Source organism: Chitinophagales bacterium (assembly GCA_017303835.1).
In the GTDB taxonomy this organism is placed as follows: Bacteria; Bacteroidota; Bacteroidia; order Chitinophagales; family Chitinophagaceae; genus JAFLBI01.
The window spans coordinates 171,778-229,448 of record JAFLBI010000001.1; the positions used below are offsets into that span (position 1 = coordinate 171,778).

At 43.1% G+C, this 57,671-nt stretch carries 52 protein-coding genes (1 of these 52 running past the window's edge); 27 read left to right on the top strand and 25 right to left on the bottom strand.

What is annotated here, in order from left to right:
* Positions 1-343: 343 nt before the first annotated feature.
* Complete coding sequence (locus J0L83_00805) at positions 344-1,156, bottom strand: 2,3,4,5-tetrahydropyridine-2,6-dicarboxylate N-succinyltransferase (GenBank protein ID MBN8663084.1); 813 nt, start codon at positions 1,154-1,156, stop codon at positions 344-346.
* 154 nt (positions 1,157-1,310) lie between these two features.
* Here J0L83_00805 and J0L83_00810 point away from each other — a divergent pair, with 154 nt between their 5' ends.
* Genes J0L83_00810 through miaA form a run of 5 tightly spaced genes read left to right on the top strand, consistent with a single transcriptional unit; the run spans position 1,311 to position 5,519 of the window.
* Entirely contained in the window at positions 1,311-1,517 is a 207-nt protein-coding gene (locus tag J0L83_00810) for a hypothetical protein (GenBank protein ID MBN8663085.1), read from the top strand.
* A gap of 34 nt (positions 1,518-1,551) precedes the next feature.
* Complete coding sequence (locus J0L83_00815; protein MBN8663086.1) at positions 1,552-2,547, top strand: glycosyltransferase family 9 protein; 996 nt, start codon at positions 1,552-1,554, stop codon at positions 2,545-2,547.
* Positions 2,548-2,574: 27 nt separating this feature from the next.
* A complete protein-coding gene (locus J0L83_00820; GenBank protein MBN8663087.1) occupies positions 2,575-3,993 on the top strand; it encodes an HD domain-containing protein in 1,419 nt (472 codons plus the stop codon).
* A 32-nt stretch (positions 3,994-4,025) separates the two neighbouring features.
* On the top strand, positions 4,026-4,568 hold the full coding sequence (locus J0L83_00825) for a hypothetical protein (protein MBN8663088.1): 543 nt from the start codon (positions 4,026-4,028) through the stop codon (positions 4,566-4,568).
* Between the two features lie 33 nt (positions 4,569-4,601).
* Positions 4,602-5,519 carry a tRNA (adenosine(37)-N6)-dimethylallyltransferase MiaA gene (miaA, locus tag J0L83_00830; GenBank protein MBN8663089.1) on the top strand — a complete coding sequence of 306 codons (918 nt, stop codon included), beginning with the start codon at positions 4,602-4,604 and terminating at the stop codon, positions 5,517-5,519.
* Here the strand turns inward: miaA and J0L83_00835 are convergent.
* Both J0L83_00835 and J0L83_00840 read right to left on the bottom strand, forming a co-directional pair.
* Complete coding sequence (locus J0L83_00835; GenBank protein ID MBN8663090.1) at positions 5,509-7,038, bottom strand: outer membrane protein transport protein; 1,530 nt, start codon at positions 7,036-7,038, stop codon at positions 5,509-5,511. The genes miaA and J0L83_00835 overlap by 11 nt on opposite strands.
* A 74-nt stretch (positions 7,039-7,112) precedes the next feature.
* Positions 7,113-7,868, bottom strand: a complete 756-nt coding sequence (locus tag J0L83_00840; protein MBN8663091.1) for a hypothetical protein — start codon at positions 7,866-7,868, stop codon at positions 7,113-7,115.
* A gap of 138 nt (positions 7,869-8,006) precedes the next feature.
* On the opposite strand from J0L83_00840, the gene J0L83_00845 reads away from it, so the two are divergent.
* Genes J0L83_00845 through truB form a run of 4 tightly spaced genes read left to right on the top strand, consistent with a single transcriptional unit; the run spans position 8,007 to position 10,923 of the window.
* Complete coding sequence (locus J0L83_00845) at positions 8,007-9,485, top strand: proline--tRNA ligase (protein ID MBN8663092.1); 1,479 nt, start codon at positions 8,007-8,009, stop codon at positions 9,483-9,485.
* Between the two features lie 9 nt (positions 9,486-9,494).
* Positions 9,495-9,818 carry a DUF2752 domain-containing protein gene (locus J0L83_00850; protein ID MBN8663093.1) on the top strand — a complete coding sequence of 108 codons (324 nt, stop codon included), beginning with the start codon at positions 9,495-9,497 and terminating at the stop codon, positions 9,816-9,818.
* Between the two features lies 1 nt (position 9,819).
* Positions 9,820-10,191, top strand: coding sequence for a hypothetical protein (locus tag J0L83_00855; protein MBN8663094.1), 372 nt, complete (start codon positions 9,820-9,822; stop codon positions 10,189-10,191).
* 21 nt (positions 10,192-10,212) lie between these two features.
* A complete protein-coding gene (truB, locus tag J0L83_00860; GenBank protein ID MBN8663095.1) occupies positions 10,213-10,923 on the top strand; it encodes a tRNA pseudouridine(55) synthase TruB in 711 nt (236 codons plus the stop codon).
* Here truB and J0L83_00865 read toward each other — a convergent pair.
* Positions 10,894-13,224: a BamA/TamA family outer membrane protein gene (locus J0L83_00865; GenBank protein MBN8663096.1), complete on the bottom strand. Its 2,331-nt coding sequence runs from the start codon at positions 13,222-13,224 to the stop codon at positions 10,894-10,896. The two genes, truB and J0L83_00865, sit on opposite strands and share 30 nt — an antisense overlap.
* A gap of 33 nt (positions 13,225-13,257) precedes the next feature.
* On the opposite strand from J0L83_00865, the gene J0L83_00870 reads away from it, so the two are divergent.
* Positions 13,258-13,983, top strand: a complete 726-nt coding sequence (locus tag J0L83_00870; GenBank protein MBN8663097.1) for an RNA methyltransferase — start codon at positions 13,258-13,260, stop codon at positions 13,981-13,983.
* On the opposite strand, the gene J0L83_00875 is transcribed toward J0L83_00870, so the two are convergent.
* On the bottom strand, positions 13,980-15,212 hold the full coding sequence (locus J0L83_00875) for an ABC transporter permease (protein MBN8663098.1): 1,233 nt from the start codon (positions 15,210-15,212) through the stop codon (positions 13,980-13,982). The two genes, J0L83_00870 and J0L83_00875, sit on opposite strands and share 4 nt — an antisense overlap.
* A gap of 81 nt (positions 15,213-15,293) precedes the next feature.
* Between J0L83_00875 and J0L83_00880 the strand changes: the two genes are divergently transcribed.
* On the top strand, positions 15,294-16,538 hold the full coding sequence (locus J0L83_00880) for a DUF5103 domain-containing protein (GenBank protein MBN8663099.1): 1,245 nt from the start codon (positions 15,294-15,296) through the stop codon (positions 16,536-16,538).
* Between the two features lie 3 nt (positions 16,539-16,541).
* Here J0L83_00880 and J0L83_00885 read toward each other — a convergent pair whose 3' ends face one another.
* The gene (locus J0L83_00885; GenBank protein MBN8663100.1) at positions 16,542-17,768 is read right to left on the bottom strand and encodes a 4-hydroxy-3-methylbut-2-enyl diphosphate reductase; all 1,227 of its coding nucleotides are present in this window, start codon (positions 17,766-17,768) and stop codon (positions 16,542-16,544) included.
* 78 nt (positions 17,769-17,846) lie between these two features.
* On the opposite strand from J0L83_00885, the gene J0L83_00890 reads away from it, so the two are divergent.
* Positions 17,847-19,721 (top strand): ABC-F family ATP-binding cassette domain-containing protein, encoded by a 1,875-nt coding sequence (locus J0L83_00890; protein MBN8663101.1) that lies wholly within the window; start codon positions 17,847-17,849, stop codon positions 19,719-19,721.
* A 49-nt stretch (positions 19,722-19,770) separates the two neighbouring features.
* On the opposite strand, the gene J0L83_00895 is transcribed toward J0L83_00890, so the two are convergent.
* Entirely contained in the window at positions 19,771-20,205 is a 435-nt protein-coding gene (locus J0L83_00895) for an FKBP-type peptidyl-prolyl cis-trans isomerase (GenBank protein ID MBN8663102.1), read from the bottom strand.
* 86 nt (positions 20,206-20,291) lie between these two features.
* On the opposite strand from J0L83_00895, the gene J0L83_00900 reads away from it, so the two are divergent.
* On the top strand, positions 20,292-21,302 hold the full coding sequence (locus tag J0L83_00900; protein ID MBN8663103.1) for an NAD-binding protein: 1,011 nt from the start codon (positions 20,292-20,294) through the stop codon (positions 21,300-21,302).
* A 37-nt stretch (positions 21,303-21,339) separates the two neighbouring features.
* Here J0L83_00900 and J0L83_00905 read toward each other — a convergent pair whose 3' ends face one another.
* The 3 genes from J0L83_00905 to J0L83_00915 form a co-directional block, all read right to left on the bottom strand.
* The gene (locus J0L83_00905) at positions 21,340-21,981 is read right to left on the bottom strand and encodes a hypothetical protein (GenBank protein ID MBN8663104.1); all 642 of its coding nucleotides are present in this window, start codon (positions 21,979-21,981) and stop codon (positions 21,340-21,342) included.
* A 135-nt stretch (positions 21,982-22,116) separates the two neighbouring features.
* A complete protein-coding gene (gene gcvP / locus J0L83_00910; protein MBN8663105.1) occupies positions 22,117-24,999 on the bottom strand; it encodes an aminomethyl-transferring glycine dehydrogenase in 2,883 nt (960 codons plus the stop codon).
* Positions 25,000-25,100: 101 nt separating this feature from the next.
* Complete coding sequence (locus J0L83_00915) at positions 25,101-25,946, bottom strand: sterol desaturase family protein (GenBank protein MBN8663106.1); 846 nt, start codon at positions 25,944-25,946, stop codon at positions 25,101-25,103.
* Between the two features lie 9 nt (positions 25,947-25,955).
* Here J0L83_00915 and J0L83_00920 point away from each other — a divergent pair, with 9 nt between their 5' ends.
* Positions 25,956-26,642: a LysE family transporter gene (locus J0L83_00920; protein ID MBN8663107.1), complete on the top strand. Its 687-nt coding sequence runs from the start codon at positions 25,956-25,958 to the stop codon at positions 26,640-26,642.
* Here the strand turns inward: J0L83_00920 and J0L83_00925 are convergent.
* Entirely contained in the window at positions 26,635-28,008 is a 1,374-nt protein-coding gene (locus tag J0L83_00925; GenBank protein MBN8663108.1) for a CapA family protein, read from the bottom strand. The two genes, J0L83_00920 and J0L83_00925, sit on opposite strands and share 8 nt — an antisense overlap.
* Before the next feature lie 59 nt (positions 28,009-28,067).
* Here J0L83_00925 and J0L83_00930 point away from each other — a divergent pair, with 59 nt between their 5' ends.
* On the top strand, positions 28,068-28,559 hold the full coding sequence (locus J0L83_00930; GenBank protein ID MBN8663109.1) for a YkgJ family cysteine cluster protein: 492 nt from the start codon (positions 28,068-28,070) through the stop codon (positions 28,557-28,559).
* Here J0L83_00930 and J0L83_00935 read toward each other — a convergent pair whose 3' ends face one another.
* From J0L83_00935 to folK, 3 genes are read right to left on the bottom strand one after another with little or no spacing between them, the layout of a single operon-like run.
* Positions 28,560-29,807, bottom strand: coding sequence for an MFS transporter (locus J0L83_00935; protein MBN8663110.1), 1,248 nt, complete (start codon positions 29,805-29,807; stop codon positions 28,560-28,562).
* A complete protein-coding gene (locus J0L83_00940) occupies positions 29,807-30,439 on the bottom strand; it encodes a deoxynucleoside kinase (GenBank protein MBN8663111.1) in 633 nt (210 codons plus the stop codon). Before J0L83_00940 ends, J0L83_00935 begins: the two co-directional genes overlap by 1 nt.
* 28 nt (positions 30,440-30,467) lie before the next feature.
* A complete protein-coding gene (gene folK, locus J0L83_00945) occupies positions 30,468-30,965 on the bottom strand; it encodes a 2-amino-4-hydroxy-6-hydroxymethyldihydropteridine diphosphokinase (GenBank protein MBN8663112.1) in 498 nt (165 codons plus the stop codon).
* Between the two features lie 57 nt (positions 30,966-31,022).
* Between folK and sppA the strand changes: the two genes are divergently transcribed.
* The 3 genes from sppA to J0L83_00960 are packed head-to-tail and all read left to right on the top strand — an operon-like array spanning position 31,023 to position 34,419.
* Entirely contained in the window at positions 31,023-32,789 is a 1,767-nt protein-coding gene (sppA, locus tag J0L83_00950; protein MBN8663113.1) for a signal peptide peptidase SppA, read from the top strand.
* 39 nt (positions 32,790-32,828) lie between these two features.
* A complete protein-coding gene (locus J0L83_00955) occupies positions 32,829-33,935 on the top strand; it encodes an ABC transporter permease (protein ID MBN8663114.1) in 1,107 nt (368 codons plus the stop codon).
* A gap of 1 nt (position 33,936) precedes the next feature.
* Entirely contained in the window at positions 33,937-34,419 is a 483-nt protein-coding gene (locus tag J0L83_00960) for a hypothetical protein (GenBank protein ID MBN8663115.1), read from the top strand.
* A gap of 55 nt (positions 34,420-34,474) precedes the next feature.
* Here J0L83_00960 and J0L83_00965 read toward each other — a convergent pair whose 3' ends face one another.
* From J0L83_00965 to bioA, 3 genes are all read right to left on the bottom strand, one after another.
* On the bottom strand, positions 34,475-35,788 hold the full coding sequence (locus tag J0L83_00965) for a RagB/SusD family nutrient uptake outer membrane protein (GenBank protein ID MBN8663116.1): 1,314 nt from the start codon (positions 35,786-35,788) through the stop codon (positions 34,475-34,477).
* A gap of 24 nt (positions 35,789-35,812) precedes the next feature.
* Entirely contained in the window at positions 35,813-38,926 is a 3,114-nt protein-coding gene (locus J0L83_00970) for a SusC/RagA family TonB-linked outer membrane protein (GenBank protein MBN8663117.1), read from the bottom strand.
* Between the two features lie 80 nt (positions 38,927-39,006).
* Positions 39,007-40,287 (bottom strand): adenosylmethionine--8-amino-7-oxononanoate transaminase, encoded by a 1,281-nt coding sequence (gene bioA / locus J0L83_00975; GenBank protein ID MBN8663118.1) that lies wholly within the window; start codon positions 40,285-40,287, stop codon positions 39,007-39,009.
* A gap of 92 nt (positions 40,288-40,379) precedes the next feature.
* On the opposite strand from bioA, the gene J0L83_00980 reads away from it, so the two are divergent.
* From J0L83_00980 to J0L83_00995, 4 genes are read left to right on the top strand one after another with little or no spacing between them, the layout of a single operon-like run.
* On the top strand, positions 40,380-40,943 hold the full coding sequence (locus J0L83_00980; GenBank protein MBN8663119.1) for an RNA polymerase sigma factor: 564 nt from the start codon (positions 40,380-40,382) through the stop codon (positions 40,941-40,943).
* Positions 40,915-42,336: an outer membrane beta-barrel protein gene (locus tag J0L83_00985; protein ID MBN8663120.1), complete on the top strand. Its 1,422-nt coding sequence runs from the start codon at positions 40,915-40,917 to the stop codon at positions 42,334-42,336. The genes J0L83_00980 and J0L83_00985 overlap by 29 nt, the downstream gene beginning before the upstream one ends.
* 6 nt (positions 42,337-42,342) lie before the next feature.
* Positions 42,343-43,623, top strand: a complete 1,281-nt coding sequence (locus tag J0L83_00990) for a hypothetical protein (protein MBN8663121.1) — start codon at positions 42,343-42,345, stop codon at positions 43,621-43,623.
* Positions 43,624-43,627: 4 nt separating this feature from the next.
* On the top strand, positions 43,628-44,203 hold the full coding sequence (locus tag J0L83_00995; protein ID MBN8663122.1) for a hypothetical protein: 576 nt from the start codon (positions 43,628-43,630) through the stop codon (positions 44,201-44,203).
* On the opposite strand, the gene J0L83_01000 is transcribed toward J0L83_00995, so the two are convergent.
* From J0L83_01000 to J0L83_01015, 4 genes are read right to left on the bottom strand one after another with little or no spacing between them, the layout of a single operon-like run.
* Positions 44,204-44,719, bottom strand: coding sequence for a DUF1905 domain-containing protein (locus J0L83_01000; protein ID MBN8663123.1), 516 nt, complete (start codon positions 44,717-44,719; stop codon positions 44,204-44,206). It abuts the gene before it with no gap.
* Complete coding sequence (queG, locus tag J0L83_01005) at positions 44,716-45,645, bottom strand: tRNA epoxyqueuosine(34) reductase QueG (protein ID MBN8663124.1); 930 nt, start codon at positions 45,643-45,645, stop codon at positions 44,716-44,718. The genes J0L83_01000 and queG overlap by 4 nt, the downstream gene beginning before the upstream one ends.
* Positions 45,646-45,650: 5 nt before the next feature.
* Positions 45,651-46,685, bottom strand: coding sequence for a beta-lactamase family protein (locus tag J0L83_01010; GenBank protein MBN8663125.1), 1,035 nt, complete (start codon positions 46,683-46,685; stop codon positions 45,651-45,653).
* A gap of 5 nt (positions 46,686-46,690) precedes the next feature.
* A complete protein-coding gene (locus tag J0L83_01015; GenBank protein MBN8663126.1) occupies positions 46,691-47,872 on the bottom strand; it encodes an aminotransferase class I/II-fold pyridoxal phosphate-dependent enzyme in 1,182 nt (393 codons plus the stop codon).
* A gap of 191 nt (positions 47,873-48,063) precedes the next feature.
* Between J0L83_01015 and clpB the strand changes: the two genes are divergently transcribed.
* The gene (gene clpB, locus J0L83_01020; protein ID MBN8663127.1) at positions 48,064-50,661 is read left to right on the top strand and encodes an ATP-dependent chaperone ClpB; all 2,598 of its coding nucleotides are present in this window, start codon (positions 48,064-48,066) and stop codon (positions 50,659-50,661) included.
* A gap of 43 nt (positions 50,662-50,704) precedes the next feature.
* On the opposite strand, the gene J0L83_01025 is transcribed toward clpB, so the two are convergent.
* Positions 50,705-51,112 carry an SET domain-containing protein gene (locus tag J0L83_01025; protein MBN8663128.1) on the bottom strand — a complete coding sequence of 136 codons (408 nt, stop codon included), beginning with the start codon at positions 51,110-51,112 and terminating at the stop codon, positions 50,705-50,707.
* Between the two features lie 135 nt (positions 51,113-51,247).
* Between J0L83_01025 and J0L83_01030 the strand changes: the two genes are divergently transcribed.
* The 3 genes from J0L83_01030 to J0L83_01040 are packed head-to-tail and all read left to right on the top strand — an operon-like array spanning position 51,248 to position 53,317.
* On the top strand, positions 51,248-52,483 hold the full coding sequence (locus J0L83_01030) for an FAD-dependent oxidoreductase (protein ID MBN8663129.1): 1,236 nt from the start codon (positions 51,248-51,250) through the stop codon (positions 52,481-52,483).
* A 19-nt stretch (positions 52,484-52,502) separates the two neighbouring features.
* Positions 52,503-52,811, top strand: coding sequence for a TusE/DsrC/DsvC family sulfur relay protein (locus tag J0L83_01035; GenBank protein ID MBN8663130.1), 309 nt, complete (start codon positions 52,503-52,505; stop codon positions 52,809-52,811).
* A gap of 23 nt (positions 52,812-52,834) precedes the next feature.
* The gene (locus J0L83_01040) at positions 52,835-53,317 is read left to right on the top strand and encodes a DsrE/DsrF/DrsH-like family protein (GenBank protein MBN8663131.1); all 483 of its coding nucleotides are present in this window, start codon (positions 52,835-52,837) and stop codon (positions 53,315-53,317) included.
* A gap of 174 nt (positions 53,318-53,491) precedes the next feature.
* Here the strand turns inward: J0L83_01040 and J0L83_01045 are convergent, their stop codons facing one another.
* The 3 genes from J0L83_01045 to J0L83_01055 all read right to left on the bottom strand — a co-directional run bounded on the left by J0L83_01045 (position 53,492) and on the right by J0L83_01055 (position 57,275).
* A complete protein-coding gene (locus J0L83_01045) occupies positions 53,492-53,947 on the bottom strand; it encodes an OsmC family protein (protein MBN8663132.1) in 456 nt (151 codons plus the stop codon).
* A 90-nt stretch (positions 53,948-54,037) separates the two neighbouring features.
* On the bottom strand, positions 54,038-55,297 hold the full coding sequence (locus tag J0L83_01050) for a DUF1501 domain-containing protein (GenBank protein ID MBN8663133.1): 1,260 nt from the start codon (positions 55,295-55,297) through the stop codon (positions 54,038-54,040).
* Between the two features lie 10 nt (positions 55,298-55,307).
* Complete coding sequence (locus J0L83_01055; protein ID MBN8663134.1) at positions 55,308-57,275, bottom strand: DUF1800 domain-containing protein; 1,968 nt, start codon at positions 57,273-57,275, stop codon at positions 55,308-55,310.
* Positions 57,276-57,389: 114 nt separating this feature from the next.
* On the opposite strand from J0L83_01055, the gene J0L83_01060 reads away from it, so the two are divergent.
* Positions 57,390-57,671, top strand: the start of a protein-coding gene (locus J0L83_01060) for a patatin-like phospholipase family protein (GenBank protein ID MBN8663135.1). It continues 585 nt past the right edge of the window; the window shows 282 of its 867 coding nt (coding positions 1-282); its start codon is at positions 57,390-57,392; its stop codon lies off the right edge, out of view.

Consider the following 57,671-nt stretch of genomic DNA (forward strand, 5'->3'; position numbering starts at 1 on the left):
CGCCAAAGGCGCGGGAAGGGCTTTGGGTAAGCCCCCTTGTAGAACATGAGGATGACCGCAGGTAATCCATTGACCTCATTCCTGCCTCTCCAAAGGAGAGGGGGATATTTCAATTGTTGCAGTTGTGCCAAATGCGCGGGAAGGGTTTTGCGAATGCCCCACGTTGAACATGTGGATCACCATATATAATCCTTTATTTCAAAGGCCTACGCTAAAGCTTTTCGAGACAGACCTTGCAGATGGTTTCCGTTAGCCGGTTCAACTCATAATCAGCATACCATGATCAATGTAAAAGCCCCAAATCCATTACTGGTCGGGGCTTTTTGCAAAAGATCAAATTGGTTTATACGCTCACATTGAAATCGCGTAGTGCGTCATTTAAACTTGTTTTCAGATCAGTGCTGGGTTTACGTTGTCCAATGATCAATGCACAACTTACCTGATATTCTCCCGCAGGGAATTTCTTGGTATAAGTACCGGGGATAACAACGCTTCTGGCTGGTACACGCCCTTTGTATTCAATTGGCTCAGCACCACTTACATCGATGATCTTGGTAGATTGTGTGAGTACCACATTGGCACCAAGTACGGCTTCTTTTTCTACCACTACACCTTCCACAACAATGCTACGGCTACCCAGGAAACAACCGTCTTCAATAATTACCGGACTTGCTTGTAAAGGCTCCAATACACCACCAATGCCAACACCACCGCTTAAGTGAACACCTTTGCCAATTTGCGCACAGCTGCCTACAGTAGCCCAAGTATCCACCATGGTGCCTTCATCCACATAAGCACCAATATTCACATAACTGGGCATCAATACCACATTTTTAGCCAAATAAGCGCCATAACGTGCAACGGCATGTGGTACTGCTCTAACGCCTAATTCTTTATAGTTGCTTTTGAGCAGCATTTTATCGTAAAACTCAAAAGGTGGTAATTCCCAGGTCTGCATTTGCTGAATACCGAAATACATCAGAATGGCCTGTTTTACCCATTCGTTCACTACCCAGCCATTGTCTGTAGGGCTGGCAACACGCAGTCTGCCCTTATCCACTTCTTCAATAACACTGCGAACTGCATTGCTATAGTTATCATCTTTCAATAATGCTCTATCAGCCCATGCAGCAGCAATCAAAGCTTGTAATTCCATGCAAGAAAATTTGTGCAAACATACGTGTAGCGCTAATAGATAAAACAGTGCATGTTAATTTATGTGCTAAAAGATTGAAGAACAGTTGTTTAATTATTTTAATTGGAATGTTCATTTATTTTGAACAAATTAATCGTGTAATTGTCATGCAACTATGACCAAGGTTATACTTGACATACCACCCGAAAAAATGACCAGCTTTATCAAAACGATTCTTCAGTTGGGTATAGATAAGCATGCGATTACTTCACAACGCGTGCACAGCGATAAACCAAGAAAGCGGAAGTCTCCACATCGTTTCATGGAATCAGTATTGTTATTCGATTGGGAGTTTTTCAGCAATGAGCTGGAATATGAATAAATAAGCCTCCCGCATATTTAGTTAGCTTTGCGCGATGCAACGCATCCTGATTATTCAAACAGCTTTTATTGGTGATGCAGTCCTGGCAACAGGGCTAGTGGAGAAGTTGCATCAACATTATCCTCATGCTTCCATCGACATCCTTGTGCGTAAAGGCAATGAGGGTATGTTTCAGCAACATCCTTTTTTACAGAAAGTGCTGATTTGGCAAAAGCAAGAACACAAATACCGGCATCTCTGGCAATTATTGCTGCAAATTCGTTCACGCAAATATGATTTGGTGGTGAATGTGCAAAGATTTGCTGCCACGGGTTTGCTTACTGCTTTCTCCGGTGCAAAAATGACAGTTGGTTTTGATAAGAATCCTTTCAGTTTTTTGTTTACAAAAAAGATAGCGCATCGTATCAGCACAGCTGAAGCACCATTACATGAATACCAACGTAATCATGAGTTGATTGCTTTTTGTACAGATGATATTCCTGCAAAACCTAAACTGTATCCTACAACAGCAGATAAAGCGCAAGTAGCGCCTTATGCACAGGGCCGTTATGTTTGCATTGCGCCTGCATCAGTCTGGTTTACCAAGCAATTTCCTACGGTAAAATGGATTGAGCTGCTTCAAGCATTACCTGCAGATATACAGATTTTTCTTATTGGTGCACCTGCTGATAAAAACATGTGCGACGAAATGATTGCTGCATGCCCTGAAAAATCTATTACCAACTTATGCGGCAAACTAGGTTTTCTGGCATCTGCTGTATTGATGCATCATGCTGTCATGAACTATGTGAATGATTCAGCGCCCATGCACTTTGCTTCATCAGTCGATGCGCCGGTTACAGCTGTCTATTGTTCTACTATACCAGCATTTGGTTTTGGACCATTATCCAGTAAGAATTATGTTGTAGAAGTGCCAACAGCACTAGATTGCAGGCCTTGCGGTTTGCACGGACAAAAAGCCTGCCCCAAAGGCCATTTCAACTGTGCTATGCAGATTCAAACCAGTCAGTTATTGGCTGTTTTGTCTTAACCCGGTTTCACAACTACATTTGCAAACATGCAGATACCCCTGACAGAGCGAGAAGCCTTTATTTGTCGGCAAATAGCCGAAGCAGCTGCTGCATTACAGCTGCCGGTATATCTCATTGGGGGATTTGTGCGCGATAAGCTCATCGGCAGAAATACCAAGGATGCAGACATTGTTTGTCTGGGCGATGGTATAGCACTCGCACATGCAGTGGCCGATCGTTTTCAGCCAAGACCACATGTATCGTTTTTCAAAAACTTTGGTACAGCGCAGATTAAACTGCCTGATCTGGAAATAGAGTTTGTTGGTGCCAGAAAAGAGAGCTATGCAGAACACAGCAGAAAGCCGGCAGTAGAAGCAGGTACATTAGTAGATGATCAATTACGCCGCGATTTTACCGTAAATGCACTGGCCATCAGTTTGAACAGTGCCGATTATGGTACACTGGTAGATCCTTTCAACGGTGTACAGCACATGCAGGAACAAAAACTGCAAACACCACTTGATCCGGCACAAACATTCAGCGATGATCCTTTGCGCATGATGCGTGCCATTCGCTTTGCCACACAATTGGGCTATCGTATAGAGCCCAATACCTATCTGGCTATTCAGGAAAATGCAGGCCGCATCAAAATTGTATCTCAGGAGCGCATTACAGATGAACTCAATAAAATCATGTTAGCGTCTAAGCCATCCGTGGGTTGGGATTTGTTGTATAAGACTGGATTGCTGAAGCTGATCTTTCCGCAAATGGTGGATCTGCATGGTGCTGTGTACATAGATGGCAAAGGACACAAGGACAATTTCTATCATACCCTGCAGGTGCTGGATAATATTGCACAAAATACCCAGGATATTTGGTTACGTTGGGCAGCATTGCTGCATGATATAGGTAAGCCCGCTACGAAGAAATTTGAAGAAGGGCATGGCTGGACTTTTCATGGGCACGAAGTAGTTGGTGCGCGGATGGTGCCCAAGATTTTTGCCAAACTCAAGCTTCCATTGAATGAGAAAATGCGTTTTGTACAGAAGCTGGTTGAATTACACCTGAGACCCATTTCACTGACAAAAGAAAATATCACAGATAGTGCGATTCGCCGCTTATTGTTTGATGCAGGCGATGATGTGGATGCGCTGATGACTTTATGCGAAGCCGATATCACCAGTAAGAACAAAGTGAAAGTGGTTCGGTATCTCCGCAATTTTGAGCTGGTACGTGCCAGGATGCAGCAAGTAGAGGATAACGACCGTATCCGCAACTGGCAACCACCAATCACCGGTGAACTGATTATGCAAACCTTTGGGCTCAATCCGGGTAGGCAAGTGGGAATTATCAAGGACGCAATTCGCGAAGCCATACTGGATGGAGAAATACCCAATGAGTATACTGCAGCACATGCTTTCATGGTGCAGAAAGCTGCGGAATTGAATCTCTATCCGGTTGAATAGTTGTATTTTGCCGCTTTAATCCACCTGTACACATGGCCATTCTTAAATTCAGGGTTTATCTGGAAGAAGATGATGCTGTTTACCGTGATGTGGTAATCAGGCATACCCAGTCGTTCAAAGAATTACACGAAACCATTCTCAAGGGATACGAGTTTGATTCAAAGCACCAAGCAACTTTTTACCGCAGTAACGATCATTGGCAACGTGGTCGCGAGATTAGCCTGGAGCGTTATGATAAAGATTATGTAGCAGAGCCTTTATTGATGGCTGATACCACAATTGGTAGTGAGATTCGTGATACAAACCAGAAATTCATTTATGTCTATGATTTTGCAAAGAACTGGACATTTCTGGTGGAACTGATTAACGTGAGTAAGGAAGAAAGTGCCAAGATTAGTTATCCATCCGTAAGTAGAAAAGAGGGTATTGGTCCGCAGCAATATGGAACCAAGAGTCTGCTGGGTGATCGCTTTGCAGATATTGAAGAAAAATACGATTTGTCTGAAGCTGCAGATGGCTTTGGTGAAGAAGGCGAAGAAGCCGGACTGGAAGAAGCAGGCGGCGATGAAGAATAAAACTACAGCCACCTAAGGGTGGCTTTTTTGTGCATGAGCCAATTTGAACATACACTGGTGGTTATTGCAGGACCTACTGCTGTTGGTAAAACGGCATCGGCCATTCGTATAGCACAACATTTTCAAACAGCGATTATCTCTGCTGATTCACGTCAATGTTATCGTGAATTGGCTATTGGTGTTGCCAGGCCAAGTGAAGCAGAGCTTGCAGCAGTTCCACACTATTTTATTGCTTCGCACAGTGTTCAGGATAATCTCTCTGCAGCAGATTTTGCAGCGTATGCGTCAAATCAACTCAAGCAATTGTTTCAACAGCACAAAGTAGTAGTAATGGCTGGTGGAACTGGTTTATACATCAAAGCATTGTGTGAAGGATTGGATGAAATACCACCTGTTCCACAAAATATTCGTGATGCTATTACACAGCGTTATGCGCGAGAGGGAATTGTATGGCTGCAGCAGGAATTAGCTCAGCGCGATCCGGCATTTTGGGCGATGGCTGAACAACAAAACCCGCGCAGACTACAACGTGCATTAGAAGTTCTGGAAACAACAGGACAATCCATTACCATTTTTCAAAAAGGCGGACAGGCAGCACATGATTTCAATATCGTGTACATCGGTATTGAGTTGCCGCGGGAAATATTATACGCGAGAATTAATACACGTGTTGATGATATGATGAACATGGGTTTGCTTGAAGAAGTGAAGTCTGTAAAGTCTTATGCTGATTTACCCGCTTTGCAGACAGTAGGCTACGCAGAATTATTTGATTATTTATCAGGTAAGACCACACTTGATTTTGCCGTAGATAAAATCAAGCAGCATACCAGAAATTATGCCAAGCGACAAATGACTTGGTTTAAAAAAGATGAGAAGTACAAGTGGTTTTCACCAGATGGTTCTGAATCAGTGCTTGCCTATCTATCCGAAAAAGGGATTAGAATTTAAAGCCGAGCGTCATCACCAGATTACCAATATTGCCTCTTTGTGTAGCAAACGTATTTGGTTTATCATTCAAAGCATACGGCATTTGTACTGCTCTGTTGAATAAGTGGGCGTAAGACAAATCAATAAACACACCTTTATTCCGGTAACCTAAGCCACCGGATACCAGCCAACGATCTGCTTTTAAGTCAGCACTTCTGTAAGGGCTTCCATAATAAGCTGTACCTGCTCTTACCATGAAGGTGTTGAATTTAAGCTCTCCACCAAAGCGTACATTCACATTGCCCTTGTAATAATCCTTGATTGTTTGGTTCAAGAGATTGTAGTATTCTACCAGCTGGTTGGTTTGATCAATTGCATTGTAACGTGTGCCGCTATATTGTACATACTCTACATCTGCACTTACAAATCCTTTCTGCATTCTGGTATCATTCACTTCGCGGAAAACATAACTGGCACTTACAATTGCACGCAGCGGTGTAATCACGTTATATTCTCTTCTGCCTGGATCATTATCGCGCAGGCGATCACTGCTTTCTGAGCGAAGACCTGCATAGTTTTCTGTATTTGCGGTCATCCAAGCACGTATTTCATCGCGGAAGCCCAATAATTGTGGGGTATGAAATGCTACACCTATTCTGAATGATTCCTGTGGTTTATAAATCATACCTAGTTTAGCACCAATACCTGCACCTCTGCTGGTGAGTTTTTCTCTGAACTGAAAGAATGCAAAATCGTTATTGTTATTGTTCGTTGCATCGTATTCGCTGTAGTTCAGGTCTCTTGAGTAATTAATGATGGGAATGGTAAGCGTACCGCCGAGGTATAATTTGTCATCCATATTACCGGCCATGGCGAGTGCTAACTCATTGTAACCGCCGGTTGTTTGCGCATCATAATATTGTTTAACGCCTGTACTTAGTGGTACCAAACTTTGATAGCCAATAAAGCTGCCACCGGGTCCGCTTAATGTATCAACCAGAAATGTTCTGAATGCGAGGGAAGAGCCAAATACATAATTGAATAAAGCTGCATTGGTATCTGCTCTGTCTCGTGTAAGTTCTTCGAGGTATTGTTCTGTGAAAGAGCTTACGTTATTTAAACCTTGAAACTGTACACGGTTATTGTAATTGGCCAATTGGTTTACAGAAAAGGAGATTGCAGTGCTTGTCCACTTACTGCCCTGATATTTACTACCACCACCGAGTATAATGCCACTTGCGCCCATCCCAAATCCTGATTTGCGCACACTTGTATCACTGCCTCTGTAATTGAATTTATTACCATTGAAGCCCATGCCTGGAGTGATAACCAGCTCTCTGGTTTTAAATAAGCCTATACCAGCGGGGTTTACGTGTGCTGCCGTAATATCGCCACCCAATGAGGCCATTACACCTCCTGTAGCCACATTACGTGCAGTACCTTGTTGTATAAACCAGCTATAGCGTATGGCTTCATCAACAGATTGCGCATTCGTTTTAAGCGCTAGCGCCAGAACAGCCAGGGCAAATATTCGTTTCATGTGTTCTTTTGAATGGGTATACGTATCCTGTCCCAGATAATGGGTATTTCTGATTCCGATCTTTTAGGGAATGATTAGTTGCCTCTTCCACCTCTTCCACCTGCGCTACTACTTGTAGCCGTGCTGTTGGTAGTACCACCACTGGTACCGCCGGCGCTACTACTTACACCTCCTGAATAAGATGAGCTGTTACCAGAAGAGAAAGTACGTGCTGATCTGTCCCAACTGCTGGTACTGCTGCTGCTATTAGAACCAGAGTTGGAAAATACACGGCGAACCATGTTTCCAAAACCAGCATTCTGGTTATTGCCAGGTGAGGAGATACCGGTTTTGGCGTCTCTTACGAGGTAATTATCGTTATTGTAGTTTCTGTTTCTGTAGGCTGTGGCAGTGGTGCCAGAGTTGGTACCTCTACTAGGATTCTTGTAGTTATTTACCAGAATCAATGGGCTGCCCCAGCCATTACCACCCATGCCCCAGCCAAAGCCAGGTCTGTTCCAGCTATTCCAGCCCCAGGAATTCCAACCCATGGTGTTCCAACCCATAGTATTCCACATATTCCAGGTGCTGAAACGTACATCAAAACGAGGATCGTTCCAGTAGCCAAAATCGTCAATACTACTCCATCTGTTGGATCTGCTGCTTACCCTACGGCGCAGATAATTATCATCCTTTACATAAGCTTCCTCATAGTCATCTCTGTTCTCTCTGGCAACTGTTTCTCTACCTGGAGAATAGTATACATCATCAGGTGTTTGACCTGATTTGTAGGCAGCACAACTGCTGAGCAGTGAAGCAGCTAAAAGGAGCGGTAGTAAATTGGTTTTCATGGCCACTGTTTTAGGTGATGTGATGGTGAAGTTACATACATTTGCGACGCTTTCGTCTTCCGTTTATCAAATCCAAATAGTTTGCCATAGATCGCAAACGGGAGGATTGAAATGTTAAAGAAATCTTAAAAGAATTACATGAGCAAGGAAATTACCTCCAGGGCCCAGGATTATTCCCAGTGGTATTATGATTTGATCCTGAAAAGTGGTTTGGCCGATTACAGTGCAGTGCGTGGTTGTATGGTCATTAAGCCCTATGGTTTTGCCCTTTGGGAGAATATGCGCGATGTGTTGGACAAGATGTTCAAAGATACCGGACACGTCAACGCCTATTTCCCGCTCTTTGTACCCAAAAGCCTGTTTGAAGCCGAAGAAAAGAATGCTGAAGGTTTCGCCAAAGAATGCGCCGTGGTAACGCATTATCGCCTGAAAGCTGATCCTAATAACAAGGGAAAACTCATTGTTGATCCGGAAGCTAAACTGGAGGAAGAATTGGTGGTTCGCCCAACCAGTGAAGCCATTATTTGGAATACCTATAAAACCTGGATTCAGTCTTACCGTGATTTGCCCATTTTGGTGAATCAGTGGGCCAACGTAGTGCGTTGGGAAATGCGTACACGTCTTTTCCTGCGTACCGCAGAGTTTCTGTGGCAGGAAGGCCACACCGCCCATGCTACTGCTGAGGAAGCAATCGTGGAAACCAAAAAGATGCTGGATGTGTATGCCGACTTTGTAGAAAATTGGATGGCATTACCGGTAGTAAAGGGTGTAAAGTCGCCTAACGAACGTTTTGCTGGTGCAGAAGATACATACTGCATTGAGGCATTGATGCAAGATGGCAAAGCATTGCAAGCGGGTACTTCGCATTTTCTTGGACAAAACTTCGCCAAGGCATTTGATGTGAAGTTTAGCGATAAGGAAAACAAACTGGATTATGTATGGGCCACCAGTTGGGGTGTGAGTACGCGATTGATTGGTGCATTGGTGATGGCGCATAGTGATGATAATGGATTGGTACTGCCACCAAAGATTGCACCAGTACAAGTGGTGATTGTACCCATTTATCGTGGTGATGAGCAAAAGCAAATCATCGATGCTAAAGTACACGAGCTTGTACAGCAATTAAAGTCATTGGGAATTACAGTGAAGTACGATGACAGCGATAATGCTAGACCAGGCTGGAAATTTGCTGAATATGAATTGAAGGGTGTGCCGGTACGAGTGGCTTTGGGTCCTAAAGACCTCGAGAACAATGTAGCTGAAATCGCCAGACGTGATACCAAAGAGAAAACATCTGTAAGTCTTGATGGACTTGCACAGCATATACAACAATTGCTGGCAGATATTCAGCAGAATCTATACAATAGGGCTAAAGCTTATCGCGATGAGCACATCACACCTGCAAATACCTGGGATGAGTTTGTACAAATCCTGGATACCAAAGGTGGTTTTGTAGCAGCGCATTGGGATGGTACACCGGAAACTGAGGAGAAGATTAAGGAAATGAGTAAAGCTACCATTCGCTGTATTCCGCTGAATAACCAGCAGGAAAGTGGTGCTTGTATTCTTACGGGTAAGCCTTCTGCTCAGCGCGTATTATTTGCAAGAGCTTACTAAGTCAACCTTATGCTGATTCTATGGTCATCTGCTGTGCATTGGCTGGAACAGCATCAATTGCCTTGTCCCTTTAAAGCGTGGTTATACCTGCCTTGCCCGGGTTGTGGTTTTCAGCGTGCATTCATTGCCTTATTGAAAGGAGCGTGGTTGCTCAGTTTTGAAACCTATCCCGGGTTAATACCTATGCTTTGCTTATTCGGTTTTGTATTGCTGCACATCCGGAAAAAATTTACAACCGGCGCATCCTGGATACAATCAGGTTATGTGTTTGTAACAGCCGTAATCTTATTATCTTACGTGTCAAGAATCCTTCATCATTTTCAAAATACCTGATATGGATATCCAGGAAACCAATCAACAATACCAACCAGAACCTCAACCACAGCAGTCAGCTTTTCAATATGCTTTACCCAATGCCACTGCTGTATTGGTGATGGGTATCTTATCTATTCTTTCTTGTTTTTGTTATGGATTGGGTATCGTCTTTGGTGGAATCGCTATTTACCTGGCAGGTAAAGATGCCAAGCTTTATGCCGAATATCCACAGCAATACACGCCCGGTTCTTTGGCCAACCTGAAAGCAGGCAAAATCTGCGGTATCATTGGTTTGATTATTTCCGCATTATTTCTGTTGTTGATGATTATCGTTTGGTCTACTATCGGCACAGAAGTTTTGAAGCAGGAAGGTTTATTCCGTGATATCTAAGCAGCACTGTACATTTGCGCCGTGCAACCAATTCCCTCATTTCTGGAAGGTCGGGTTTTGTTACTCGATAAACCACTAGACTGGACATCTTTTGATATCGTTAAAAAGATCAGGATACTGACCAAAGTATCTAAAGTAGGGCATGCCGGAACTTTAGATCCACTGGCTACCGGACTCCTCATTGTTTGTACAGGTAAGTTTACCAAAAAGATCAATGAGTATATGGGGATGGAGAAGGAATACACAGGCTCTATTACCCTTGGTGCTACTACACCTACTTATGATCTGGAGAGTGCACCAGTGAATCAACAAGATATAAGTTCGCTAACAGAGGCTATGTTGCACGAAGCGACAAAACAGTTTACGGGCGATATTATGCAAGTACCGCCAAGTCATTCTGCCATTAAGCGCAATGGCCAGCCGGTGTACATTGCTGCGCGAAAAGGCGAGGATGTTGTACTAGAACCAAGGCCAATTCGTATCAGTGCGTTTACAATAGAAAGAATTGAAATGCCCAAAATATATTTCAAAGTAGTGTGCTCAACAGGTACTTATATCAGAAGTCTCGCGCATGATTATGGCAAAGCATTGGGTGTTGGTGGTTATCTCAGCGGCCTGCGCAGAACACGCATCGGTGAATTCAGTGTTGATGATGCTTATACGATTGAACAGTTTGCAGAAGAAATTAAAGCCATTCGTGCATTAGAAGGGCAGACCAATACCCAGCTGTAAAGCAGCGTTTCGTACCTCAACACCATTGGGTCTTGTTTCGGTTAGTGCTAGTCTGTCCAATCTTGCCCAACCGCCATTGTAAGGTCTTGCCGGGTCTTTGAGTTTATAGCCTGCATCCAATCTGATCAGGAAGTAAGAAAAGTCAAAACGAATTCCCGTACCCACGCCAATGGCGAGGTCTCTACCTAATCTGCTCAAAGCAAATTCACCATCAGGCAGGTTGCTGTCCTTGCGGATATTCCAGATATTACCAATATCACTGAATACAGCACCACCAATTTTAAATGAGCCAATATTCCAGATCGTATAGCGGTATTCCAGGTTAAACTCTAACTGCATATCGCCAAAACGTTCCCGGAAATTGATGCCGGAAGAATCATAGAACCTAGATGAGCCCAAACCCAATTGTCTGATCTGCCATGCACGCATACTGTTGGGGCCACCGGCAGCAAATTGTTTGAAGAAGGGCATCACCCTTCCTGTTGAGGCATCATCACTATAATTCCAACCAACACCTAGAAATGCACGATAAGCAAATTCTGTTTTCGGTTTTTTATGCGAGAAACGATATTCTGCTTCGCCTTTTATGAAGCGAAATATCTGGTTGTACAAGGAAGGAAATAAACCTGTGAGAAAACCGGATTCCTCCGCGCCAAAACGCAGGTAATGGCTATTGTATAAACTGCGTTTACCCGTCATGGTTTTGATCCACCCAAAAGATTGGCTCACCACATTACCATTATTGAAAGTGTATTTTAGGAAGGGGTTTTTATCGAGTAAGGAATCAAGGCCTGATAAGCGTTCCAGGCTATACAATTCCAGATTTAAGGGTTTGTAGAGCCAAACAGTATTGCCTTTTTTCCACTCATAGCCCCAGCTGCCTACCAATGAACGCAATCGGAAGATATCTCTTCTGTCTGTGTATGCGCCATTCAGCGATAAGAGTGTTCTTGCATCATCCAGCTTGTCTGCAGCTTTGATGCGGAAGGGCAGAATCAATCTCGGGAAGCTGTATGAATGACTAATACTGAATTGTGTACTCTGTAATAACTGAGCAGTATCGGATAAGGTTAATTCAACACCGGCTCTTAAGCTGGTAGCAGATTGAATGGCCCGCTTCCACACGTTTCTGTTACGATAGGTGAAATTGGTGGATACGCCCAGGAAATTACCGGTAATGAAATTACCTAAGCCTGTATTTCTGCTGCCTTCCAAATCGATGGAATAATTCTGCTTCAGGTTAGGTACCAGAAAGAGATGCATGTCAACTGTGTCTTTATCTCGTACCTGTGTGCGGCCGTCAACATTTTGCCAGGCACCAATCTGGCTCAGGCTATTCATTGTTTTGATGAATGCTTTTTCATTGTATAGTGTGCCCTTCCTAAAAAAAGTATGTTCTTTCAGTGGAGCAAGAATGAACTTACCTTCTTTGTCGTAAATCGTGTATTCCTGAAAATGTTTCCCGCCGCTTTTCTTTCTGATGGTAATACTATCGATGGGGTCTGTGATGGCAGTTTCAGGGTAATAGTAGATATTCCCAATTTTGTATTGCAAAAACTTCGTTGAGTCTTTCAAGGGTTTGCTCTTGAATAGAACATCCCAGGTTGGATTCTCCTTACGTTTTCTTGCTGCAGCTTCAATGGCATTGGCTTGCTCAAAAGGATCCAAAGAAAGTGTCATCAGTTGTTTGTCGATGGTATCTACTTCAGCCCTCAGGTCATCCTTGTATAATTTCAGATAACCATTGTTGCGATACAGTAAAGTGAGCCTATCTAATTCCTGACTAATAGCCTGTTTGGAATAAGGGAGTCCTTTCTTAACTGCTGAAGCGGGCAGTTCCTGTAGGGTGAGTGTCTGCAGCACAGAATCATTCAACTGATAAGCGATAGAATCAAAACGGATATTTTTTCCGGTGGTGATTTTCATACTGGCAAATACCCGCTGCTGGTCTTTAATTGTATCTATCCGTATAGAATCTTTGAAACTGGCATAGTAATACCCTTGAGAATTCAGGTAGTCATTCATCAGTTTTCTGCTTCTGGTAATATTGGTGGTGTCAAAAGCAGGCGGATTCTTGAGGCTGTAAAAGAACAGCAGTACGGTAGCTTTTCTGGCCTTTATGCTATCGTACCAATAATTATCTAATTCTGCAGTTAAACGTTTTTTCTCATCTTTGGACAGATTCCCTTCCAGGATTACTTTATTATCAAAGATGAAAGGTTTATTGGCGGGATAGTTTTTGATAGGAGAACACGCAAAGAAAAATAAGGCAAACACCAATGCGCAGACCAAACGAAGCATGAAGGATGTTTTGCCGGTTAAATGCATGATCGCATGTTGAGTAAGAATGAGCTCAAATATATCCAAAGTTTATGCCAGAAAAAACAAAGGCAGGCCAGCGGTTTGTTTATTGCCGAAGGGCCAAAAATTGTGGATGAATTACTCAATAGCTATTTTACAGTTAACAAGGTCTATGCAACAGATGAATGGGATGCAGGTAAATTGACCGATCTATCAATCCTGACAAGGGTTTCAGCCGATGAGTTGGCTAAAATCAGTGGCTTGCAAACACCACAACAGGTATTGGCTGTTGCCAGGCAATACTGGCCTGATGCTGCACCTCATCTGAATCAAAAAATAACACTTGTTTTAGACGGTATACAAGATCCGGGCAATCTTGGAACCATTATCCGCATTGCTGATTGGTTCGGCATTCAGGAAATCGTTTGTAGTCTGGATACAGTGGATTGCTATAATCCTAAAGTGGTTCAGGCCACGATGGGTAGTTTGCTGCGAGTAAAGATATGGTATGAAGCATTGCCTGCTTTTCTGGCTAAACAGCAAATGCCGATACTGGGGGCTTTGCTAAGCGGTCAATCGGTGTATGCAACTCAGGTGGATGACCCATCGCTATTGGTTATTGGAAATGAGGCAAAGGGTATCAGGGAAGAGTTGCTGCCATTGATCAATCAGCCAATCAGCATACCCGGTAAGGGCGGTGCTGAATCTTTGAATGCAGGTGTTGCTACAGGCATTCTTGTGTCGCACTTATTACATTAACGGAATTGTAAGGCTTTTACTGGCTGCATCTTTCTGATTAGCAGCGTTGGTATAATTAATGCCAGATAACAAACAACTGCAGTTGCAAGGCATACAAGTATTACTTCGCCATAGTGAATAAGAACAGGCGCCGTGGCCACATAGTAATTCACTTCGTCTAGTTTGATGAAGCCAGTTTGTTGTTGCAGTAGGCAAATGCCTAGTCCGCCAATCAAGCCAATACCAATGCCTTTCAGGGTAATCAACGTTGCATGATAGAGAAATACTTTCTGAATCATCCAGTCGCTAGCACCAATTGATTTCAATGTGCCAATCATTTTGGTTCGTTCCAGTACCAGAATCAACAGACATGTAATCAGGTTGATGATGGCAATGATGGCCATGATGATGAAAATCACATTGCGATTAATATCCTGCACACCCAGCCAGTCAAAGATATTTGGATAAAATTCCTTGGTGGTTTTACTACTCCATTCAATGGGTAGTTGATCTATCAATTGTTGATTGGTACTATCCATTTGTCTGTAATCACTCAGGAAAATTTCATAGCCACCAATCTGTTGGAGGGTCCAGTTATTCAGCAATTGAATCAATCTGATATCACCGATGGCGAAAAGCTTGTCAAATTCTTCCACACCTGTTCTATATAAACCTGCTACAACCAGTTTGCGATACGTGCTGCTGCCAGTTTCCTCAGAAATGAAATACACCTTAATAGTGTCTTTCACTTTCAGGTTCATCATGGCAGCTGTTTGTGCAGACACCAGAATTTCTTTGCTGTAGCTGCTGTCATTGTATTGCAGCCAGCGTCCGGCTTTCAGAAAAGGTTTGAGTTGTGCACTGTCATAATCTTTGCCTACACCTTTGAACAATACGCCTTCTATTTCTTGTTTGTGCTCCAGTACAGCTGATCTTGTGGCAAAGCTTTGAATGTTTTTTACACCCGCTTGGTTACGGATGATTCGTACAACCGTATCATTACTGGTAATGGGCGCTGCTTCCGCAGTAAAAATTCTATCGGCCTGATAATGTTGTACACGGATATGTCCCCAGAAACTAAAAATCTTCTCACTAACAGCCTGCTGAAATCCATTTACAAAGCCAAGTGTAAGAATCATAGCCGCAACGCTGATGGCAGTGGCAGTGATGGACAAACGAATAATAAATGCAGAGAATCTTTTTTGTCCCTTAACCGCCAAGCGGCGCGCTATGTAAAATGAAATGTTCACGATTGTTTCAAAGCTACTGCCTGTGCCGCATAGCAGCAAAATCAATCTGGGTTTCATTCGCAGATTGGTTATTTTTAACACATGATGCGTTGTCTGTTGTTTTTCCTCTTATTGGTGAATTTGGTTCAGGCCCAGCCTGATCAGGTCTTTAAAAGCAGTATCCATTCTGTTCGACTTTTTCAGCAAAACAACCAAGGTGGGCTGCCAATTATCTCATTGAATAGTAGTGAACAGCTGGAATTGCATTTCGATGATATGGATGCCATGCCGCGCAACTATGCCTACACGTTTCAGCTCTGCAATGCAGATTGGTCGCCGGCCATGCTCAGCACATTCGATTATATCAGTGGGTTTACACAGCAGCGCATATTGCAATTCAGGCCCTCATCCATTGCTGTAAGCAGGTATGTGCATTATCAGGCCTTGTTGCCTGAACGGAATTGTATGCCCAATAAAAGTGGTAATTACTTGCTCAAAGTATTTATGGATGGAGATATTAATAAGCTTGCTTTTACCTGCCGAATGATGGTGGTAGATAGCCGCATCAGTATTGCTGCACAAGTTTTACAACCTTTTCAACCAGAAGTGTTCAGAACACATCAACGTATTCAACTAGCCTTGAATACTGGCAATATGAATATTATGAGCCCCCAGCAACAGCTGAGTGTATATGTAATGCAGAACCGGAATTGGTCAAATATGCGGGTAGTAAAACCCTTGTTTCAAAGAGGCAATGTGCTGGAGTTTAATACAGAGCAGGATTTGGTTTTTCCGGGCATGAAGGAGTATCGTTGGGTGGATTTACGCAGCTATCGTTTTGTGAGTGATCGGATGGAACAAGCAAGAAGAACTACTGATGGGTTTGCTGTTTTACTTAAGCCCGATTTACCCAGGCCCGCTTTGCGTTACGCATTTTATGCAGACAGAAATGGCTGGTCGGAAATTGCTTCATCAGAATCCTTGAACCAATGGTGGCAGACCGATTATGCACAGGTGGAATTTCGCTATGCGGCGGATCAATTGAGTAAGGGAAAGACCTTGCATATACTAGCTGATTTTTCAGGAACAACACCTACGGTAGCTAATCGGTTGGAATATGATTCTACCAATGGTGTGTACAGCAAAACATTACCAATGAAACAAGGCTTTTACTGGTATCAGTATGGTATATATGATGGTAAACAATTGGATTACACCACAACAGAAGGTAATTTCTGGGAAACCGAAAACGATTACACCATCTTCGTCTATTTCCGTTCCTTCACGGGCAGGCATGATGAGTTAATGGCTGTGCAGAGTATTAATTCCAGATTTGGCAGACGATAATACCTAAGCGAAAGCTTCCATTAATTCCTGTGGTTGAAGAGCATCAGCATAGAAGCCGGCAATCTTGCTAATAAGGGCTTCCACCAATGCATCCGGACAACTTGCGCCGCTCGTAACCAAAATGCGCACAGGGGATGTAGCAGGCAGCCAGTTGCTTACTTCGCTGGTTTCTTTTGTGCGCCAGTTACAGTGAATCAATTGATGCTGATCAATGATTTTCTCAGCACTATCCACAAAATAAGTTGGCAGTTTCTGCTCGCAAAGTTCTACCAAGTGTGAAGTATTACTGCTGTTATATCCGCCAATCACCAAAGCAATATCTGCTGGTGTATCCAGCATGCCGGTAACAGCAGTCTGGTTATCGTTGGTGGCATAACACAGCGTATCACGTGTATCAGCAAAACGAGTGTCAATATTTTCTTTGGTTAAGCCATGATGTTGAATCATCACCGATTTCAAATAATCAGCAATGGCTTGTGTGTCTGTTGCCAGCTGTGTGGTTTGATTCACCACACCAATTTTCTGTAAATCCTTTTCAGGATCAAATCCTTCGGAATACCTGCCGGCAAATATGTTGTGAAATTCCGCAGCAGGTCTTTTGCCTGTGATAAATTCAGCTAACACAATCGTATCATCCATATCATTCACAATAACGGTAGGCGTGTGTGATGCTGCATGTGAGAATGTCGCTCTAGTTTCTTCGTGCTTAGGTTTGCCATGTACCACAATCGTATAACCCTTACCTGCTATTTGCTCACTACGGTTCCAAACTTTTTCTACGAAAGGACAAGTAGTATTATACTTTTCTGTTGGGATCCCTTTATCGTTCAATAGTTTTTCAATTTCCAATGTGGTACCAAAAGCAGGGATCAACACTACATCATCAGCAGTCAATGTTTCAAACGGAATCAATTGTTTGCCATAAGTGTCTTGCAAAAACTGCACACCTCTTGCCTGCAAATCTGCATTCACTTGAGGATTATGGATCATTTCACTCAGCAAAAAAATGCGCTTGCCGGGATTTTCCTCAATGGTTCTGAAAGCAATTTCAATAGCATTCTCTACGCCATAGCAAAAACCAAAGTGGCGGGCCAGATAAATATGCACGGGGCCAAGATCCAGCAGGGTGGGACTAAAATCCTTTTTCAGTTTGTCTTCCAGCTTGCGCTTTTGCTTAATGGCACTGATCAGGTTGCTTCTGTATATATTAGGAACTTGAAACTGTTTCATGGTTGTAATAACGGCTGCGAAGGTACAAAGTTCGGGGCTTTGTTAGGGTGAAGGCCTTTACGCAGCTATCTTTGCCGCATGCATTATGTTTCCGCTGAGGGTTTGGTCAAGAGTTATGGCATTGCCGCCTGTTTCAACAATATTTCCTTTCACATTAATGAGGGCGATAAAATTGCTTTAGTTGCGCGTAACGGCGTGGGTAAGAGCACTTTGTTGCGTATTCTGGCCGGTAAAGAAACACCTGATACGGGGAAGCTCTGGATTCATAAGGATGTAACAGTGGCCTTGTTTGAGCAAGAGCCACAGTTTGACGAGGCTAAAACCGTATTGGAAAACCTTTTTCATAGTAACCATCCCATCATGCAGGTAATTCGTCAGTACGAAGCAGCTGTAGATAGTCAGGATGGGCATGCTTTGGCGGAAGCCATTGTGCAGATGGATGAACTGGGCGCCTGGGATTTTGAAGCCAAAGTGAAGCAGATTTTGGGCAAGCTCAATATTCATCATTTAAAACAGCCAGTTGCTGCTTTGAGTGGTGGACAGCGTAAGCGTGTGGCATTGGCTAAGACACTGATAGATATCGGCTTTGACCATAAGCACACATTGCTAATGATGGATGAGCCTACCAACCACTTGGATGTAGAAATGATCGAGTGGCTGGAACATTACCTGAATCAGGAAAACGTGACGCTCTTATTGGTAACGCACGACCGCTATTTTCTGGATGCTGTTTGTGAAGAGATATGGGAGCTGGAACGTGAAGACATGTTTGTATATAAGGGTGATTATGAAAACTATCTCGACAAGAAAGCAGCACGCATTGAAAGTGAACAAGCCAGTATTGAAAAAGCACGTAACACCTACCGTAAGGAATTAGAGTGGATGCGCAAGCAGCCTAAAGCCAGAACCACCAAGAGTAAATCTCGTCAGGATAATTTCTATGAAGTAGAAGCCAGGGCTAAGCAGCGCATTGAAGATGCGCAGCTGCAGCTGGACATGAAGATGAGTCGCTTGGGCGGTAAAGTAGCTGAGCTGAAAAAATTGTATAAGTCTTATGGCGATAAGCCCATCCTCAAGGGTTTCGATTATACATTCAGCAAAGGCGAACGCATTGGTGTGATTGGAAAGAATGGGGTAGGTAAATCTACTTTCTTAAATATCCTGCAAGGTCTGGAGCCTGCTGATAGTGGTAAGATCAATATTGGTGATACGGTAGTCTTTGGTAATTTTTCGCAGCAGGGTTTGGTGATCAAGGAAGATATGCGTGTGATTGAATACGTGAAGACCTTTGCAGAAAGTTTTCCTTTGGCCAAAGGTGGCAGCTTGAGTGCTGCGCAATTCTTGGAATTATTCCTCTTTACACCGGATAAGCAATACACCTATTTGTCTGCGTTAAGTGGAGGTGAGAAAAAGCGTCTGCAACTGCTTACCGTGCTTTTTCGCAATCCGAATTTTTTGATTCTGGATGAACCGACGAATGATTTGGATCTGCCTACACTAGCGGTTTTAGAAAACTTTTTATCTGATTATCCCGGTTGTGTGTTGATTGTATCGCACGACCGTTACTTCATGGATCGTTTGGTGGATCACTTGTTTGTATTCGAGGGTGATGGTGTTATTCGTGACTTCCCCGGTAATTATACCCAGTATCGTTTAGAGCAAAGAAGAACAGAACAGGCAGAAAAAGAACAGCAACAACAAATCAATACAGTGGTAACTACAACCGCTGTAGAAAAAAAGAAAGCTGGTTTTAAAGAGAAAAGAGAATTTGAATTACTCGAAAAAGAAATACCAGCATTAGAGGCCGAGAAGGCTGCAGCTGAAGCACAATTAGCCAATCCTGAGTTGGATTATGAAAAACTCCATCTGTTAAGTAAGCGCATTGGTGAAATCTCTGCAGAGCTGGAACAAAAAGAGCTCCGTTGGTTGGAGCTCAGTGAAATATTAGGGTAAATATTGTTTATTGAATATTGGCTATTGTCAATTGATCATTGGCTATTGCTTATTTGAAGCTGATCAATTCCACATCAAAAATCAAAGTGCTGTTTGGACCTATTTGTGCACTTACTTGTCTTTCGCCATAACCGAGTTGTGGCGGAATGAAAAATCTGAATTTACTACCCACTGGCATCAATTGTAAACCTTCTGTCCAGCCCTTGATGACCATGTTCAATGGAAAAGAAGCTGGCTGTCCGCGTTGTACGGAGCTATCGAAAACAGTACCATCTATCAATGTGCCGTGGTAATGGCATGTAACAGTGTGCGTAGGCCAAGGCTTCTCACCTTCACCCATGGTCAATACTTCGTATTGTAAGCCACTGGCAGTTTCTGTTACGCCTGCTTTTTGTTTGTTTGCTGCTAAAAATGCTTGTCCCTCTGCTAAGTTGGCCGCGGCCTTTTCTGCACGCATTTGTGCTAGTTTATCTGCAACGCTCATGAGATTTTTTTGCGAATGTACACTGTGCAGGCATTCAGTCATGTGTCGGCTTGCCGAATTGCCCTATATTTATTTTACCAACCAATATGAAGCGTCCCTTTTTTCTTTTTATCTGGATCCTGGCCATATTATTCATTATGGCTTTGGGCACGATTGGCTTTATGATCATCGAGTCCTATAGTTTTCTGGATGCCTTGTATATGACTGTTATTACGATTGCCTCAATCGGTTATCTGGAGGTTAAGCCACTTTCTGATGCGGGACGAGTTTTCAATATTGTTTTCATCATTACTTCATTCTCCACTTTTACATACGCGCTTACCAGACTCACATCCTTCTTGGTGAGTGGTGAAATGCAGTATTACCTTAAAAACAGAAAGATCATGAGTGCATTGGATAAGCTCAATGAGCATGTTATTATCTGTGGTTTTGGCAGAAACGGCCAACAAGCAGGTAAGACCCTGCGCAGCCACCGGGAAGATTTTGTGGTAATTGATCATCGAGAAGAAAATATAGATGGCTTTTTACTGCATGATCCCAACCTGCTTTATATCAAGGGCGATGCAACAGATGAAACAACCCTGCTGAGGGCTGGTATTCATCGTGCCAAGAGTTTAATCTGTGCTTTACCAACAGATGCAGACAATGTATTTATCGTGCTTACTGCAAAAGAGTTGAATCCGGATATCCGAATCATCAGCAGAGCAACATCTGCTAATGCTGTACCCAAACTGCGCAAAGCTGGTGCAGAGCATGTAATTCTTCCAGATCGTATTGGGGGCAATCATATGGCTACGCTGGTTAGTAAACCAGATGTAGTTGAGTTTATCGATTACCTGAGTGGAGAAGAGGGGGAGAGTATCAATATTGAGTCTGTTGGTTATGAAAAGCTGCCGCCAGAAATCAGGGGAAAGAGTTTGAAAATAATTATGGACTGGAAGAAAACAGGTGTTACCTGTATTGGTGTTAAAGATGCTTATGGGCGTTTCATCATTAATCCGCCTAATGAAATCCTGATAGAGCAGGGTATGAAAGTGATTGTATTGGGCAGTAAGGCACAGATATCCAGCATGAAACACAATGTGGATGATGTATAAATAAAAAGAGGCTGTTTGAACAGCCTCTTTTTTATGATTAGTTTCCGTTACCGTTATCAACTTTTCGTCCGGTAAGCGTTCTGGTTTTTTTATCCATTTTATCCATCTCGCTTTGCTTCACCACCAGTTTGGCTTCTGCAACACTGCCGCAGTTAGCACAAGAAGCGCGATAAGTTTTATCTGCATATTCCACTTCTGCAGTACCATTATTCCAGTTGGTACCAGTGAAGATGAAGAATTTTGGGGAGTAGGTTTCGTCATTCAAGAATTTGATAGAGCCTCCTTGTCTGTCGAAGCTGATACGCAACCCATCATCTTCAATAACTTCACATACACCTGGTGTATAAGCTGGGATAACGATCTCGTTTACAATCTTACCCTTACTCATTTTGATGATACCTGCAGATACCAAAGTCTTGGCACTATCCAGGTAACGGCTCAGCACAATTTTTTGATCAATAAAGAACTGCACTTTCTTGATGTCAATACCTTCATCCACCAATCTGTCATACATCTCCCTGGTGAAGGGAACAAAAACAGCTTTTTCTTCAGGGGGAGTGAAAGTAGGTGCCTGTTGTGCAGGAGGCTGCACAGGCACAGGTTTACTCTTCTTGCTGCCAAGACAGCCCACGAGTAAAATCGTGCTGAAAAAAACGCCAATGGTTATCGAACGCATCATGTTTATTCAGTTTCGGGCACAAAATAACAAAGAAAAGCCATTGCTTGGGCCTCAAGCATACCCTGTAAGTTAGGGGTATGGGCAAGAAAAAGTCCCGCCAACAGCGGGACTTAACATTATTTCAGCATTTTATGCTTAGTTCATATAGCTCTCTACCGGCTCGCAGGTACAAACCAGGTTTCTATCGCCATGAGTATTGTTTACCCTTGCCACGCTTGGCCAGAATTTGTTCTGGGTAACATAATACAATGGGAAAGCTGCTGTTTGTCTGCTGTAAGGGCGATCCCAGCTATCAGCGCATACCACTGCTTGTGTGTGTGGCGCATGCTTCAGCGGGTTGTTGGCCTTATCGGCTTTGCCTGATTCGATATCCTGGATTTCTTCATAAATGCTGATCAGGGCATCGCAGAAGCGATCCAACTCAGGTTTGTCCTCACTTTCTGTAGGTTCAATCATGATGGTGCCCGCAACAGGGAAACTCATGGTTGGTGCGTGGAAGCCATAATCAATCAAACGCTTGGCAATATCTTCTGCTTCAACACCTGAAGTTTGTTTCAGCGGACGCAAGTCAACGATGAATTCGTGCGCAGCTGTTCCGTTGCTACCAGTGTATAGAATCTTGTAATATTTCTCCAAACGTACTTTCATGTAGTTCGCGTTCAGAATCGCATATTCAGTAGCCATTCTAATACCATCAGCACCCAGCATGCGGATATAACCATAGCTGATAAGCAAGATGCTGGCACTACCAAATGGTGCAGCACTTACTGCAGCATTGGCACGCTTAGCGGTGCCGTCTGCCAATACATAGTGACCGGGCAGGTGTGGAGCCAAATGCGCGGCTACGCAGATAGGGCCCATGCCAGGACCACCACCACCATGTGGAATAGCAAATGTTTTGTGCAGGTTGAGGTGACAAACATCGGCACCAATCATACCCGGGCTGGTTAAACCAACCTGTGCATTCATGTTGGCACCATCCATATATACTTGTCCGCCATATTCATGTATTGTTGCGCAGATATCGCGGATGCTCTCTTCAAATACACCGTGTGTAGATGGATAAGTCACCATTAAGCCAGCCAATACATCTTTATTCGCTGCAGCTTTTTCTTTCAGATCAGCTATGTCAATGTTACCGTGGTCATCACATTTCACTACCACCACTTTCATGCCCGCCATAACAGCTGAGGCTGGGTTGGTACCATGTGCAGAGATTGGAATCAATACCACGTTTCTATGTGTATCGCCATTGGCTTTGTGATAAGCCATGATGGTTAACAAACCAGCGTATTCACCTTGCGCACCACTATTGGGTTGCAGGCTGCAGGCTGCGAAACCTGTTACTTCACAAAGGTATTGACCGAGTTCTTCGATGATTTGCTGATAACCCTTGGTTTGATCAGCAGGCGTGAAGGGATGCAGTTTGCTGAAAGCAGGCCAGCTCACGGGAATCATTTCTGTAGCTGCATTTAACTTCATGGTACAGCTACCTAAGGTGATCATGCTGGTATTCAGCGAAAGGTCTTTGTTCTCCAGTTGCTTGATATAACGCATCATCTGACTCTCACTATGGTGTGTGTTGAACACAGGGTGCGTGAGGTAAGTAGATGTTCTTGTAGCATAAGCAGGAATACCACTCAGGTTCACAGCCTCTTGATCTAAGCTAAATGCTGCATCGCTGAAGCCTTTTGCTGAAGCAAATACAAAGAGAATATCCAACAGGTCTGCTGCAGTTGTTGTTTCATCCAATGAGATGCTAACATGGTTGGCATCAGCATAATGGAAATTGATGCCTGTTGCCAATGCTTGATTACGAATTGTTGCAGCATCTGTAGCAATGGTCAAAGTATCGAAGAAATGATTGTTGACGATGGTGTAACCAAGCGTCTTCAATTCAGCAGCCAATGTTGCTGTTAAAGTAGCTACACGTGAAGCGATTTTCTTTAATCCATCCGGACCGTGGAACACTGCATACATCGCAGCCATATTTGCCAGCAATGCTTGTGCAGTACAAATATTCGAAGTAGCTTTTTCGCGCTTGATGTGTTGTTCGCGTGTTTGCAAAGCCATACGCAAAGCGCGATTGCCTTGTGCATCGATGCTTACGCCAATCAAACGGCCTGGCATACCTCTTTTGAAATCATCTTTTGTTGCAAAGAATGCTGCGTGCGGACCGCCAAAGCCCATTGGTACACCAAAGCGTTGAGCAGAGCCAATTGCTACATCTGCACCCAGTTCACCTGGGGTAGTTAATAAAGTCAATGCCAGCAGGTCGGTTGCCATCACGACAAAACCACTTACGCCATGTACTTTTTCAATAAAGCTGCGGTAGTCTTCTACAGAGCCCTTGCTGTTAGGGTATTGAATCAAGGCACCGAAATAGGTGTTGTCGATAGTAGCTGTTGCATAATCTCCGTAAACCAACTCAATACCAATTGGCAAGGCACGTGTTTCCAATACATCAATCGTCTGAGGGAAAGTGCTATTGTCAACAAAAAACTTCGGCTGAGTAGGGTTGTCTGTTTTGTTCACGTGGTGGAAGAGCATGGCCATTGCTTCAGCCGCAGCAGTAGCTTCATCCAACAGTGAAGCGTTTGACATAGGCAGGCCAGTGAGGTCTGCGATCATGGTCTGATAATTCAACAGGCTCTCTAAACGACCCTGAGAAATTTCCGCCTGATAGGGCGTGTATTGGGTATACCAACCTGGGTTTTCAAAAATATTACGCAGAATCACACTGGGTGTGATGGTATCGTAATAACCCTGTCCGATATAATTTTTAAACAATTGATTTTTAGCAGCAATACCCTGCAAGTGTTGCAAGTATTCAAACTCGCCCATGGCAGCAGGCACATTCAAAGGCTTTTTGATGCGGATGCTGTCGGGTACTGTTTTGCTGATCAGTTCTTCCATGGAGCCCATACCAATGGTCTCCAGCATTTGCTGTGTATCGGCTGCGTTAGGGCCAATATGTCTACGTTGAAACTCGGTACGCTGGTGTTCGAAAAGATTCATAGAATGGCGGCCTTTTTTGGTGGTGCAAAGGTAAGCCACTACAACGGGATAAACAGCCTTTTGTTGAATCTGTGAACAGCCTGTGGATGTAAAAATTTGGCTTATTGATCTCTTTTGTTGGAAGGCTGCCAGCCGGGCGGGCCAAAGATGTACATCAACTTGGTCCTCAGGTCGGGAGCTTGGCGCACATCGTTGAACATATTCCTGAATTCGTGCAGAATTACTTCATCAGGACGGCTGTTTTTGGGCGGTTTGGTCACGCCATACTCCACAGGTTCCGTTTCCTCTGTAAAAGTGCCAAATAGTCTGTCCCAAATAATCAGGAACATGCCCATATTTCGGTCGATGTACTGGGGGTTCTTGCCATGGTGCACACGGTGGTGCGATGGGGTTGCCATAAACCACTCCAGAAAGCCCAGTTTTTTTACATACTGCGTATGAATGAATATGCCGTACAGCTGAGTAAGGGAGAAGACGAAGAAGATGTCCAAGGGTTGTAACCCTAAAAATGCTAAGGGAATGAAATATATAAAACGGTATATAGGTTCAAACACTGATGATCTGAAGCCCACAGCCAGATTGAACTCTTCTGAAGAATGATGGGTGATATGCACAGCCCAGAATAAGCGCACTTTATGATCCACATAATGCATGGTATAAAATGCGAGATCCTGCAGAATGAATAAAACAACCCAATAAGCAATAGGATTATTTATTTCCAGTACGCGATGGTTGAAGCACCATAATAAAGCTATCAGCGCTACACCGCGCATGGCTAGATCAATCACGATATTAATGAGCATGATGTAGAAATGCTCAATGGTGCCTTTCTTACTATAATGGCCGTTATTGTGAATATTAGACGCAATGACTTCTGCTGCTATGAAAAATACATAGAGCGGTGTGGAGATCAGAAAGAGTAGGGTTTCTCTGTACGACTGAATCATCTCGGTTACTTGCGGTTGCAAAAATATCTGAATGGAGGAAATAATCCCTATCGAAAGGTTAGTTTTGTTCAGATTATGGTCTATGCATTGTTGTATGGCTTAGGTATTGGCGTGATACTCAGCAGTATGCTGGGAACGGTCTTCTTTTTTCTGGTGCAGAATAGTATCGCCAATGGCTTTAAAAGCAGCATTTTCATTGCTGCAGGGGTAATCAGTTCAGATATATTGCTGATAGTACTGAGCTATTTCAATGCCAATTTGTTTCCTTCTGGCGGTTATGCAGAAAACCTGGTTCGACTCGGCGGGGCTTTGCTCCTGGTAATCATGGGTATTGGCAATATTCGTAAGCATAGTAAGCCGCAATTTGCAGTTCCTGTCTATAATTCCCCTTGGCTTTTGGCGTCCAAAGGGTTTATGTTGAATGCGCTGAACCCGGGTAATTATATTAGTTGGTTGTCTATTTCGGCTTTGCTGATTAATGTGAATCATTATACGCTTGGTGAGCGCTGGTGGTTTTATGTGGGAGCATTGCTGAGCATTTTCGGCATGGAAATGTTGATTGCGCTGGGTGCAGCAAAAATCAAAACCTATATCAGTGAAAAGTTCATGCGCAGATTAGATCTGGTGCTGGGTATTGTCTTTCTTGTTTTTGCGGTGGTACTCTTATGGCCCTTGTTGCGCAACCTGCTTACATAAGCAGATGTTGTTGATGCGGCGGCAATACAAAACGCTCAAAAAAATCACTCAGTTCAGCAAATTCTTTTTGCGACTGTGCGTCCTTTAAAAAAGTTTTGGGTGATTGCTTCACTTGCTGATAATCTAGCAATTCAAGCGATTGCACTGATTCATTGCTGATTTGTGCATGCATATATGCCGGCTTAATGCCGATACGAGTGACCCTTGTTTCTGTCTGTCCATTTCGGATACCCTTGCTGATTTCCAGATGTAGTAATAAAGTCAAATGTCCCCATTTGAAAATATCATAGGCGATAAAATCACCAAGAGAGTAAATGATCACATGTTGCTTTCCTGTAACAGTTGAAGTGTACAATTCGACAGGTTGGGGGTGATGCGGGTGCCCGGCGATAATGATGTCAGCATTGCTTGTGTCGCAGATGCGATGAATATTATTGCGAACAATGGAACCCGGGAATGCTTGATAAGCACAGCCCATATGCAACATGGCTATTACACAATCTGCACCGTTGGCTCTTGCTGTATTTGCCTGATCTATCAGTCTGCTGATGTCCGGATTTTCTTCATTCAATAAAATATGGTTACAAAGCCAGGGCTGATGTGGTGGCACTTGCATTTTATTCAAAGAAAAAGTTGCTGCAATAAAACCCGTTTTGATGCCTTTTTTTTCAAGAACAGGCACTGTATTGATGCCAATAGCTGATTCCGCGGCGCCGGTCCAAGCAACACTTTCTTTATTCAAAAAAGCAATGGTGTTTTGTAAGCCTTCTTCACCTTGATCTAAGCTGTGGTTATTAGCAATAGAAACAAGATCATAGCCTTTATACTGTCCATTACCTTTGAAGATATTCCAAGTAGGCGCATCTATGTTGAAATACATATCATTCAACATTACTTCTGGTGCTGCCGAATAAGGTTTGGAGAAATCGGCCGGACTCTCCAGATTGGCTACTACCAGATCAGCCCCAAAAAAGAAATCGCCTACATGGTCCCATAAATGCTTACAGGTGTCTGGTGTAATAGCCGTGTAAGGAATCAAATCGCCACCGGCATGAAAAGTATAAGTACTGCTAATACGGAAATCTGCTGGTATATCCAGTTTCAGCTCGCTATTCAGTAAAGCAGCTTTGATACCACTTCCTGCTTCATCCTCCACCATGGCTTTGAAATAATACTTGTAGCCAAGGTATAGCTGCATACGCCTGTTCATGTTGGCAGGATCTTCATGGTGCTCCCGCCATGGTTTTGGAAAGCGAAGGATGCGCAGCAGGTATAAAAGGTGGTAGAGGAAACGAATGGTCTTCACCAATAACCAGCCCTTCCGACTGATGGTGATAACGGGTTGATATGTGCGATAATTGACCAAGCGGCGGCAAAATACAGGATAATGCGGATAGTTGTAGTTTCGCAATCACACAAAGCAGTATGGCAGATAAAATTCTAGAAGGCAATTGGCAGAAGCGTTCAGCAGAGAGGCAGAAGCAGTATAAGCAGATGTTGCAACGTGCTGACAAGAACAAATTTCTACGTGCATTGCCTGAACTGAATGATGCCGCTTATGAGCAAGTGGATTGTCTGGGCTGTGCTGCTTGTTGTAAAAATTATTCGCCTCGTTTTAAAACACCGGATATCAAACGCATTAGTAAGTATTTGAAAATGCGTGAGGGAGATTTTATTGAGACATATCTGAAGTTGGATAACGAAGGAGATTATGTGTTGCAATCAACGCCATGTCATTTCTTGAATGCCGATAATACCTGCAGCATCTATGATATTCGTCCTTCTGATTGCAGTCGCTTTCCTTATACTGATGAGGATGTGTTATTGAAGCGTCCGCAGATTACCTTGAAGAATAGCAGCTTTTGTGCGATAACTTATTATGTGTTGGAAAAGATGATGGAGAAAATGGAGCGTTGATTAATATTCCATTTTGCGCAGCTTAGGTGCTTTAAACCAAGTGATAATAACTACCAGTAAAGTCATGCTGCCGCCAAAGATCACGGATGGCACTACACCTAATAATTTCGCAGCAACCCCACTTTCAAATTGGCCCAATTCATTGCTGGAGTTGATGAACATGGAGTTCACACTCATTACACGTCCGCGTACCTGATCGGGTGTACGCAATTGCAGAATGGTGCCGCGCACTACTACACTGATACCATCGAGAATGCCACTTAATACCAATACGGCAAATGATAACCAGAACTCACGCGATAGTGCAAAGACAATAATGCAGGCGCCGAATCCGGCTACGGCAAAGAATAATTTCTTGCCTTGTTGTTTACGCAGCGGGAAGAATGTGAGATAGATAATGATCATGATGGCACCGAGGTCAGATGCGGCGTTCAGCCAACCAAAACCAACGGGGCCAACTTTGAGTATGTCTTTGGCAAACACCGGGATCATGGCCACAGCACCACCAAATAGCACGGCAAATAAGTCCAGCGACAAAGCACCCAAAACTTCTTTGGTGTTGAATACGAAACGCAAACCTTCTTTCACACTTTCCCAGGTCTTTTGTTCACCTGGTTCATTCAAAGCTGGTTTGGGTTTTAGTCTGGTCATAAAGACAAAGCCAATTGCCACAAGTACAGCAATCACAGTTAAAGTGCCAGTATTGCCAAGGCCAGCAATCAGAAAACCAGCTGCTGCATGCCCGGTTACAGATGCGGTGAGCCAAGTGCCTTGGTTCCAGGTTGTCGCGTTTTGTAGTAAGTCGCGCGGAACAATATAGGCCACCATGGTGCCAAATGTTGGTCCGGTGAAAGAGCGGAAAACACCTGTAAAGAATATCACACAGTAGATGACTATGGCGGCTGTTTTTGCATATACCCATTCCTCACTAACAGAAAAAGAGAGTGCTAATAAAACCAAAGTACAAGCTAGGTAAGCAGCTACACCGCGTAGCAAGAGTTTTCTCTTTTCACTGATATCGATTACGTGTCCTGCATAAAGCGATAATGACACAGCAGGAATCACTTCGGCCAAGCCGATCAATCCGATAGCAAAGGGTTCGTTTGTGAGTTCATAAATCCACCAGCCAACCAAAGTACCCATCATGCGCAAACCCATGATGAAGAGAAAGCGGCCAATCATCAGGTTGCGGTATTCCGCAATCCGCATGGCAGCAAAAGCTTCATACTTGTTTGGGTTTTGACTCATCAGGGTAGGGTAAAATAGTGCTGGCCTTCATCGTAGTCCTTATCCAAAGCATCCAACACTACTTGCAGGTGCTTTTCATTGCCCAAAAAATCAGCATTGCTGGCATCAATGAAAATGGTTTTGATATTGTGCTGCTTGATGTAGCTGGTATAGGTTTCCTGAATATTGTAGAGGTATTCGTCTGGAATAGATTGCTCATACTCTCTGTTGCGTTTTCTGATATTCTGCTGCAGCTTGTGTACAGGTGCATGCAAGTAGATCAGGATATCCGGAAAAACCAACTGTTGGTGTATGATATCAAATAGTTTCTGATAGAGTCTGAACTCTTCTTCCGGCAGGTTCACTTTTGCAAAAAGCAAACATTTGGTAAACAGATAATCAGAAATGGTAATGCTTTGAAACATGTCCTTGGTATGGATCATGTCTTTCAACTGTTTATAACGCTCTGCCATGAAAAACAACTCTAATGGAAAAGCGTATTGTTGCGGGTTCTCGTAAAATTTGGGCAGAAAAGGATTGTCTGCAAATTCTTCCAGAATGATTCTGGCATTAAAATGTTTGGCCAGCAGATGTGTGAGTGTTGTCTTACCGGCGCCAATATTCCCTTCTACAGTAATAAAGTGATGTTTCATCTTGCTGCTTCGGGCTCAAAAATAGCCGTCAATCCTGCGCAGGCGGTGAAAACTTTTTCACATCTAAAGGGTCAGGACATACAGCCAATAATTCAGTTACAGAGCGCTGATAGACAGGATGAATAAAATCAGGTGCTAGTTCCTGTAAGGGTACCAGCACAAAACGTCTTTGGGCAATGGCCGGGTGTGGCAATTGCAGCAGGGGGGTATTCAGGACATCATCGTTGAAAAAAAGAATATCTATATCTATGATACGTGGTCCATATTTCTCTTCCCGGATACGGCCCATTTCCTGTTCTATCTCGAGCAGGGTTTGCATTAGTTCCTCCGGGCTAAGTTCGGTTGCTACTAGTAATGCCTGATTCAGAAAAGCCTGTTGGTCTTCTTTTCCCCAGGCTGCCGTTTCATAAATAGCCGATTGGGCGATAATTTGTCCGCACCTATCGCTGATATGTTTAAACGCGGTGTGCAGGTTATCCCATCTCTTACCTAAATTGCCGCCTGTCAGTAGATATGCCCTGTTCATACGTTTGTGTGCGCTAAAGGGCCAAATATCTTTACTTTCATCCTGTATAAAGCAACTATGAAGAGTTTTTTCAAATCTTTTTTTGCCGCCCTGCTGGCGATGATCGTTTTCACGACTTTGGTTTTCGGTTTCTTTTTCTTCCTGTTTGGAAGTTTGGCGTCCTCATCAGAAACCACCACCAGTATCGGGAATAAAGCTGTATTGGTATTAGATCTCTCTAAAGAGTTCCGTGAGCAGGATATGGAAGACCCTTTTGAGGAGTTTGCAGATGCTGATGTTGAGCATACGCCAGCATTGCTGGATATGGTGCAGATGATCAACCATGCAGCAAAAGATGATCAAGTGAGCGGTATTTATATCAAGTGTGGCGCTAATGGTAATTCCATGGCTGCTTCCGAAGAATTGCGTCAGGCACTGCTGAATTTTAAAAAGAGTAAAAAGTTTATCTACGCTTATTCGGAAACCATCTCTCAAAGTGCTTACTATGTTGCTGCTCTGGCCGATAAAATTTATTGTCACCCACAAGGCGGAATTGATTGGTCAGGCTTCTCGGCCAATCTATTGTTCTTCAAAGGAACATTAGAAAAGCTGGAGATTGAGCCACAGATTTTCTATGCCGGAAAGTTTAAGAGTGCAACAGAACCTTTCCGTGAGTACAAAATGACTGATGCCAATAAGGTGCAGACACTGGCATTCCTGAATGATATGTATGGCCGTTTTCTGCAAGCAGCAGCCGATGGCAGAAAGATGGATACAGCAATTCTGCGTAAACTGGCAGTTACTGGTGTGGTTCAGACTGCACATGATGCAGTAAAATACCAGTTGATTGATGGGGTGAAATACGATGATGAAGTAAAAACAGCTTTAAGTAATAAGTTGAAGCAGGATAATGAACGCATCAATTTTGTATCATTCGCAGATTATGCCAAAGCTGTAAGCTATAATCCTTATAGCGGTACCGATAAAATTGCCTTGGTATATGCGGATGGCGATATTGTGGATGGTAAGTCAGAAGATGATCGAGTAATTGCTAGTGATCGTTTTCGCACATTGTTAAGAAAGATTCGCTTGGACGATGGTATCAAAGCGGTTGTCTTTCGTGTCAACTCTCCTGGTGGAAGTGCTTTGGCTAGTGATGTAATCTGGCGAGAAATTTCGCTGATCAAAAAGAAAAAGCCGGTAGTTGTGAGCATGGGAGATTATGCGGCATCTGGCGGATATTTCATTTCCTGTGCGGCAGATTCTGTATTTGCCAATCCAAGTACATTGACTGGCTCTATTGGTGTTTTTGGAATCATTCCCAATATGCAGGCCTTTCTGAAAAACAAGCTTGGCATTTCGGGTGATGGTGTAAAAACAGCGCCTTATGCGGATATGGGAAGTATTGATCGCCCATTAACCGAAATGGAAAAGCGTTTTGTACAGAACAGTATTGATTCTATCTACCATACATTTAAAACAAGGGTTTCTGATGGCAGAAAGCTGTCGATGGAATTTGTTGACAGCATTGCGCAGGGTAGGGTTTGGACAGGTGCTGCGGCCACCAAAATTGGTTTGGTAGATCGAAACGGCACTTTGCAGGATGCTATCGCGAGTGCAGCCAAGCTGGCCAAAACCAGTTCTTATCAGCTCCGCACTTATCCGGATAAGATCAATGTCTTTGATCAGATATTTAAATCATTCCAGCGCAATACCAAGGTGAAAGCCATCAAGGAAGAAATTGGGGAAGACCAATACAAGCTGCTGATGGAATGGAAAAAAGTGCAGGGAATGGTGGGTGTAACGCAGGCCCGACTTCCTTACAATATCCAGCTGGGCTTCTGATCCTTTTGCGGGGCATTTCATAAACAGTAGATTTGCCCCATGCAAGCACCTTACAGTCAGTTTAAAGCCATGCTGGCGATATCCAAAGCCAGTTTACGTGCTGTGTTTCGCAGCCCTTCTTCTGTGATCTTTAGTATCGGCTTTCCACTCATCTTTATCCTTGTCTTTGGATTTATTGGTGGTGGTGGTAAGGTATCACTAAGTGTGGCGTTTGATGCGCAGTCTGATACCATCAATCCAGTGTATGCCGCAATGAAGCAAGTGCCTGGGTTGAATATTCGGAACAAAGCACCGCAGGCTTTGCAAGAAGATCTGGAAAAAGGCAGAATTACTGCTGTGATCAATATTCGCCGCACAGGTAAAAGCAATCCTGCGTATATCGTAGACCTGAAAAGTTCCGAAGCAGTGAATCCGCAGAACTTGCAGGTATTGCAATCCATCATTGGTGCGATCATTTCCGGTGTAGATAAATCCATGTTTGATGCTGCACCAACTATTGCAGCGATCAATAAGGATATTGTTAAGATACCCGGACGAGTATATCGTACCATTGATTTTATATTGCCGGGACAGTTAGGTTTCTCTTTGTTGAGTGCAGGGGTGTTTGGGGTTGCTTTTCTATTCTTTAACCTGCGTCAGCAATTGGTGCTAAAGCGATTTTATGCAACACCGATCAGACGTGCATACATTGTCTTAGGTGAGGCATTGAGTCGTGTTACTTTCCAGATGATTACTTCTGTTATCATTATTGGTGTTGGGCATTTTGCATTTAAGTTTACGCTCGTGCATGGCTGGATTACTTTTCTTGAGATCATGTTATTGAGTTTTTATGCACTGATCTTGTTCATGGGTTTTGGTTTTATTGTAAGCGGTTTGGCTAAGAATGAAAGCACGATTCCGCCTTTTGCCAACTTGATTACTTTACCGCAGTTTTTATTAGCAGGCACTTTCTTTTCTATTGAAAGTTTTCCATCTTGGTTACAACCCATTTGTAAAGTATTGCCATTGACGCATTTCAATAATGCCATGCGCAATATTGCTTTTGAAGGTGCGAGTTTATTCAGTTGTTGGCAGGAGTTGGGTATACTGGGTATCTGGATTGTAGTGGTATATGCTATTGCTGTGAAAACATTTAAATGGGAGTAAGATGCGCTTGATCCGATTTGCGATTATTAGTGTTGTGATTTTGTTTTCGCTGGCTACAGCGATTGGGTTGTTATTACCATCAAGAGTGATTGTTTCTCGCGCTGTAGATATTTCTACTGCCCCGGAAAAGGTGCGTGTTTTTACGCATGGTATTGACAAATGGACAACCTGGGTTGCCGGTATGGGCGATACCAGTGTGCATGTCTATTCAGCTGCTGATGCACAGATTGGTAATAATCGAGTAAGCATGCAATTGCAGAATGATTCAACTTTTGTTACAAAGTGGCAGGGTAGAAGTGGCAGTCCGCAGTTGAGCACGATGCGCATTATTCCGCTTGGTGCTATTACTACTGTTCAATGGCAGTTTGAACAAGAAATTGGCTGGATGCCATGGGAGCGATTGGGCTCCATGATGAACGACAAGATACTAGGTGTGATGATGGAGCAAAATCTTGCATCACTCAAAGCAGTCAGTGAACAATAAAACAAGAGGCGCTCAAACGAGCGCCTCTTTACCATCCCAAATAACTAACGAGTAGTTAGAAGGTTGGGTCGGTGGGTGTATTGGGGTTATTATCTCTTTCACGGAATGGATAAGGATAGAAGTTTCTATTCTTCTCAACACCAGGCGTATTGCTTCTGCCGAAGCGACGCATGTCTTCCATTTTCCAACCCTGCATGTATAGTTCAATACAGCGATTGCGGTAGATTTCTGTAAGGATATCTGCTTGCGTATTCGCACCGCTGTATGCTGGTTGATCAGCACCAATGCCAAACGGATCGCCGGCAGGTGTTTTAGTCAGGATTTTGTTCAACTCAGTTACAGCATTAGCCAGATCTGGCGTGCTTGCTCGAGCATAGCATTCTGCTTTGATCAATGTCATTTCACTAGGCAGGTAAATAGGCCATGCTGTAGATAAAGCAGCACCAAAGCCATTGATTCTCCATCTTGGTGCAGCAGCTGTGTTAATAGACATGTAGAAATTAACACGCTTATCGCTCATTACAGGGCGAAGTGCAACTGGTAAACCAAAAGTGCTGTCACGTACCTGAAACACGTTGTTGGTAGCGGTGGATACGTTGAAAATCGGATTTGGGCTAACTGCATCAAAACGCATTTCACTTTTTACAGTCAGGTTAACAGCATTCGCAGCAGTAAGTGCTACACTGTAATTGCCTGCAAATAATGAATAGCGTGCTTTCAATGCCTGCAGTGTGTTTGGAATTTCAATGCCAGCAGGAATGTTCGAGATAAAACTTGTACTGATAGGGTTTGCTGCAATTGTAGCAAGTGCTCTGTCGAGTACTGCTACTGCTTTACCGTAAGCAACATTTCTATCAATGAAGTTTGCGGTATTGCCAACTGCAACGGTATCAGGTACTTTCTCCCAAAACTCTGCAAGACTACCCAAGGCTAAAGCTTTGAATATACTTGCGTAACCAATCAAACCGGAAGCATAGCTTTTGTCGCCAAGCTTGGCAGCATTGTTGATTACATTGTCGGCATCATAGATGACTTTCAGGTTGCTGGCCCAGAGGTTACCAAGTACAGCATTGTTGCCATCAACAGAGATGCCACCATTGAAAAGGTTGGTTTCATCAACGTTACCTGTATTTCTGTTGCTGAGTTCAAATGTAGAAAAGCCGTTGGCGCAAACCAGGTTGTATAATGAACCCGCTCTGGATGTGCTGTATGCTTTCTGTACACCAACTGCAACACCGGTAAGGCCTACAGCAGAAGACAGGGTCTGTGTCTGCGTTGCGTCGTTGGGGTTTTCGAAATTCTTCTTACAGCCTACCATCATCGATGAGCCGGCTGCAAGGAGGAAGATATATTTCACAATAGGTTTCATATGAATTCATTTAGTCTTGGTGAATCAGAATTTGGCATTAATGGTGAAATTAAATGTACGTGGGATGGGTACGTTACCGAAATCGATACCACGTGCCAGTGTTGCACCACCACCTGCGTTGGTTTCAGGATCGAAGCCCTGATAATTGTCCCAACTAATCAGGTTACGGCCAGAGAAGGTTACACTCAGATCGCTGAATGCCTTGTTTACTTTACCAAATGAATAGCTCAGTGCTAATTCACGCAGTTTAACGAAGCTACCATTGTCAATTCTCCATTCTTCAATAGCGTAGATACTGCTGATATAGCCTCTTGGCAATTGACCTCTGTGCTCCTTCTCAGCAAATTCTTTACCATTACCTACACCCTGACGTGTACGGAAATCCGCATTGAATACATCTACACCCTGTACCGCATCCAACTGAATACGTAAGCTGAGTTTTTTGTAGTTGAATGTATTCACCAAAGTACCTGTCCAATCTGGGTTAGGGTTACCAATCACACGTCTCAACGGAGTACCAGTTGGTAAACCACCTGCATCACGCTGTGTAGTGTAAGTGTTTGGTGTTAACTGAGTACCTCTTTCCTGTACAGGAATACCTGATGCATTCTTTATCATATTGCCTGCTGCATCACGGGCAAAGAAGAAACCATAGAATACGCCTACTGGCTGACCAGGCAGCAAGGAAACAGCACCTGCTGGCAGGTTAAACTGAATCAAACCCTGAGGAATATTCTCAACACGGTTTCTGTTGCGGTTATAAATCACGTCAACATTCCAGCTAAAGTCTTTCTTACGGATAGGAGAACCGCCAATGGCTAATTCAATACCCTTGTTAGACAATGAACCTACATTACCTAACAGTGAAGTATAACCCTGACTTGGCGCAATAAAGCGGCTGATCAACAGGTCTTCAACTTTTTTGCTGTAATAGTTCACAGTAACATTGATACGTCCTTTCAGGAATGACATGTCTGCACCAATCTCTGTTTCTTTCTGCGTTTCTGGCTTTACATTCTCGTTAGCCAATTGGCCGGGGCTCATTAAAGCTGTTCTGCCAACCAATGGAGAAGCATTGTAGATATTGAAACGAGAGTAAGCGCCAATACCTGTTAAGTTACCACTCTCACCATAAGCAGCGCGAATCTTCAGATAATCCCACCACTTGCTGATAGAAGAATTCTGCCAGAAATTCTCATCGCTGATAACATAGCTGGAGCTGAGTTTCAGGTAAAGCTGGTTGCGTTGGTTTTCACCAAATACAGATGAACCATCCACACGGGCAGCACCTGTTAAGAACAAGCGGTTCTTATACTTGAAGTTTTGCTGTAAGTAACCACCAGAGATAGAAATTTCGCTGCGCTGATCAGATCCTGGAAGAACAGTACTTGCACCTTGAACCGTTTGTACCAACGGTGCCATACCACGTCCCTGCAATACTGTGAAAATGCCTTTTTCATACTGCATAGAGTAGCCTAACTGTGTGGTGCTCTGGAGATCTTTTGTGATATTCTTATTCAGTGTAGCATTCAATTCGTGGTTGATCAGGAATTGTTGGTTGTTACCTGCACTAGCGTAACCATTTTGAGTTGGATCCAGTGTAAGACCACCACCCCAGAATGCAGGGCTTGCATTATATGTATATGGAGGAATATACGTTGTACCGTTTTGAGCGATATTGTCAATACCCATTGTGTAGTCGATAGTGAAGTCTTTGAAAGGCTTCAGTTTCAGACCAAGAGAAGAAATGATACGGTTGGTCTCATTCTTTTGCTTGATGTCTTCAATAACACTTACAGGGTTAACACGACCTCTTTCACCAACAGCCAATAAGTTGCCGTTACCATCACGCTGCCAGATATTATGGAAGTTACCAATGATGGTTACGCTGTTTATAGGTGAGAAGAAGCTGTTACCATCAGGCTTTTCATTGGCGTTGCTGTTGATATAGTTCAAACCAACACTCAAAGAAGCCCATTTGGACAATTCCTGATCAACGTTTACACGGAAGCTGAATCTTCTGAAATCAGTGTTTTTAATAATACCTTGATTGTAGAAATAAGAAGCTGACGCGAAGTATTTGGTTTTATCCTTACCGCCGCGGATAGAAACGTTGTTATCTGTACCTAACCCGTTTTGGAAAATATAATCCCAGTAATCATAGCGGGTTACATTGGTTGTATTGGTTAAAGCTGGTGTAAGAATGTCTTGCGTTTGTGCGGTAGGTCCGTCTGTTGGTCCGCCAAATTTTGTTGGCGCTTCGTTATAGCCTACAGACTTTCTCAGACTACTGCTCATGACGCTGGTGCTGAAACTAACTACGGGAGCACCGCTGCTGCCGCGCTTAGTAAAGATTTGTACAACACCTGCATTGGCACGAGAACCATAGATGGCCGCAGCTGCTGCGCCGTTCAGTACTTCAACACGCTCAATGTCGGCGGGGTTGATATCCACCATACGGTTTGGCTGAGGCGAAATCAAACCATCGTAAGCATCTTGTGTATTGGTTACTCTTCTTGCACTATTGCTAACGATAACACCATCCACAATATACAAGGGTTCACTGCTGGAGCTGATGGTGCTTACCCCGCGTAAGCGCACACTCATGCTACCACCGGGATCACCACTGTTCTGAATGATTTGTGCACCGGGAGTTTTACCCTGTAATGCAGACAATACGTTAGATGGAGCAGCTTTAGTCAGTACATCGCCTTTTACTGTGGCGATATAGTTACCTAATTGCTTTTTGGTTGTACCGGCAGAAGTACCCGTAACAACAACTTCGTCCAAACCCGCAGCGTCTTCTTTCAAACTTACATTTAGCTCTACTTCACTTGCTGATGTAGCAACAGTAAAACTCTTGTCCTGTGATTTGAAACCCACTGAAGAAAATTGGGCAACGTACTGACCTGGTTTAAGATTTGCAGTTAGTTCGTAAGTGCCACTCGGACCGGCTGCGGCACCAAGTGTTGTGTTTTTAATGGTAACAGAAGCACCGGGTATGGCGTTGCCACCGGCATCAGTTACTTTTCCTTTGATCACAACCTGCGCAGGTAGCGCAAAGCTGATCAACATCAGAGAGGCTGCAGCAAAAAATTGCATAAAGCGCCTCTTCTGCGGTAGAATCGCATACTTCATAAGCAAGCAGTTTTTGGTTTTAATGCTGAATAGACAACAAAAAACGCAAAAAAGCTGGTTTCTGTTGATGGATTTCGCAATTATTTGTTAACAACCCTCTCCAAAAACTGTGAAATCCTGCAGAATTCCGCATTATTCAAACAGTAAGGGGGCATGGTATAGACTGTATTGCCTAAGGGCCTGATATAAAGCCCAGCCTGAAGGGCTTCTTTTGTAACTACCTGACTTACAGCGTTTAGATAGCCGGTTTGGCCTTCTTTAATCTCAAAAGCCAATATTGTACCCAAGTGCCTCACCCCTGCAATCTTTTGCGTGCTAGTTGCGAATTGTGCTAATTGATCTGCCAGGGTGCTTGTTTGCTGCTGAAGCCAGCTTCTTTGGTTGGCGCAATTTTCTGATAACAATAGGTCGAGGCTGGCATTGGCTGCTGCGCAAGCCAGGGGATTGGCTGTAAAGGAATGTCCGTGGAAAAAAGTCTTGAGTTGATCATCCTGTACAAATGCTTCATAGATAAATGCTGCACAGGCCGTAACACCTAATGGCATAAATCCTCCCGTAATGCCTTTGCTTAAGCAAATGATATCCGGGTTGTACTGCATGTACTCGCTGGCAAAAAGCTTTCCGGTTCGGCCAAATCCTGTCATTACCTCATCCGCAATGCAAATGATTCCCTGCTGTTTCGCTGCAGCTAACAGTGTATCGAGATCTGCAGCTGCATACATACACATCCCGCCTGCACCCTGCACTAAGGGTTCGTAAATAAAAGCAGCAATGGATGCTCCCTCCGCTGCAATTATGCTGAGAGATGTTTGCAGATTATCCGCGGTAGGGGTATCAATGAAAACTACTTCAAATAAGTGTTGATGGAAAGCCAGGGTAAATACACCGCGGTCACTTACACTCATCGCACCGAAGGTGTCGCCATGATAAGCGTTCCTAAAAGCCAGGATTTTTTTTCTACTCGATTGTCCTTGATTCCACCAATACTGAATAGCCATCTTTAGGGCTACTTCAGTAGACGTAGAGCCATTGTCGCTGTAAAAAACTTTTGCAAGATTGCCCGGTAAAATATCCATTAATCTTTCTGCGAGTGAAACCGCGGGGCCATGGGTAAAACCTGCAAAAATAACTTGTTCCAGTTCCAGGGCCTGTGCATAGATCTTCTCGGCAATGTATGGATGTGCATGTCCGTGCAGATTCACCCACCAGCTGCTTATGGCATCAATATAGGTATTGCCTTCAGCATCCATGAGTAAGCTGTCCTTACCTTTCACAATTGCAATCGGGTCTGGCATTTGCTTTTGTCTGGTGAATGGGTGCCAGACATATTTTCTGTCTTTGGTAATTAGCGAATCGGACATGTGGCAAAAATAGGGTGCAATATTTTCGCGGCATTGTATTTGTCGTGCAACGCTTGCATTTAATATGGAGTCAAGCTAACTGAACCAGCTGAATGGATTTGCATCAACAATTGGTAAAAGAGTGCCTGAAAGGGAAACCGGCTGCGCAAAAAGCGTTGTACGACCTCTTTGCGCCTAATATGTTGGGGCTATGCTTCCGTTACACCAAGAGTATGGATGATGCGCAGGATGTATTACAGGAGGGATTTGTTCGAGTGTTTCGTTTTTTGCATCAGTACAGGCAAGAGGGTGATCTGGGTGCCTGGATCAGGCGGATAATGGTGAATACAGCGCTCAGTTTTCTAAAGAAGCACAGAAACTATCAGCAGGAATTGGTTTTTATTGAGGATAAGCAAGACTTGCACGCGGTAGCCGCAGATAATGTGGAAGTAAAGTTGCGGGCAGATGATTTAGCTAAGCTGATCAGGCAATTGCCTATCGGTTATCAAACCATTTTTAACCTGCATGCGGTGGAAGGCTATACGCATCCGGAGATAGGTAAAATGCTCGGCATTGAAGAAGGAACATCGCGCAGTCAGTATGCAAGAGCCAGAAAACTCTTGATGCAGTGGATTCAACAATCAGACAATGAAAACAGGAGGTCTTATGCCCAATGATCTGGAACAATTCGCCGGTGGCGAACTGAAGGAATGGTCGCTGCAGCCTGATGCTGCTGTATGGGATGCTGTGGCAGAACGTATCCGCAAAGAGCGCAGAAGAAGGATTATCTTCTGGTGGACTTCGGCTGCAGCAATATTCATACTGATTGCAGGAACATGGGTCTTATTACAAGACAGAGACAAAACTGAATTTGCTAAACTGAATCATACAAAGCCACAAACTGAGCAAGCAACCGAAAAAGACAATCAAACGAACAAGCCTGCGTCTAATAAAGCAACAAGCTACCCTCCGGATGAAGTATCTGTACAACAAGCTGAAATAAAATCAGTCGCTACAAAGCCCAGACGAGCACAGGCGGTAAATGCTGTGGTTAAAAAGCAAGGTCTGTCAAGCAAACTAAACATCAGTCAACCACAGATTGGGCAGACTGATTCAAAACCTGAGCCATCACTTGTCGCTAATCAAGCAGATGCTCGACAATCAAGTAATGAGCTACAGGAATTTACGGTTGTTGTTAAGGAAGCTGAATTGAAAAAAGAAGTTCAGGTTGAAGAAACAAACAAGGATAAAGAAACGGCATTAGTGAAACAGGAATTGGTTACGGTTGAAGCTGATACCACGGCTATTGCACCAGCAGATTCAACCAAACAATCCAAGAAAACACGCAAGAATTTATCCTGGTATTTAACAGCTCAATCAGGATTCAGTGATATCCGACCAAGCGAATTGTTTTCCTTAGCTGTTGCACAGGATATGCAGTTTAATGGAGGAAGTTCTCCTGTGATCGGTGCCGGCAATCTGAGTGGAACAGTGTTTACGCCAGGAGATTTGCAATACAAAGCAGGCTTTTCATTTTCACTGGGTACAGGTGTCACCATACAGCAGAAAAAATATTGGCAATTCTCTGCGGGTTTGCAGTATCGATACGCATCTATGCAGCTGGCGACAGGGGCAAGAGTTGATACTGTGTTTCAGGCAAGAGAAAGTCGCACGAATGCTGCCACTGCTGTAACAGCGTTTTACAGACCGGGAAATGGATTCACCTATCAGCATCAGTTTCATTTGCTGCAAATGCCTATGGTCTTTCATATACAGCCATTTGGTATGAAAAAGTGGCGTCTTGATGCAGGTTTATTGCCCGGAGTTTTATTAGGTGCAAAAGCATTACACTACAATGAAGGCAATAATATTTTTTATACAAGCAATCAGCAATACCAGCGCTTGTTATTAAATGCTTCAATAGGTGTACAATATGCAATTCCAATACAAAAAGGGAAAAAGCTTTGGGTGGGCCCTCAGTTAGAATTGGGTTTAAGGAATATGCATCAGCCTGAACTCAGCAGAAAAGCTTTCTTTCAATCAGCCAATATAACCTTCACCATTCAATAATATTTTATGCAATTGTTTCAAAAATGGACAAGGCTGCTTGCCTTGTGTTTACTTGTCTTGTCTTTCAGCGCATGTATGAAAGATACCTGCTGGAGAACCTATGCTGTTTTTACGCCTGTTTATAAAACCTCACAAGAAGTACGGAATGCTATTGGTTCTGCAGCGCCACAGCCAATTGAGCAGCCGGGCAAGTTCTTTGTAAAAGATCAATACATCTTCCTAAATGAAGTTGATAAGGGTATTCATATCATTGATAATAGCAATCCAGCAGCACCAGTCAATAAGTACTTTATCGCCATTCCGGGTAATCAGGATTTAGCTGTATCAGGTAATTACCTGTATGCCGATTTATATGCGGATATGGTAACGATTGATATCACTGATCCTACTAAAGTTGCAGTAAAGCAATATCAACCCGGTGTATTTCCTTTCAGGATGTGGAGCAACGGATTTATTGCAAGCGATACCAATAAAATTATTACTGAATGGATTCGTAGAGATACGACTGTAAAAGAGGAGTGTGGTTCAACAGGTTTTTTTGGTAAGGACAGAAAGGATGTGGTGATTTTTGATATGATGGCTTCCTCATTCAGTGGGGTTCGCGCAAATGCAAGCAGACCGCCTTCATCAGGACAAAGTGGTTCCATGGCCAGATTCGCATTGGTTGAACCTTATTTGTATACGGTTACAACAAATGGGCTGAATACGTTTGATGTTACCAATCCGTCATTGCCCGTATTTAAGGGTAATCAGGAAATTGGCTGGGGCATTGAAACCATTTATCCGTTTAAGCAAAACCTATTTATTGGTTCTACTACAGGAATGTTTATTTATGGATTAAGTAATCCCGTGGCGCCCATTCGCACAGGTATGTTTAGTCATGCAAGAGCTTGCGATCCTGTTGTGGCTGATGATGATTTTGCATATGTAACCCTGCGCTCAGGAACAGCCTGTACCAATGCTTCAAATCAGTTGGATATTCTGGATGTACGTAATCTGTCTGCGCCAACATTGATCAAATCATATACCATGACAAATCCGCATGGACTTGCTGTACAAGGGAATGATTTATTTATCTGCGATGGTAAAGCAGGCTTAAAGTGGTATGATGTGAGTGATAAGCGTGATATCCGTCTTTTAGATACTGCGATTGGTATGGAAACCTACGACGTGATTGTTTCGGGCGATTTGGTGATGTTGGTGGCCAAGGATGGTTTGTATCAATATCGTTTGCAAGCGAGTAATCGCTTCTCAATGTTAAGTAAGATTGGTTATCCTTCAAAATAAGTGTATGCGTGTTAAGATTACTTTAGTGTTGCTCTTGTTTACGAGTATACAATTGAATGCGCAGCAAAAAAGCTGGAGATACAGCGCTATTCATCAGCTAGGCATTTTGTCGGGTTCGTCTGGTGAGTCTTTTCAGATTCAATCCATTCATGGTATCAAAAAGAAAAATTATTTCATCGGCGCAGGGCTGGGTATAGATTATTATCATACCAGAACAGTCCCTGTTTTTGCTGCACTTCGTTTTCATCCAGTTCAAAAACAAGCTTTACCATGGCTGTATCTGGATATGGGCGTTTCGGCTCCATGGGCAACGGATCAACAAAAAGGTGTTAATGGCTGGGGTGTTCAAAGTAAGGATTACCGTACCACCTTTTACTGGGATGCTGGAATCGCATTCAGACTTACAGGTAAAACCGACAAAGGATTGTTGTTACAATTTGGCTACTCCACTAAAGAAATGCGTTATGCTTATGATGCATGGAATTGGATCAGGCCTTGGCCAAGTACGCCTGAGCAAACAACAACTAGGGTTCAGGAGCAATTCAGAAGACTGAGTATTAAATTGGGTTGGCAACTATAGTTATTCCAAGGGCTTGCCTTGCGAAGCACGAATCATTTGTCCGTAATGCCATCCCTTACACAATGCATCTATGGTCATAGCAATGCGTTTGCTTCTGGTGGCCTCGGTTTTTGCGCTATCTATCCATTTAATGAAATAGTTTCTGTGCGAGCCGGGAAGCTTATCGTAAAAGAATGTTTTTGCTTTTGGTTCATCTTCCAAGCATACAACCAAGTCTTCAGGAACGGCAATCTTAGCGCTATCTAATTCCAGTTGAAGGGAGAGTATATCACCCTGTTTTTTGTGGATTGCTTTTCTGATATCTGCTTTCAGGGGTAAGATATAATCACCTTCGCCCATGGGCATCAATGCAATGCCTTGTATGCTATGTTGATCTAATTTTCCTTTTACACGGAAGGATGTTTTCTTGCCGGGATTCAACTTGGCTGCAAGCGCTGCTGGAATCAGTACATATGTCCAGCCGGTTTTTTCTCCCTGCTTGCTGAATTTCTCAATGATGGCGTTAAAGCGAATCATGTTGATTGAATAAACTTGAGGTTGCGTTTGATACCTGCGTATTTACTTCTCTTTAAAGGACTCTTTCTAAAAATCTCTTTGAATTGTGTTTCTGTCATTGCCTCCCAATCGGCAGTAGATAAGTTAAGAATTTCAGGGATGGGTGTAAAGCCTATTTCTTGATGCGGTTTACTAAAACGGTTCCATGGACAAACATCCTGGCAGGTATCACAACCAAATAGCCAGTTGTCAAATTGCCCATTCATGTTATCAGGAATCAGCAGGTCCTTTAATTCAATGGTGAAATAGCTGATACACTTACTGCCATCAACAACTTTGTTGGGGAGGATGGCTTCAGTGGGACAAGCATCAATACACCTGGTACAAGAACCACAAAAATCTTTTACATACGGATGATCATAAACCAATTCCAGGTCAGCGATTAGTGTAGCAATGAAAAAGAATGAGCCGGATTGCTTGGTAATGAGGTTGCCGTTTTTGCCAATCCAACCAAGCCCACTTCTTTGTGCCCATGCTCTTTCCAGCACGGGGGCACTGTCCACAAAGCCTCTTCCGTTAAACTGACCTATGCTGGTATGAAGTTCTTGAAGCAATTCTCTTAGCTGTTGTCTGATGATGTCATGGTAATCCTGACCATATGCATATTTAGAAACTTTTGGTCCGTCTGTTGATTGTATTTGCTCCGGGTAATAATTTTTTAAAAATGTAATCACAGATTTTGCGCCTGGAAATAATTTTCTTGGATCAATGCGTAAGTCAAAATGGTTTTCCATGTACTGCATTGTGCCATGGAATTGCTTGCCAAGCCAGCTTTCTAACCGTCTAGCGTCTTCATCTAAGGCCACAGCTTTGCTGATACCGCAATAATCAAACCCAAATTGGTGAGCGGCTTGTTTGATCAATTTACTGGCGCTATCTGCAGTCATGCTTGTTAATTGCAGGATTGTACACTTATCTGATCATTGATGAGCTGTATCAATTGCTGATAAGCTTCTCTTTTTTGATCAGTCAATAAACTCTTTGTTACAATCACAAAGGAATACTTTCTGCAAAAATCAATCATCGGCCAGGTGCCCAGTAAGCCTGGTGCACTGATGATAAATGTTTTATTCGCTGCGTCTTTTTCCTGTACCCAAGCACCCAACGAGTAGGTAAATCCTTCCGCTACTTTCGGCGCATACTTAACTGGGACACCTGCCGTCTGAGAGCGAATGAGCTCTTCTACGGAAGCTTCACTTAAGACCTGCTTTCCGTTGAATACACCTTTGTTTAAGATCATCGTGAGGAAGTTGGTATAATCCAAAGAAGAAGAAACTGCGCCACCTGAAGGATTGGGTGCATTGCCGTTTTCATCACTGAAATTGGTAGAGCGCATCGCAAGTGGTCGTAAAATTTTTTCCCCTATGATTTGCTCAAAGCCTCTTTTCATGACAACTTCACAAACACGTGCAGCAATATTGATGCCTACATTGCCATAGAAAAAGGCTTCACCCGGGTTGTAATCAATCTCTCTTTTGGATACAAAATCATTGACCTCCTGCTCAAGGGTTTCATATTTTTTCCTTAGCAAGAATGCAGCTAGCTTAATGGGTTCCTGCTTAATACCTGTTTGGTGGCTCAGACAATGCCTAATGGTGATATAGCTTTTGTTATACTTCGTAAAATCAGGCAAATACTTGGATACTTTATCATCCAGCGAAAGCTTGCCTGCGTCGACCAATGCCATTACCATAGCAGCTGTTAACCATTTACTGCTACTGGCAATAGGTACTTGTGTACGCTCATTGAAATCTTCACCAAGATTCTTTTTGTAAATCACTTTGCCATCTTTTGCAACTACAACGGAAGCAAATCCACCCAGTTCTTTTTTCATTGCTTCAATACGAGCGTCTAATGCACTGAAATTGTATTGTGCCAATAAGTGTATTGGTAAAGCCAGTACTGCAGCAAGAATCCATTTTTTCATAGCTATTATTTTGAAGAAGCTTCTAATGCTTGTTGAATGTCTTTTAAAATATCATCAGGATGTTCCAATCCAACAGAGATACGAATCAGTCCCGATGTAATGCCTACTGAAAGTCTTTCCGCTTCCGTTAATTTGGAATGTGTAGTGGAAGAAGGATGCGATGCAATACTCCTGCTATCACCCAGATTGGCTGTTCTGCTCAGCATTTGCAAAGCATCTAAGAATTTTTGGCCGCGGGCTAAACCACCCTTCAATTCAAAGCATACAATACCACCACCAGCTTTCATTTGCTTCCAGGCGATTTTGTGTTGCGGATGCGATTCAAGGAAAGGATATTTTACCCACTCCAAATGAGGATTGCTTTCCAGCGTTCTTGCAATCTGCAAAGCACTGTTGCAATGTCTTTCCATTCGGATAGAAAGTGTTTCCAAACTCTTACTTAACACCCAGGCGTTAAACGGACTCATGCTTGGTCCAGTATTCCGCAGAAACAAATAGATTTCCCTGATCAGTGCTTTTTTACCAACGATAACACCACCAACCACACGGCCTTGTCCATCTATCCATTTTGTAGCGGAGTGAATCACAATATCTGCACCATGCAACATGGGCTTTTGCAATGCAGGTGTTGCGAAGCAATTATCCACTACAAAAATGAGGTGATGCTTTTTGGCCAATGCACTCAACATATCCATATCTACTATATCCAAACCCGGGTTAGATGGTGTTTCGATATAGAGCATTTTGGTATTTGGACGGATGAGGCTTTCGATTAGCTCAGGCTTGTTTACATCAAAGTAGTCGTACTCAATTTTCCATCTGCCCATATACTTGGTGAGAATGGTATGCGTAGAGCCAAAAACAGAGCCTGATGAAAGAATATGATCACCACTTTGTAAAAAGCTCATGAATGTGCCAAATACTGCACTCATGCCGCTTGCTGTTGCATAACCAGATTCTGCTTCTTCCAATAACACCATCTTCTGCACAAACTCATCAACAGTAGGATTGCTGAAGCGACTATAAATATTGTGGTCGTTTTCCTCTGCAAATGCGGCACGCATATCTTCCGCATTATCAAATACAAAGCTGGAAGTCATGAAAAGTGGGGTAGAGTGCTCATTTTCCCAGGTGCGCTGCGTCTGGGTTCTGATGGCTTGGGTATCAAAATGTTGCGACTGATTCATGGTAGAAATTATGCTCGTAAAGTTAGGGTTTCACACCACTTGTCTGTAATAATTACAGGAAATGGCGCTCTTGTCTGACTTTACTACAGTTGAAAAGATTAATTGCAGCCATTATTACCTGTTTTGCCGGGGTGGATTGTGTTTTGCGGTATGTTGATATACGTATTCTATGAACCCCAAAAACTGAAAGGATGAATTTAAATAACTATACGATTAAAGCCCAGGAACTGATTCAGCAGAGTCAGCAACTCGCATTTACAGCCGGTAATCCCAATATTGAAACAGAGCACTTGCTAAAAGCTTTGTTGGAGCAGGACGATAGCCCTGTGGATTTTTTATTGAAGAAAAGTAATGTTACCCTCAACTTATTGGAAGGGAAACTTGAAGAAGCTTTAAGCCGTTTGCCTAAAGCACAGGGTACAGAACCTGCACAATCCATTAGCCGTGATTTGAACAATGCTTTGCTACGTACTGCAAATGTGCTGAAGACATTTGGTGATGAATTTGTTACGCCGGAACATTTGTTGCTAACCTTATTACAAGGTAGTGATAACACTGCGCGACTGCTTAAAGAAGCTGGCTTGACAGAGAAAGTGTTGATTGCAGCTATTAAGGATTTGCGTAAAGGTGAAAAAGTAACTTCTCAGACCCAGTCGCAGGAATACAATGCTTTAAATAAGTATGCCAAAAACCTCAATGAACTGGCACGTCAGGGAAAATTAGATCCGGTGATAGGACGTGATGAAGAGATTCGAAGAACACTACACATACTCACCAGAAGATCTAAAAACAATCCAATCCTGGTTGGTGAACCAGGTGTTGGTAAGACAGCTATTGCAGAAGGATTGGCCATGCGAATCGTTAATGGTGATGTGCCAGAGAATCTGAAAAGCAAGATCATATATGCATTGGATATGGGCCAGCTGATTGCCGGTGCCAAATACAAGGGCGAGTTTGAAGAGCGTTTGAAAGCAGTGGTGAAGGAAGTGAGTACTAGTGATGGTGAGATCATCTTGTTTATAGATGAAATCCATACATTGGTTGGCGCCGGTGGTGGTGAGGGTGCGATGGATGCGGCCAATATTTTAAAGCCGGCTTTGGCAAGAGGTGAATTACGTGCCGTGGGTGCAACAACTTTGAATGAGTATCAGAAATATTTTGAAAAGGATAAGGCTTTGGAGCGCCGTTTCCAGAAAGTGATGATTCAAGAGCCAAGCGTAGAAGATGCGATTTCGATTCTACGTGGTTTGAAGGATCGTTACGAAACGCATCACCATGTGCGCATTAAAGATGAAGCGATTATTGCAGCAGTAGAATTATCCAACAGATATATTTCAGATCGCTTTCTTCCTGATAAAGCTATTGATCTGATCGACGAAAGTGCTGCCAAACTTCGTTTGGAAATGAATTCTATGCCTGAGGAGCTGGATACCTTGGAAAGACAGATTCGTCAATTGGAAATCGAGCGTGAAGCCATTCGTAGAGAAAATGATGAAGAGAAATTAAAAGAGCTGAGTACAGAAATCGCTAATCTGGTAGTGGAAAGAGATACGTTGAAAGCCAAATGGCAATCAGAAAAAGGATTGGTAGATCAGGTACAGCAAACCAAGGAGCAAATTGAGCAACTGAAATTTCAGGCTGAGCAGGCAGAGCGTAACGGCGATTATGGTAAAGTGGCAGAGATTCGCTATGGTAAGATCAAGGAAACTGAACATCGTATTCAAGAGCTAACAGCCCAGTTGGCTGAAACTGCAGAGAAGCGGCTGATGAAAGAAGAAGTTGACGCAGAAGATATTGCAGAAGCAATTAGTAAATCAACAGGTATTCCTGTAGGAAAGATGCTGCAAAGTGAAAAAGAAAAGCTGCTGCATTTGGAAGATGAGTTGCATCAGCGTGTGGTTGGCCAAGAAGAAGCCATCACAGCTGTGGCTGATGCCATCAGAAGAAGCAGGGCTGGTTTGAGTGATCCGCGCAAACCGATTGGGTCTTTCATTTTCTTGGGTACAACGGGTGTGGGTAAAACTGAATTGGCCAAGGCTTTGGCTGCTTACTTGTTTGACGATGAGTCAATGATGACTCGAATAGATATGAGTGAATATCAAGAAAAGCATACGGTGAGCAGATTGGTAGGTGCGCCTCCGGGATATGTGGGATATGATGAAGGTGGTCAGCTGACTGAGGCAGTGCGCAGAAAACCTTATAGCGTGGTACTGCTAGATGAAATTGAGAAAGCCCATCCGGATGTATGGAATGTTTTGTTGCAGGTATTAGATGATGGTCGCCTAACTGATAACAAAGGCCGTGTGGTGAACTTTAAGAATACCATTATTATCATGACCAGCAATATTGGTGCGCATTTAATTCAGGAAGCTTTTGATGGGGTGAATGAGGACAATTTGCTGATTGCTACTGATAAGGCAAAGACAGAAGTGATGTTATTGCTAAAGCAGACCATTCGTCCCGAATTCTTGAACAGGGTGGATGAGGTGATTATGTTTAGTCCGCTACTGCGTAAAGAAATCAAAGGCATTATTCGAATTCAGCTCAATCAGTTACAACAGTTGGTGGCGGATAATGGAATTGAATTGCGATTTAGCGATTATCTGCTCGATTTTCTCGCTGAAAATGGATTTGATCCGCAATACGGTGCAAGGCCTTTAAAGCGACTGATTCAGAAAGAAATTGTAAATACATTGAGTAAGCGCATTCTCGCCGGAGATATTGACAAAGCAAAACCTGTTTTAGTAGATGTATTTGATGGAGTTGTTGTCTTTCGAAATGATGCGTAAGTAAATAAACATAAACTAAATAATCCCTGCAGTAATGCGGGGATTATTCTTTACTGTCTACAATCGTTCCGTAATCAATCAATAATTCTGTTCCAGCAGGAATATCTACCAGTGCTTCAAAATAATCGCCATCATCAATAGAACGTATATTGGGCGTTTCACTGTGGTTCAGGTAAAGCGCAATATCCATTGTATCGAATCCTTCATCAGGCACAAAATAGCCAGTTTCGTCATAGAGGCAGAAGTTTTCTATCAATGCCCGGCTATGTTCAGGTAGTGCATCCACTTCAGCATAGGACAAATGCGTAAAACGATTATGTGGTGGAGAGAAAATGTTCCTCGTGCCTTTTGGAATATCCCTGATAGCAAAAACACCGATACCATGCAGGGGGGATGCTTGTAGCTTAACATAGGTGCGTTCCTGTAGTTGTTGAATTAGCCTTTGCTTCATTTAAAACAAAGTAGAGAATATTTGGGAAAAGCAGGCATTAGCCCATGATAAAAATCATATTTCCGTGTAACTGCCATCACAGTTGTTTTCTCTGTTCTGTTAGAATTTTGGGTTGTCAATCAAACACTACAACCATTGAAACGTTTGCTCATACTGGGTGCAGGTACAGCAGGTACCATGATGGCCAATCACCTGAATCATGAATTAGACAGAGAGGAATGGGAAATTGATATTATTGATGAACGTCAGGAACACCATTACCAGCCCGGTTATTTGTTTTTACCCTTCGATATCTATGAACCTGAAGATATTATTAAGCCTATCAAGGACTTTATTCCCAAAGGTGTAAGTCTGATCAATGATGCTATTGATCGCATCGTGCCAGAAGAGAATCTGGTGAAAATGGTCAATGGCGATCAGTTGCATTATGATGTATTGATCATTGCAACTGGTGCCAAGATTGCACCTGAAGAGATCAGTGGTATGAAGGGTGAAGGCTGGCAGAAAGATGTGTTTGATTTTTACACTTTTGAAGGTTCACTTGCATTAAGAAATAAACTCCGCACATGGGAAGGTGGCAAACTGGTAGTACATATTACCGAAATGCCAATCAAATGTCCGGTAGCACCACTGGAGTTTGCATTCTTGTCTGATTCTTATTTTATCAATAAGAAGATGCGTGATAAAGTGGAGATTACCTATGTTACCCCATTGGGTGGCGCATTTACCAAGCCTAAGGCAACAGATCGTTTACAGCATTTGCTGGATGAAAAGAATATCCATATTGTCAGTGATTTTGCAATCGAGAGCGTAGATAACGATGCGAAAGTGATTCGCGACTATGGTGGCAAGGAAGTGCCCTTTGACTTATTAGTAACTGTACCAACCAATAAAGGTGATGCGGTGATGGAACGTTCTGGCCTGGGTGATGATTTGAATTTCGTACCTACCAATAAGGCCACATTGCAATCCAAAAACTGGCAGAATATTTATGTCATTGGCGATGCTTCTAATATTCCTGCATCTAAAGCAGGATCAGTTGCACACTTTGAGGCAGAAATTTTGACTGAGAATATCAAGCGTTATATCAAGGGAGAGCCGTTGAAAGAAGAGTTTGACGGACATGCTAATTGTTTCGTTGAGACTGGTCATGGTAAAGCCTTGCTGATAGATTTCAACTATACCCACGAACCCGTTGAAGGAACTTTCCCCTTCCCAGGTGTTGGTCCGCTGAGATTACTCAAGGAAAGCAGAATGAACCATATGGGTAAACTGGCTTTTCGTTGGATTTACTGGAATATGCTGCTAAAAGGCACACACATACCTTTTGTTTCTGCAACCATGCAGGAAGCAGGTAAAAATTTTGATTAATCATTTAAAACACACATATATGGAAAAGCTACTCGCTGGCAATACCATTGCCGTAAATGAAGAAGGTTACTTAACCGATTTTAATCAGTGGAATAAAGAAGTTGGAACTGCTATTGCAGCTGAAGCAAATATTGATATGACACCCAGACATTGGGAAGTGATTGACTATCTGCAAAAAGAATGGAAGAGCGAAGTGCCTCTAAGTATTCGTCGTATTGGTAAAAGTGGTGTTGTGGATATCAAAGAGTTCTATGCGCTGTTCCCTGAAGGTCCGCTGAAAATCTCCAGCAAGATTGCAGGTATTCCTAAGCCCGCCAGCTGTATCTAATTAACAACCTTAAACTTGAAGTCATGAGCGAGAATAAAGGCCAAATCAAAAAGATGATGATCATCTTATCAAAGGCCTCACTTGAAAACGTGTATGCAGCATTTGTTTTAGCTAATGGAGCCAGGATGGAAGGCATTCAGGCGGAAATATTCTTTACTTTCTTTGGTTTGGAAGCAATTCATAAGAACAAGTTGGAACATTTACATACTGCAACAGTAGGTAATCCGGCCATGCATATTCCAACATTGATTGGTGGTTTGCCCGGTATGGAAGCTTTCGCTACCAGTATGATGAAGAAGGAAATGGAAAAATTGGATATCCCTGGTGTTAAGGAGTTTCTGGAAATCATGAACGCATCTGGTGTGAAGCTGTGGGCCTGCAAATTGGCCATGGAAATGTTCCACTACAAGAAGGAGGATATGATTGAGGAGTTGGATGGTGTGCTTACTGTAGGCGATTTCTATAAGCAAGGTAGTGGTGAAGGCACACACATGCTGTTTATTTAATCGAATGATTGCTTGCTATTTTATTATCCGGGTAAATGCCGGATGAATACCTGTGTGTTGTTTATGTGTGTTTGATTTGACGGGGCCCGAAAGGGCCCTATTTTTTTTCGTTATTATAAGGCAATAAAAAAGCATATCACTAAGTGATATGCTGTGTATACGCTTTTGTTTAGCTTACAAAATACCTGCAGTTTCTTCAGCTACAATATGTGGTTGAAATACAATGGTTGCTTTCACAGAATTTGAGATTAAGCAAGCAGCTTCGGATTTTTGTAAAATACGTTCTGCTCTTTCCCTATTGGCACCTTCAGGTAAAACAAGGGTAGGACTAAGGGTTATTTCACTAATCATGAATTTGCCATCCACCTTTTCCAGTTTTCCGTTGGCGTAACTTTTAAAGGATATGAAATCCAGTTTGGAATTTTCTGCAATGGCTAAAAATGTAGTCATCAGACAGCTGTTTACTGCCGCAACCAATAGATGCTCAGGCGACCATTTGCCTGATATGCCACCTGCAAATTCAGGCGGTGTTACTACTTCAATATTGCTGTCAAGTACACTGGATGAAAGAACGCCTCTTCTGCTGTCTTTCCATTCCACTGTGGTGTCGTAAAAATGTACAGGTTCCATAACGGTTGTTTTAAATTAGATAAACAAAACTACCCGATACGAAAGCCTGTTACAGTAACCTTGGTTACACAGATTTATGACTAAAATCAGTTAACGCATACAGGAGATAGCGGTCCCATCCCAACCGGGAAAGAGCATCTGTTGGTCCTTCTTTAAGCCAAGGTGTTTGTTGGCAACCGCACTAAAGACAGCACGGAAATCTGTACTCACAGGCAAATCGCGACCATCTTCCAGTAAATCAGTACTCAAGCCCTTGATATTGTGGTAAACCTGGCCGCCTTGTACATCATTGCCCAAGACAAATAAACAGCTTGCTCTACCATGATCTGTACCGCCAGTTCCATTTTGCTTAACTGTTCTGCCAAACTCCGTCATCGTCATTAGGGTAACATCATCCTGATAAGCATCCATGTCTTTCCAGAATGCAGCAATACAATCGCTGAAGTCTTTCAGGTTTCTGGCAAATGCGCCATTAAGCGTACCTTGATTATAGTGCGTGTCCCAGCCGCCAGATTCGGCAAAGCCAATTTCCAGACCAACATCCATCTTGATCAGCATGGCAATTTGTTTCAATGAATTACCAAGTGGTGAGTTGGGATAAACGGCGCCATTTGCCGGTTGATAATTTCTGATGAGCGAAGGATTGAGCATTTTCATCGCATCAAAACTCTCTTTACCTGTACGGCTCAATAGTTCTGAAGAAGTATCATCGTACAACTGCTCGAATGATTGTGCAGCAGATTTTGCTCCAAGAGGATTGCCTCTCAATTGAATAGCAAATTCCTGCAGATTGCTGATGGCAATAGCATCATGATCACCATAAAAACTTCTGGGTAATGCGCTGGTTACACTCACAGCACGAAAAGGGGTACCCTCATGCCCCAATAGGCCTACTGCTCTGTTCAGCCAGCCACTTGAAGTGCTTTTGCTGAAGGGTGTGCCACTCTCCATGTAATCTTGTGCATCAAAATGGCTGCGTGTACTGTTGGGACTGCCCACACCGTGTACGACAGCCATACGTTTCTCAGCAAAATAAGGTGCCAATGCTGCCATCGCAGGATGCAGTGAAAATTTTCCATCCAGATCTATGGCATTGCCTTCTGTTTGTGCCGGGCTCATAAAAAGAGTTGGCCTTGCTGCTTTTAATGCCGCATCTGTAAAGGGTGTTACAGCCATTAATCCGTCCATGGCACCGCGCTGAAAAATACAAACCAATACTTTCTGCTTTTTATACGGCGTCCACAACTGTTGATTTCTTGCAGCGCGTGCAATAAAGGTGGGTACGCCACCCAAACCTGCTGCAAACAGCGCCATAGCGCCCGATTTCATGAAAGCTCTTCTTGTTGTCATATTGATTATTTCAACGTCTTTGAAATTCTGGTGATCCAATGATAATACCCGCTACCTGTGCAAGTGTGCTGTTATTGCCAGGCACAAACGACATCGTAAAGGCTTTGCCGCTTTTGCTCATAGCCGCGCGTTCATTTTGATTGTTTTTTCTTCTGCGATTGCGATTCATCATTTGCACTTCTTCATCATCATCTGTTGTAGTATTGGCTGATGCAGCCTGATTGATTTTCTCAGCAGCATTCGCATCATTCACCAATGCTTTCAATCGCTTATTGTTTTCTTCCAAAGGACGTTCAGGTAAAAATAGTTTGCTATACACGTCTAATGCTTCATCAGCACTTTCCGGTTCTCTGTGTTGATTTAGTGCAGGTAAGTCAACTTTCACGCCCGGTATTTTTCCGCCAGCAAACGCAAGTCCAAAATTCATTCTGTTTAGGAGTGACCCCGTATTGATCCAGAAAGCCGATTTATCCGGAAATCCGGTAGGGGCCTGATAGTAATAAAATCTTTGTCCCATTCTTGTACACCATTGAAACAATTGGAATGGTTGTTGAATCTCAGCATTCGTTGCTCTCACGGCGCTAATGGCCAATTCAAATGGTGATTTGATTTTTTCTCTGAGATTAGCCTTATCCCAAAACTCATCACTACTCACCATGGCAATCATTGTTTCACGGATATTGCCATTGCTCTGCAAAAAGGCTTTCGACATTTTGTTGACGAGTGATGGTGGTGGTGTGTCGCGTACAAAACGAATAGCTAGTTTTTTACAAATAAAATTGGCAGTTGATGGATGGCTTGCCAGCATGCGAATGACATCAACTCCTTCCTGATAGCCTGCTTTTCCATCAAATGATTTACCTAAGATTGTTTTGGTGCCTTCATCGTGTTTATCTGCACGAAAGAGAAAATCACCCTCGCGTACAAAGCCTCTTTTGCTGAGATTATCCCAGCCAACACGTTCTACCAGTCTTTTAATGGCACCTGCGCCCCCCTCGTCCCGCAAGGGGTAGATTGTCCAACCCGTTAAAGCACGTGCTACTTCGGTTACATCTTTTTGTTGATAACCGCCATCAACACCCAATGTATGTAGCTCCATGATTTCACGTGCATAGTTTTCGTTTAAACCTTCTGCCTTTCTTCTTTGCATGGCAATTTGCGCGGCAGGATTACCCATACGCGCTGAATCTTCCAAGGCCTTATCAATGGCAGCTTGTCTGCGTAAAAATGCGGGGTTGCGCTGTTGTTGTTTGTTTTGTGCGTTATCATTACTTACGCTACTAGCATTGTCAAGGTACTCCAGCATTGCAGGATGTTTGGCCGTAGCTAAAAGCATATCCGCAAACTGACCTGTTACAAAAGGTCTGATGGCATCTCTTTCATAGGTAAGTACAAACTGTTGCGATTGGTTTTTGGTAAGCGACACATTGAAATGATTGAACCAGAAATCAGTCAATACCTCTTTCAATTGATTATTACTGTATGCTGCGCGAATAACTTTTTGGTTGATGAGTTGTCGGTGTAATTCAATCATTGGCTGATAACCCTTTTCTTGCATGAACTGTCTCAGCTCAGGTCTGAGCATCGCTTTTCCCAGGTCCTGGAGACTATCTCTGCTGATTACGCCGGCGCGAATGGCTGCTTGTACTACTTGATTGGGTTGTAAAAATGTATTGACAATGGTTTCATTAGAATAATTTAAAGCAGGATTGCTGCTTAATTTATCTGTAAGCATCGGGTCAGCAGCATCGCTGTTCAATTGTGCTTCAAACCAGGCTTCCAGTCCATTTTCAGCAACCTGCTGTATTTGTCCCGGTGTTGCACCAAAGGAAAACCTGCTTAATAGGTGTGCTGCAGCCTGTTCTTTCGTGAGCCCATGTTTTTTATAAGGCATTTTCCATTTTGCTGCTGGTGGCTTAATTGGTTCAATCCAAGCAGTGGCGGCCAGCAAAAGGACAATCAGAATAGTGGGTTTCATCTCTTTGGGTTGTGCGGATTTAGATGGGTTAAAGAGCCAAAGGTTTATTTAAGGTATAAAATAAAGTGTACCCAGTTTTACAAGCATACATGCAGGATGTAATAATTTCAGCTTATGAAAAGTGTACACTTGGTTCTAGGTAGCGGTGGTGCAAGAGGAATGGCGCATATTGGTGTGATTGACCAATTGCTGGAGGAAGGGTATACTATTGCATCGGTTACCGGTTGTTCCATGGGTGCTGTAGTAGGCGGCATTTATGCTGCCGGCTATCTGGATGCATATCGGGAATGGCTGCTGACGCTAAATAAAACCAATGTATTCAATCTCTTTGATTTTACTTTTACTACACAGGGTTTCGTAAAGGGCGATAAAGTATTTCAAAAAATACAGCAGATA

Excerpts from the sequence above, each read along its gene's own strand:
- J0L83_00805 (MBN8663084.1), bottom strand. The coding sequence starts at position 1,156 with ATGGAATTACAAGCTTTGATTGCTGCTGCATGGGCTGATAGAGCATTA.
- J0L83_00810 (MBN8663085.1), top strand. The coding sequence starts at position 1,311 with ATGACCAAGGTTATACTTGACATACCACCCGAAAAAATGACCAGCTTT.
- J0L83_00815 (MBN8663086.1), top strand. The coding sequence starts at position 1,552 with ATGCAACGCATCCTGATTATTCAAACAGCTTTTATTGGTGATGCAGTC.
- J0L83_00820 (MBN8663087.1), top strand. The coding sequence starts at position 2,575 with ATGCAGATACCCCTGACAGAGCGAGAAGCCTTTATTTGTCGGCAAATA.
- J0L83_00825 (MBN8663088.1), top strand. The coding sequence starts at position 4,026 with ATGGCCATTCTTAAATTCAGGGTTTATCTGGAAGAAGATGATGCTGTT.
- miaA (MBN8663089.1), top strand. The coding sequence starts at position 4,602 with ATGAGCCAATTTGAACATACACTGGTGGTTATTGCAGGACCTACTGCT.
- J0L83_00835 (MBN8663090.1), bottom strand. The coding sequence starts at position 7,038 with ATGAAACGAATATTTGCCCTGGCTGTTCTGGCGCTAGCGCTTAAAACG.
- J0L83_00840 (MBN8663091.1), bottom strand. The coding sequence starts at position 7,868 with ATGAAAACCAATTTACTACCGCTCCTTTTAGCTGCTTCACTGCTCAGC.
- J0L83_00845 (MBN8663092.1), top strand. The coding sequence starts at position 8,007 with ATGAGCAAGGAAATTACCTCCAGGGCCCAGGATTATTCCCAGTGGTAT.
- J0L83_00850 (MBN8663093.1), top strand. The coding sequence starts at position 9,495 with ATGCTGATTCTATGGTCATCTGCTGTGCATTGGCTGGAACAGCATCAA.
- J0L83_00855 (MBN8663094.1), top strand. The coding sequence starts at position 9,820 with ATGGATATCCAGGAAACCAATCAACAATACCAACCAGAACCTCAACCA.
- J0L83_00865 (MBN8663096.1), bottom strand. The coding sequence starts at position 13,224 with ATGCTTCGTTTGGTCTGCGCATTGGTGTTTGCCTTATTTTTCTTTGCG.
- J0L83_00870 (MBN8663097.1), top strand. The coding sequence starts at position 13,258 with ATGTTGAGTAAGAATGAGCTCAAATATATCCAAAGTTTATGCCAGAAA.
- J0L83_00880 (MBN8663099.1), top strand. The coding sequence starts at position 15,294 with ATGATGCGTTGTCTGTTGTTTTTCCTCTTATTGGTGAATTTGGTTCAG.
- J0L83_00885 (MBN8663100.1), bottom strand. The coding sequence starts at position 17,768 with ATGAAACAGTTTCAAGTTCCTAATATATACAGAAGCAACCTGATCAGT.
- J0L83_00890 (MBN8663101.1), top strand. The coding sequence starts at position 17,847 with ATGCATTATGTTTCCGCTGAGGGTTTGGTCAAGAGTTATGGCATTGCC.
- J0L83_00895 (MBN8663102.1), bottom strand. The coding sequence starts at position 20,205 with ATGAGCGTTGCAGATAAACTAGCACAAATGCGTGCAGAAAAGGCCGCG.
- J0L83_00900 (MBN8663103.1), top strand. The coding sequence starts at position 20,292 with ATGAAGCGTCCCTTTTTTCTTTTTATCTGGATCCTGGCCATATTATTC.
- J0L83_00905 (MBN8663104.1), bottom strand. The coding sequence starts at position 21,981 with ATGATGCGTTCGATAACCATTGGCGTTTTTTTCAGCACGATTTTACTC.
- gcvP (MBN8663105.1), bottom strand. The coding sequence starts at position 24,999 with ATGAATCTTTTCGAACACCAGCGTACCGAGTTTCAACGTAGACATATT.
- J0L83_00915 (MBN8663106.1), bottom strand. The coding sequence starts at position 25,946 with ATGATTCAGTCGTACAGAGAAACCCTACTCTTTCTGATCTCCACACCG.
- J0L83_00930 (MBN8663109.1), top strand. The coding sequence starts at position 28,068 with ATGGCAGATAAAATTCTAGAAGGCAATTGGCAGAAGCGTTCAGCAGAG.
- J0L83_00935 (MBN8663110.1), bottom strand. The coding sequence starts at position 29,807 with ATGAGTCAAAACCCAAACAAGTATGAAGCTTTTGCTGCCATGCGGATT.
- J0L83_00940 (MBN8663111.1), bottom strand. The coding sequence starts at position 30,439 with ATGAAACATCACTTTATTACTGTAGAAGGGAATATTGGCGCCGGTAAG.
- folK (MBN8663112.1), bottom strand. The coding sequence starts at position 30,965 with ATGAACAGGGCATATCTACTGACAGGCGGCAATTTAGGTAAGAGATGG.
- sppA (MBN8663113.1), top strand. The coding sequence starts at position 31,023 with ATGAAGAGTTTTTTCAAATCTTTTTTTGCCGCCCTGCTGGCGATGATC.
- J0L83_00955 (MBN8663114.1), top strand. The coding sequence starts at position 32,829 with ATGCAAGCACCTTACAGTCAGTTTAAAGCCATGCTGGCGATATCCAAA.
- J0L83_00960 (MBN8663115.1), top strand. The coding sequence starts at position 33,937 with ATGCGCTTGATCCGATTTGCGATTATTAGTGTTGTGATTTTGTTTTCG.
- J0L83_00965 (MBN8663116.1), bottom strand. The coding sequence starts at position 35,788 with ATGAAACCTATTGTGAAATATATCTTCCTCCTTGCAGCCGGCTCATCG.
- J0L83_00970 (MBN8663117.1), bottom strand. The coding sequence starts at position 38,926 with ATGAAGTATGCGATTCTACCGCAGAAGAGGCGCTTTATGCAATTTTTT.
- bioA (MBN8663118.1), bottom strand. The coding sequence starts at position 40,287 with ATGTCCGATTCGCTAATTACCAAAGACAGAAAATATGTCTGGCACCCA.
- J0L83_00980 (MBN8663119.1), top strand. The coding sequence starts at position 40,380 with ATGGATTTGCATCAACAATTGGTAAAAGAGTGCCTGAAAGGGAAACCG.
- J0L83_00985 (MBN8663120.1), top strand. The coding sequence starts at position 40,915 with ATGAAAACAGGAGGTCTTATGCCCAATGATCTGGAACAATTCGCCGGT.
- J0L83_00990 (MBN8663121.1), top strand. The coding sequence starts at position 42,343 with ATGCAATTGTTTCAAAAATGGACAAGGCTGCTTGCCTTGTGTTTACTT.
- J0L83_00995 (MBN8663122.1), top strand. The coding sequence starts at position 43,628 with ATGCGTGTTAAGATTACTTTAGTGTTGCTCTTGTTTACGAGTATACAA.
- J0L83_01000 (MBN8663123.1), bottom strand. The coding sequence starts at position 44,719 with ATGATTCGCTTTAACGCCATCATTGAGAAATTCAGCAAGCAGGGAGAA.
- queG (MBN8663124.1), bottom strand. The coding sequence starts at position 45,645 with ATGACTGCAGATAGCGCCAGTAAATTGATCAAACAAGCCGCTCACCAA.
- J0L83_01010 (MBN8663125.1), bottom strand. The coding sequence starts at position 46,685 with ATGAAAAAATGGATTCTTGCTGCAGTACTGGCTTTACCAATACACTTA.
- J0L83_01015 (MBN8663126.1), bottom strand. The coding sequence starts at position 47,872 with ATGAATCAGTCGCAACATTTTGATACCCAAGCCATCAGAACCCAGACG.
- clpB (MBN8663127.1), top strand. The coding sequence starts at position 48,064 with ATGAATTTAAATAACTATACGATTAAAGCCCAGGAACTGATTCAGCAG.
- J0L83_01025 (MBN8663128.1), bottom strand. The coding sequence starts at position 51,112 with ATGAAGCAAAGGCTAATTCAACAACTACAGGAACGCACCTATGTTAAG.
- J0L83_01035 (MBN8663130.1), top strand. The coding sequence starts at position 52,503 with ATGGAAAAGCTACTCGCTGGCAATACCATTGCCGTAAATGAAGAAGGT.
- J0L83_01040 (MBN8663131.1), top strand. The coding sequence starts at position 52,835 with ATGAGCGAGAATAAAGGCCAAATCAAAAAGATGATGATCATCTTATCA.
- J0L83_01045 (MBN8663132.1), bottom strand. The coding sequence starts at position 53,947 with ATGGAACCTGTACATTTTTACGACACCACAGTGGAATGGAAAGACAGC.
- J0L83_01050 (MBN8663133.1), bottom strand. The coding sequence starts at position 55,297 with ATGACAACAAGAAGAGCTTTCATGAAATCGGGCGCTATGGCGCTGTTT.
- J0L83_01055 (MBN8663134.1), bottom strand. The coding sequence starts at position 57,275 with ATGAAACCCACTATTCTGATTGTCCTTTTGCTGGCCGCCACTGCTTGG.